The sequence below is a fragment of the Flavobacterium xylosi genome, from assembly GCF_042787345.1.
Classification (GTDB): Bacteria; Bacteroidota; Bacteroidia; order Flavobacteriales; family Flavobacteriaceae; genus Flavobacterium; species Flavobacterium xylosi.
On the sequence record NZ_JBHZPZ010000023.1, the window covers coordinates 1 to 41,161 of the forward strand.

The 41,161-nt window shown below is 36.0% G+C and carries 37 protein-coding genes; 16 read left to right on the forward strand and 21 right to left on the reverse strand.

The window, feature by feature from the left end:
- A partial coding sequence (locus tag ACFX5E_RS14895; protein ID WP_379855952.1) for an ISAon1 family transposase N-terminal region protein occupies positions 1–319 on the reverse strand: 319 nt, incomplete at its 3' end.
- Positions 320–856: 537 nt separating this feature from the next.
- Here ACFX5E_RS14895 and ACFX5E_RS14900 point away from each other — a divergent pair.
- From ACFX5E_RS14900 to ACFX5E_RS14925, 6 genes are all read left to right on the forward strand, one after another.
- Entirely contained in the window at positions 857–2,143 is a 1,287-nt protein-coding gene (locus ACFX5E_RS14900) for a PSP1 domain-containing protein (protein ID WP_379855953.1), read from the forward strand.
- Positions 2,127–2,606, forward strand: a complete 480-nt coding sequence (locus tag ACFX5E_RS14905; protein ID WP_379855954.1) for a gliding motility lipoprotein GldH — start codon at positions 2,127–2,129, stop codon at positions 2,604–2,606. Before ACFX5E_RS14900 ends, ACFX5E_RS14905 begins: the two co-directional genes overlap by 17 nt.
- 9 nt (positions 2,607–2,615) lie before the next feature.
- A complete protein-coding gene (locus ACFX5E_RS14910) occupies positions 2,616–4,925 on the forward strand; it encodes a penicillin-binding protein 1A (RefSeq protein ID WP_379855955.1) in 2,310 nt (769 codons plus the stop codon).
- Between the two features lie 147 nt (positions 4,926–5,072).
- A complete protein-coding gene (locus tag ACFX5E_RS14915; RefSeq protein WP_379855956.1) occupies positions 5,073–5,774 on the forward strand; it encodes a CoA transferase subunit A in 702 nt (233 codons plus the stop codon).
- 96 nt (positions 5,775–5,870) lie between these two features.
- Positions 5,871–6,527 (forward strand): CoA transferase subunit B, encoded by a 657-nt coding sequence (locus ACFX5E_RS14920; RefSeq protein WP_379855957.1) that lies wholly within the window; start codon positions 5,871–5,873, stop codon positions 6,525–6,527.
- A 253-nt stretch (positions 6,528–6,780) separates the two neighbouring features.
- Positions 6,781–9,540, forward strand: a complete 2,760-nt coding sequence (locus ACFX5E_RS14925; protein ID WP_379855958.1) for a M4 family metallopeptidase — start codon at positions 6,781–6,783, stop codon at positions 9,538–9,540.
- Positions 9,541–9,821: 281 nt separating this feature from the next.
- Here ACFX5E_RS14925 and ACFX5E_RS14930 read toward each other — a convergent pair whose 3' ends face one another.
- The 12 genes from ACFX5E_RS14930 to hemA form a co-directional block, all read right to left on the reverse strand.
- A complete protein-coding gene (locus ACFX5E_RS14930) occupies positions 9,822–11,261 on the reverse strand; it encodes a nucleoside recognition domain-containing protein (protein ID WP_379855959.1) in 1,440 nt (479 codons plus the stop codon).
- 131 nt (positions 11,262–11,392) lie between these two features.
- The gene (locus tag ACFX5E_RS14935; RefSeq protein ID WP_379855960.1) at positions 11,393–12,106 is read right to left on the reverse strand and encodes a 3'-5' exonuclease; all 714 of its coding nucleotides are present in this window, start codon (positions 12,104–12,106) and stop codon (positions 11,393–11,395) included.
- Positions 12,107–12,180: 74 nt separating this feature from the next.
- Positions 12,181–12,651, reverse strand: coding sequence for a methylated-DNA--[protein]-cysteine S-methyltransferase (locus tag ACFX5E_RS14940; RefSeq protein WP_379855961.1), 471 nt, complete (start codon positions 12,649–12,651; stop codon positions 12,181–12,183).
- Positions 12,652–12,859: 208 nt separating this feature from the next.
- Positions 12,860–13,294 (reverse strand): c-type cytochrome, encoded by a 435-nt coding sequence (locus ACFX5E_RS14945; protein ID WP_379855962.1) that lies wholly within the window; start codon positions 13,292–13,294, stop codon positions 12,860–12,862.
- 2 nt (positions 13,295–13,296) lie between these two features.
- Positions 13,297–14,289 (reverse strand): porphobilinogen synthase, encoded by a 993-nt coding sequence (gene hemB / locus ACFX5E_RS14950; RefSeq protein WP_379855963.1) that lies wholly within the window; start codon positions 14,287–14,289, stop codon positions 13,297–13,299.
- Between the two features lie 91 nt (positions 14,290–14,380).
- Positions 14,381–15,289 carry an oxygen-dependent coproporphyrinogen oxidase gene (gene hemF / locus ACFX5E_RS14955; protein ID WP_379855964.1) on the reverse strand — a complete coding sequence of 303 codons (909 nt, stop codon included), beginning with the start codon at positions 15,287–15,289 and terminating at the stop codon, positions 14,381–14,383.
- Positions 15,279–15,824, reverse strand: coding sequence for a GNAT family N-acetyltransferase (locus ACFX5E_RS14960; protein ID WP_379855965.1), 546 nt, complete (start codon positions 15,822–15,824; stop codon positions 15,279–15,281). The genes hemF and ACFX5E_RS14960 overlap by 11 nt, the downstream gene beginning before the upstream one ends.
- Positions 15,821–16,201, reverse strand: coding sequence for a hypothetical protein (locus ACFX5E_RS14965; protein ID WP_379855966.1), 381 nt, complete (start codon positions 16,199–16,201; stop codon positions 15,821–15,823). Before ACFX5E_RS14965 ends, ACFX5E_RS14960 begins: the two co-directional genes overlap by 4 nt.
- Positions 16,202–16,213: 12 nt before the next feature.
- Positions 16,214–17,281, reverse strand: a complete 1,068-nt coding sequence (hemE, locus tag ACFX5E_RS14970) for a uroporphyrinogen decarboxylase (protein ID WP_379855967.1) — start codon at positions 17,279–17,281, stop codon at positions 16,214–16,216.
- Between the two features lie 85 nt (positions 17,282–17,366).
- Positions 17,367–18,044, reverse strand: coding sequence for a uroporphyrinogen-III synthase (locus ACFX5E_RS14975; protein ID WP_379855968.1), 678 nt, complete (start codon positions 18,042–18,044; stop codon positions 17,367–17,369).
- A complete protein-coding gene (gene hemC / locus ACFX5E_RS14980; protein ID WP_379855989.1) occupies positions 18,044–18,964 on the reverse strand; it encodes a hydroxymethylbilane synthase in 921 nt (306 codons plus the stop codon). Before hemC ends, ACFX5E_RS14975 begins: the two co-directional genes overlap by 1 nt.
- A complete protein-coding gene (hemA, locus tag ACFX5E_RS14985) occupies positions 18,961–20,217 on the reverse strand; it encodes a glutamyl-tRNA reductase (protein WP_379855970.1) in 1,257 nt (418 codons plus the stop codon). Before hemA ends, hemC begins: the two co-directional genes overlap by 4 nt.
- Before the next feature lie 228 nt (positions 20,218–20,445).
- Here hemA and ACFX5E_RS14990 point away from each other — a divergent pair, with 228 nt between their 5' ends.
- The 7 genes from ACFX5E_RS14990 to ACFX5E_RS15020 all read left to right on the forward strand — a co-directional run bounded on the left by ACFX5E_RS14990 (position 20,446) and on the right by ACFX5E_RS15020 (position 27,114).
- Positions 20,446–21,321, forward strand: coding sequence for a helix-turn-helix domain-containing protein (locus ACFX5E_RS14990; protein WP_379855971.1), 876 nt, complete (start codon positions 20,446–20,448; stop codon positions 21,319–21,321).
- Between the two features lie 99 nt (positions 21,322–21,420).
- Positions 21,421–22,476, forward strand: a complete 1,056-nt coding sequence (gene hemH, locus ACFX5E_RS14995; RefSeq protein ID WP_379855972.1) for a ferrochelatase — start codon at positions 21,421–21,423, stop codon at positions 22,474–22,476.
- Positions 22,477–23,832: an MATE family efflux transporter gene (locus ACFX5E_RS15000; protein WP_379855973.1), complete on the forward strand. Its 1,356-nt coding sequence runs from the start codon at positions 22,477–22,479 to the stop codon at positions 23,830–23,832.
- The gene (locus ACFX5E_RS15005; RefSeq protein ID WP_379855974.1) at positions 23,819–24,373 is read left to right on the forward strand and encodes a CopD family protein; all 555 of its coding nucleotides are present in this window, start codon (positions 23,819–23,821) and stop codon (positions 24,371–24,373) included. The genes ACFX5E_RS15000 and ACFX5E_RS15005 overlap by 14 nt, the downstream gene beginning before the upstream one ends.
- A gap of 2 nt (positions 24,374–24,375) precedes the next feature.
- Positions 24,376–25,848, forward strand: a complete 1,473-nt coding sequence (locus ACFX5E_RS15010) for a sensor histidine kinase (protein WP_379855975.1) — start codon at positions 24,376–24,378, stop codon at positions 25,846–25,848.
- A gap of 11 nt (positions 25,849–25,859) precedes the next feature.
- On the forward strand, positions 25,860–26,642 hold the full coding sequence (locus ACFX5E_RS15015; protein WP_379855976.1) for an enoyl-CoA hydratase/isomerase family protein: 783 nt from the start codon (positions 25,860–25,862) through the stop codon (positions 26,640–26,642).
- Positions 26,643–26,712: 70 nt separating this feature from the next.
- Positions 26,713–27,114: a hypothetical protein gene (locus ACFX5E_RS15020; protein WP_379855977.1), complete on the forward strand. Its 402-nt coding sequence runs from the start codon at positions 26,713–26,715 to the stop codon at positions 27,112–27,114.
- A 190-nt stretch (positions 27,115–27,304) separates the two neighbouring features.
- Here the strand turns inward: ACFX5E_RS15020 and ACFX5E_RS15025 are convergent, their stop codons facing one another.
- From ACFX5E_RS15025 to ACFX5E_RS15035, 3 genes are all read right to left on the reverse strand, one after another.
- On the reverse strand, positions 27,305–27,967 hold the full coding sequence (locus tag ACFX5E_RS15025) for an HD domain-containing protein (RefSeq protein ID WP_379855978.1): 663 nt from the start codon (positions 27,965–27,967) through the stop codon (positions 27,305–27,307).
- An 84-nt stretch (positions 27,968–28,051) separates the two neighbouring features.
- Complete coding sequence (locus ACFX5E_RS15030) at positions 28,052–29,041, reverse strand: acyl-ACP desaturase (protein ID WP_379855979.1); 990 nt, start codon at positions 29,039–29,041, stop codon at positions 28,052–28,054.
- A gap of 10 nt (positions 29,042–29,051) precedes the next feature.
- On the reverse strand, positions 29,052–29,786 hold the full coding sequence (locus tag ACFX5E_RS15035) for a lysophospholipid acyltransferase family protein (protein WP_379855990.1): 735 nt from the start codon (positions 29,784–29,786) through the stop codon (positions 29,052–29,054).
- Between the two features lie 125 nt (positions 29,787–29,911).
- Here ACFX5E_RS15035 and ACFX5E_RS15040 point away from each other — a divergent pair, with 125 nt between their 5' ends.
- The 3 genes from ACFX5E_RS15040 (at position 29,912) to ACFX5E_RS15050 (ending at position 32,913) form a co-directional block, all read left to right on the forward strand.
- Positions 29,912–30,352, forward strand: coding sequence for a ribonuclease P protein component (locus ACFX5E_RS15040; RefSeq protein WP_379855980.1), 441 nt, complete (start codon positions 29,912–29,914; stop codon positions 30,350–30,352).
- Positions 30,353–30,469: 117 nt separating this feature from the next.
- Positions 30,470–32,107, forward strand: coding sequence for a S41 family peptidase (locus tag ACFX5E_RS15045; protein WP_379855981.1), 1,638 nt, complete (start codon positions 30,470–30,472; stop codon positions 32,105–32,107).
- On the forward strand, positions 32,107–32,913 hold the full coding sequence (locus ACFX5E_RS15050; RefSeq protein WP_379855982.1) for an OmpA family protein: 807 nt from the start codon (positions 32,107–32,109) through the stop codon (positions 32,911–32,913). The genes ACFX5E_RS15045 and ACFX5E_RS15050 overlap by 1 nt, the downstream gene beginning before the upstream one ends.
- On the opposite strand, the gene ACFX5E_RS15055 is transcribed toward ACFX5E_RS15050, so the two are convergent.
- The 5 genes from ACFX5E_RS15055 to ACFX5E_RS15075 all read right to left on the reverse strand — a co-directional run.
- Positions 32,914–33,360: a GNAT family N-acetyltransferase gene (locus ACFX5E_RS15055; RefSeq protein ID WP_379855983.1), complete on the reverse strand. Its 447-nt coding sequence runs from the start codon at positions 33,358–33,360 to the stop codon at positions 32,914–32,916.
- A gap of 46 nt (positions 33,361–33,406) precedes the next feature.
- On the reverse strand, positions 33,407–34,384 hold the full coding sequence (locus ACFX5E_RS15060) for a DUF4837 family protein (RefSeq protein WP_379855984.1): 978 nt from the start codon (positions 34,382–34,384) through the stop codon (positions 33,407–33,409).
- A 189-nt stretch (positions 34,385–34,573) separates the two neighbouring features.
- Positions 34,574–35,761, reverse strand: coding sequence for a phosphoglycerate kinase (locus ACFX5E_RS15065; protein ID WP_379855985.1), 1,188 nt, complete (start codon positions 35,759–35,761; stop codon positions 34,574–34,576).
- 170 nt (positions 35,762–35,931) lie between these two features.
- Positions 35,932–36,906, reverse strand: a complete 975-nt coding sequence (locus ACFX5E_RS15070; RefSeq protein ID WP_379855986.1) for a PorP/SprF family type IX secretion system membrane protein — start codon at positions 36,904–36,906, stop codon at positions 35,932–35,934.
- A 46-nt stretch (positions 36,907–36,952) separates the two neighbouring features.
- Positions 36,953–41,161, reverse strand: a 4,209-nt coding sequence (locus tag ACFX5E_RS15075; RefSeq protein WP_379855988.1) for a T9SS type B sorting domain-containing protein, incomplete at its 5' end; no start/stop codon positions are given.

Sequence of the window (41,161 nt, forward strand, 5' to 3'; positions counted from 1 at the left end):
TTGAACCTTCAGCTATAAATGAATAATCACTTTTTACTTCAATAGATTTGTCTGTTTTATTACGCCATCTACGTCTTCGTATACCTAAATAAACAGCTTTCCCTCTTATAGGAAAGTTTTGTATTAATGCTCGTCCATAGAATCCTTTTGACTCAAATTCATTGGAGTCAAAATCTTTAGCAAGAATGTTTTTCTCGTCTAAATAAATATAAAAACAGTCTTTCTTGCTTTGTAAATTGACCAATTCCTTGAAATCAAAAATATCAAAATGAGATAACAGTCCTTCTGGTAGAAACGAAGAAAATATCGAAAAATCCATTTGCTTTTTTATCCAAATTTATAACTTCTCCCCAACTTTTTTATGTGAGCCAAACATTTTTTTGAAAATCAAGGTGCTATTTTATTACGTCACCAACGGTTGAAACCGTTGACAATATTTAAAATAAATATAACCATTAAACCATAGCCAACCGTTTCAACGGCTGGAGACATTCGTGGAGACACAATTTTTTGAAAAACAATGTGCTATTTCATTACGGTACCAAAGGTTGAAACCGTTGGCAACGCTCAAAAAACACATAAACATTAAACCATAGCCAACCGTTTCAACGGTTGGAGACATTAGTGAGGAAACAATTTTTTGAAATCTAATTAGATGAAAAAAACATGATGCCTTTATGAAAAGAGATTCAAATTTAACCCATTACAAACCAAATCGTAATGGGTTATTTTTATTAAAAATTTATGACTTTTTGACATTTTCAGCCATTGTAACTTAAAATTAAAAAATGCTATCTTTACACATTAATCTTTTTAAGAACTTAAGTTGCATCATTGCAACACTACATATAAAATTATGGCATGTACAAGTTGTTCAACTTCTGATGGTGGTGCACCTAAGGGTTGTAAAAATAATGGGACTTGCGGCACCGATAGCTGCAACAAATTAACTGTTTTCGACTGGCTTTCTAATATGAGTTTGCCTAATGGTGAAGCTCCTTTTGACTGTGCTGAAGTACGTTTTAAAAACGGAAGAAAAGAGTTTTACCGCAATACTGAAAAGTTAACTTTAAGTATGGGAGACATTGTGGCCACGGTTGCTTCTCCAGGTCACGACATAGGAATTGTTACGCTGACAGGGGAATTGGTCCGAATCCAAATGAAGAAAAAAGGAGTAAATCCTAATAGCAACGAAGTTCCAAAAATCTACAGAAAAGCATCTCAAAAAGATATCGATATTTGGTCAACTGCACGCGATAAAGAAGAACCTATGAAAGTTAGAGCACGCGAATTAGCGATTGCTCAAAAACTAGAAATGAAAATTTCCGACATTGAATTTCAAGGTGACGGCTCCAAAGCCACTTTTTATTATACCGCAAACGACCGAATTGACTTTCGCGCTTTAATAAAAGATTTCGCAAAAGAATTCAGTACCAGAATCGAGATGAAACAAGTAGGTTTCCGTCAGGAAGCCGCACGTTTAGGAGGAATTGGTTCTTGCGGAAGAGAATTATGCTGTTCTACCTGGCTAACGGACTTTAGGAGTGTTAATACCTCAGCAGCCCGTTACCAACAATTATCACTGAATCCACAAAAACTTGCTGGACAATGCGGTAAACTAAAATGCTGTTTGAATTATGAGTTAGACACCTACATGGATGCATTGAAAGGTTTTCCTGATTTTGAAACAAAATTGATAACCGAAAAAGGAGATGCCATTTGTCAAAAACAAGATATTTTCAAAGGATTAATGTGGTTTGCTTATACTAACAATTTTGCTAATTGGCATGTATTGAAAATTGAACAAGTTAAAGAAATCATAGCTGAAAACAAGTTGAAAAACAAAGTTTCATCATTGGAAGATTTTGCAATAGAAATTGTTGTGGAACCAGAAAAAAACTTCAACAATGCTATGGGACAAGAAAGTTTAACTCGATTTGACCAACCAAAAGCAAAGAAAAAACACCCTAAAAAACGTAAACCTGCAGGGGAAAATGTAATTATAGCAAATAATAATAACAACGCCAATAATAAGCCTGCAAATAACAACAGACAAAATCCTGTCGACAAAAACACCGGTGACAAAAAACCAGTAATTGCAAGAAAACCTATAATTATTACTAAAAATGAGCCTAAAAAATAGCGCTTTATTACTTTTGGTTACATTACTCTTTTTTTCATGTGACAAAAAAAGAGTTTTTGATGAATACAAATCTGTCGGAAGCGCTTGGCATAAAGACAGTATTGCAACCTTCAATCTGCCGGAATTAGATTCAACAAAACGATATAATTTATTCGTTAATTTGAGAGATAACAACAATTATAAATACAATAATCTGTTTTTAATTGTTGCTCTTGAAAGCCCAAATGGCTTTACAAAAGTGGACACTCTTGAATACCAAATGGCAGATCCGGACGGATCGCTGCTTGGCAATGGATTTTCTGATATAAAAGAAAGTAAGCTTATTTATAAAGAAAACGAAAAGTTTAAAGGGAAGTATAAAGTTCACATTAAACAAGCTGTTCGGGAAACCGGAAAAGTTCCAGGTGTAAAGCTTTTAAATGGGATTACGGAAGTTGGTTTTAGAATAGAAAAAAAAGATTAAAATAGAATTATGGCTGTCAAAAAAAACAACAATCAGAATAAAAATATAGAGAAAGATGTAACCTATTATAAGAAGAAATTTTGGAAAATCTTCTTTTACGGATTAGGTGCTATCGGTTTATTTTTCTTATTTGCTTCCTGGGGACTCTTGGGTTCGATGCCTTCTTTTGAAGATTTAGAAAACCCAGATTCTAATTTAGCCACAGAAATCATCTCTTCCGACGGCGTGGTATTGGGAAAATATTTCGAAAAAAACAGATCTCAATTAAAATATTCAGATTTGCCCCAAAATCTGGTTCAGGCTTTAGTAGCAACGGAAGATGCTCGTTTTTATGAGCATTCAGGGGTAGACGGCAGAGGAACTTTGAGAGCCATTGCCAGTCTAGGAACAAGTGGTGGAGCAAGTACACTTACGCAGCAACTTGCCAAACAATTATTTCATGGTGAAGGTTCTAAATTTTTACCTTTTAGAATTGTACAAAAAGTAAAAGAATGGATTATTGCCATTCGCCTGGAGAGACAATATACTAAAAATGAAATCATCGCAATGTATTGCAATGTTTATGATTTTGGAAATAATTCTGTAGGGGTTAGTTCTGCTGCAAAAACCTATTTCTCCAAAGAACCTAAGGATTTATCCATTGATGAATCAGCTATATTAGTTGGAATGTTTAAAAACTCCGGATTATACAACCCGGTTAGAAATCCACAAGGGGTGAAAAATCGCAGAAATGTGGTGCTTTTGCAAATGGAGAAACAAAATATTATTACCGAAGATCAAAAAGTAAAATTACAAAGTTTACCCATTGCCTTAAATTTCAAATTAGAAACCCATAAAGAAGGAACGGCTACTTATTTTAGAGAATATTTACGTGATTACCTGAAAAAATGGGCTGAAGAAAATAAAAAACCAGATGGTTCTGATTATGATGTTTATAAAGATGGTTTAAAAATATATACAACCATAGATTCCAGAATGCAATCGCATGCTGAAGAAGCAGTTGCAGCTCACATGGCAAACCTTCAAGAAGAGTTTTTTATTCAATCAAAAGGCAATAAAAATGCTCCCTTTGTTAATATCTCTAAGAAAGAAACACAACGGATTCTCAATCAAGCTATGAAATCCTCACACCGTTGGGAGGTTATGAAATCACAAGATAAAAGTGATGAGGAAATTATAAAATCGTTCGACGAAAAAACAAAAATGACAGTCTTTTCTTGGAAAGGAGAAAGAGATACTATCATGACTCCAATGGATTCCATCCGTTATTACAAGCATTTTCTACAGTCTGGATTGATGGCCATGGAGCCACAAACGGGTAACATCAAGGCTTGGGTTGGGGGAATTAACTACAAATATTTTCAATACGACCACGTAGGACAAGGCGCAAGACAAGTAGGCTCCACATTCAAACCATTTGTTTATGCCACAGCTATCGAACAATTGAATATGTCTCCTTGTGATTCCATAATAGATTCCCCATTTACGATTCCCGTGGGACGTCACCATGTTACCGAATCTTGGACACCAAAAAACTCTGACAACAGATACCGAGGAATGGTTACTTTAAAAAGAGCTTTAGCAAATTCGATAAATACAATATCTGCAAAATTGATTGACAAAGTTGGTCCTGAAGCAGTAATAGAATTGACACATAAATTAGGTGTTAAATCCGAAATTGTAAACCAGCCCTCCATAGCATTAGGAGCAGTAGAAATCACCGTTGAAGATATGGTTGCCGCTTACAGCACTTTTGCCAACCAAGGTGTTTACACAAAACCACAATTCTTAAACAGAATAGAAGATAAAAGCGGTACCGTAATCTACGAACCTATCCCCGAATCGCATGATGTTTTAAATAAAGACATCGCATTTGCGGTGATAAAATTACTTGAAGGAGTAACCGAAGGTGGATCTGGAGATCGATTACGCAACACCTATGGAGGTAACGGCGACAATCGTTGGACCGGTTATCCATATCAATTCAAAAATCCGATCGCAGGTAAAACGGGTACCACTCAAAACCAGTCCGACGGTTGGTTTATGGGAATGGTTCCTAATCTTGTAACAGGTGTTTGGGTAGGTTGTGAAGATCGTTCCGCCCGATTCAAAAGCCTTACTTACGGTCAAGGTGCAACTGCAGCATTGCCGGTTTGGGCTTATTTCATGAAACTTTGTTATGCTGATCCAGGTCTTAAGGTCTCTAAAGAAAATTTTAACAGACCCCCGAATCTTTCTATAAAAGTAGATTGTTATTCTGCCCCAAAAGTAAAAGATACCACTGTAATACAACAAGACACTGAAGAATTCGAATTATAGTCAGGAGCTAATCCAGCTATCCGTTGCAATCTTTTTTTCCTCGCCGAAAAGGCGGTAAAAAAAAGGATTTCCACTACTATCTGGGCTAGGGCATTTGTTTTCAAAAAGGTTCGATTTTAAAAAATTCAAGAATTAGCAACTAATTATATGATCAATAAAAGAGTAAATAACGTTCAAGACGCGCTTCAAGGAATTGAAAACGGCATGACTATCATGTTAGGCGGTTTTGGATTATGCGGTATTCCGGAAAACTGCATTACCGAGTTAGTAAAAAAAGAAACCAACAATCTGACTTGTATTTCCAACAATGCGGGTGTGGATGATTTTGGTCTTGGTTTGCTTTTGCAAAAGCGTCAAATCAAAAAAATGATATCCTCTTATGTAGGCGAAAATGCTGAATTTGAACGCCAAATGCTTTCGGGAGAACTTGAAGTTGACCTAATACCGCAAGGAACACTTGCCGAACGTTGTCGTGCCGCACAAGCCGGGATTCCTGCTTTTTTTACTCCTGCAGGTTACGGAACTGAAGTAGCGAGCGGAAAGGAAGTTAGGGAATTCAACGGAAAAATGCACATCATGGAACATGCTTTCAATGCTGATTTTGCTATTGTAAAAGCTTGGAAAGGAGATACCGCAGGAAACTTAATCTTCAAAGGAACCGCTAGGAATTTCAATCCTTGTATGTCAGGTGCAGCCAAAATAACGGTTGCTGAAGTAGAAGAATTAGTTGAAGCGGGAACACTTGATCCCAACCAAATTCATATTCCTGGAATATTTGTACAGCGTATTTTTCAAGGAGATAAATACGAAAAGAGAATCGAGCAACGAACCGTTAGAGAAAAAAAATAGATAATAGACGAATAGATAATTGAGTTAACTCTTTATTTATTAAACTTAATGAACCTTAATTTCTTAATGGTTTAAAAAATCTAAACAGTTTTATTTATGTTAGACAAAATAGGAATCGCAAAAAGAATTGCACAAGAATTGAAAGATCGTTATTTCGTGAATCTCGGAATCGGAATCCCAACATTGGTGGCTAATTATATCCCAAAGGGAATCGACGTTGAATTTCAAAGCGAAAATGGCGTTCTTGGTATGGGTCCATTCCCATTTGAAGGAGAAGAAGACGCTGACATTATCAATGCTGGAAAACAAACCATAACAACCCTACCCGGTGCCAGTTTTTTTGATTCGGCAATGAGTTTCGGAATGATACGCGGACAACATGTTGATTTGACAATTCTAGGAGCAATGGAAGTTTCAGAAAATGGTGACATCGCTAATTGGAAAATTCCTGGCAAAATGGTAAAAGGTATGGGAGGAGCAATGGATTTAGTGGCTTCTGCAGAAAATATTATCGTTGCCATGATGCATGTCAACAAAGCTGGAGAGTCAAAAATCCTAAAAAAATGTACACTTCCGTTAACAGGCGTTGGCTGTGTTAAAAAGATAGTTACAGAATTAGCCGTGATGGAAATAACTCCGAAAGGATTCAAACTTTTAGAACGCGCTCCAGGCGTTACAGTAGAACATATAATAGCTTCAACCGAAGCCAATTTAATAATTGAAGGCGAAATTCCTGAAATGATTGTTGATTAAAACCAACTGTTTTCAACTTTCACTACTCTAAAAAAATGCATCCTATAAATGGATGCATTTTTTTTACTCCACTTTTTTAGTATTTACTCTCTTTATTGTCGCTTAAATAAATACAAACTTCTCACTGTTTTATGGTTATAAGCTATAAAATTCAAAATAATTTAACAAAAAACAAACGGTATGTTATTTTTTTGTTAAATTCGCCACCTTGTTTAAATTCATTTTTTAAATAATTAACCAAAACCCCAAATACATGAAAACAAAATTACTCGGAAAAATCGCCTTGTTTGCAACCGTTTCTTTTTTTGCATTGGAAGCAAACGCTCAAGATGCAGGAAAAAATGTGAATCAAAAAATTACTGATGAAAGAGGGAAACCTTCATTAATCGTTTTTAATGAGAAATCAACTTACAAATCTTCAGATTCTCAAAAAGCATTCACAGAACAATTAGGATTAAAGGTTAATTCTAATTTTTCTAAAACTAAATCTGAAACAGATAAGTTAGGATTTTCGCATGACAAATTTCAATTGTACCATGAAGGAATAAAAGTAGAATATTCAACCTTTACACTTCACTCCAAATCAGGAAAATTAGAATCAATGAGTGGTGCTTTTTATTCATTGGATAAAGTTAATACTCAGCCCGTTTTATCAAAAGAACAAGCTTTTGCACGTGCATTAAAACAAATTGGTGCAAAGCAATATCTTTGGGAGTCAGCTGAGCAATCTAAAGCAATGGACTACCAAAAACCTGCTGGAGAGTTAGTTTTACTTCCTGTTTTAGACGGTCCAATTTCAAAACAAAAAGACAACAACTTACGTTTGGCTTATAAATTTGATATCTATGCTACAAATCCAGTTAGTCGTGGTGATTTATATATAGATGCCGTATCTGGTGTTGCATTATATTATAACGCTACCATAAAACACCTTGGTGAATACAGCAATGGCCACCACGCCGATGCATCAAAAACATCAAAAGGGCTAACAAATACCGTTGCTTTTGTTGCCGCCAATGCCGCAACGCGTTACAGCGGAACACAATCCATACAAACTACTTTAAGCGGTTCATCGTATATTTTAGCAGATGCGACGCGTGGTTTGGGGATAAATACTTTCAACATGAAAAAAGGAACCAATTACACTACAGCGGTAAATTTTACCGATGTGGATAATAACTGGACCGCAACTGAATTTAACAACACGAATAAAGACAACGGTGCCCTTGATGCGCATTGGGGTGCAGAAAAAACATATGACTACTTTTCAACTAAACACACAAGAAACAGTTATGACAACGCTGGTGCTGTCATAAAGAGTTATGTGCATTTTGACGTTGCCTATGACAATGCTTATTGGAACGGAAGTGTAATGACTTACGGTGACGGAAGTGGAACTACTTTTGACATTCTTACCTCTCTTGACGTAGCGGCACACGAAATAGGACATGCCGTATGTGAAAAAACAGCAAACCTTGCTTATCAAAGAGAATCAGGAGCCATGAATGAGGGATTTTCTGATATTTGGGGCGCATGTGTGGAGTATTTTGCAGCTCCTACAAAATCAACTTGGTTAATAGGTGAAGACATCGAAAGAAGGGCAGGCAAAACGGCTTTACGATCCATGAGTAACCCAAAATTAGAAGGACAACCGGATACCTATGGAGGAACAAACTGGAAGGTCATTAATTGTGGTACGCCAACTCAAACTAATGATTATTGTGGTGTTCATACTAATAGCGGTGTATTAAACCACTGGTTCTATATTTTATCTGTAGGTAAATCAGGAACAAATGACATAGGTAGTTCTTATAATGTAACTGGAATTACAATTGACAAAGCGGCAAAAATAGCTTACCGATTGGAAAGTGTTTATTTATCAGCAAACTCCACTTTTGCAAATGCAAGAACTTACGGAATTCAATCAGCAGTCGATTTATATGGCGCTGGATCAGCTGAAGTTATTGCAACTACGAATGCTTTTTATGCTGTAGGAGTTGGTGCCGCATATGCTGGTTCAACTGATACTATCGCACCATCTACACCAGCTGGTTTAGCAGCTTCAGGAACTACTTCAACAACAACAAACTTATCTTGGACAGCTTCTACTGATAATGTAGCAGTTACAGGATATAATGTTTATCAAGGGGCTACTTTAAAAGCCACAGTTACGGGAACTACTTATGCTGTTTCAGGATTAACTGCTGCTACAGCTTACACTTTCTCTGTAAAAGGAAAAGATGCTGCGGGTAATTTATCTGCTGCAAGTAATGTAGTAAATATTACAACATCAGGAACTACAGTAACGTATTGCGTTTCAAAAGGAAGTAATGCAACGTCTGAATACATCGACTATGTTGGTTTAGGTGGAATTGCCAATACAACAGGGGCAAATGCAGGATACGGAAATTTTACAGCTTTGACAGGAAATGTACCTTATGGCTCAAACACCATTTTATTTAGCGCAGGTTTTAGTGGCTCAGCATATACTGAGTATTGGAAAATCTGGATTGACTATAACAAAAACGGTGTTTTTGAAACTGCCGAACAAATCGTTTCTGGGTCTTCTTCTAGCAGCGCTAACCTAACAGCGACATTTACTGTTCCAACAACTGCTTTGGCAGGAGCAACAAGAATGAGAGTTTCTATGAAATATAATGCAGCTCAAACGGCTTGTGAAACTTTTTCTTACGGAGAAGTAGAAGACTATACTGTAAATATTGGTGGGGCAGCTATTGCAGGATTTAATACAAGTTTTGCAGGTGATTTGGGTATTGAAAATAACATTTTTGATTACACGATGTCCCCAAACCCAGCTAACGAATTCTTAAATGTTAAAATGGCAGACAACAGAAGTGCTTCTTTTAGAGTTATCAATTACTTAGGCCAACAAGTTGAGTCAGGTAAAATTTCTGAAAATGCAATCAATGTAAGCAAACTAGGCGCTGGAATTTACCTTTTTGAAGTAAACGATGGTCAAAAAAGAATAACTAAGAAATTTATTAAAAAATAATCTTTCTTTTTCATAAATGAAAAGGGGGTGTCTTAAAAAAGACGCCCCCTTTTTAATTATCAAATCATTGCACAGATATTGGACTAGAAATCATTTTACAGAAACAAATCAAGAGTAGAACTATCTTAGTATATTACATTCTCAACTTTTTTATTAATAAAAAAACGAGGTAACAAAATCCAAACAATATTAAAAGAGTAAACATTTGCCAAGCACAGAGATCTATTGAAAAGTAATTAAAAATTTTCTTGATAAAGAAATTTCTTAATACGATTATTCATTTAAAAAAACCAACTTGCCACAAAAATTGCTGTTATCACACAAATCAAATCTACTATAAGCATCGTTCCTAGCGCGTAGCGGGTGTTTTTAATGTTTACAGAACCAAAATAAACGGCTATCACATAAAAAGTACTTTCGGCGCTGCATTGAAAAATACTAGCCAATCTAGCCGTTAAGGAATCGGCTCCAAAAGTGTTCATCGAATCAATCAAAAAGCCTCTTGATCCGGCAGAACTAAAGGGACGAAGTAAAGCGACCGGTAAAGCATCCGTAATTTCCTTACTTACTCCCATATTCGAAAAAATGAAAGCGATCCAATTGCTAATAATTTCAAATAAACCACTGTTTCTAAATAAAGAAATGGCAACTAACATACCCAATACATAAGGAAAAATAGTCACTCCGGTTTTCACACCATTATTGGCTCCCACTACAAAACTTTCAAAAACTGTAGTAGATGCTTCTGTAAATTTTTTCTCATGAATAAAAGAAAAAATCAAGGTAAAGGCAATTATTCCAATTAATATTAAAGCGGAAAGATTAGAGGTAAAATAGTTTTTTCCAATTAAATCCAAATGATTTACATACATCAACAAGCCAACAATTGCAGCTATTAATGTCATTAATACGATAACCAAAGAAGCACTTTTAAAATTGATTTTTTGCTTGATTCCAACGATCAGAAAAGCCGCAATCGTACCGATAAAAGAAGTGATAATACAAGGCAACATCACATCCGCAGGGTTGCTTGCATTAGCTGCAGCACGATATCCTATAATAGACGTAGCGATTAAAGTAAGACCTGAAGCATGCAAACACAAGAACATAATTTGTGCGTCACTTGCCTTGTCTTTATCTGGATTTATTTCTTGCAAACTCTCCATGGCTTTTAGACCAAACGGAGTTGCGGCAGAATCTAAGCCCAAAAAATTAGCAGCAAAGTTTAAGGTCATATACGATATCGACGGATGGTCTTTGGGAATACTCGGAAACACTTTTACAAAAACAGGACTCAATGCCTTAGCCAATTTTCCAGAAGCTCCCGAAATGATTAAAAGTTCCATTAATCCGCAGAAAAAAGCCAAATAAGCCATCAGCGGAAGGATTAAATCCAATAAAGTACTTTTACATGTTGGCAATAAACCATCTGATTTTTGAACACCACTATAAATCTTTACAGTTGTGTTTTTAAAAACATAAGTTGTGTCCGCATTCAGCGTGTCCCGATTGACAATCATGGTTTGTTCTGGTGCGGTCTTAATGCTGTCTTTTATAAAAGCAGGAAGTTCTTCGGCAAATTTCTCCGAAACCAAAATTGGATCATCTTTCTTTCCGTTCAAAACGTGGTCAATGGTATAACTGTCTCCAGAAAACAAACTAAACACTACAAATACAATTGCTGAAATGAAAATAACCAACCAGAATCTACTCAATACCATAATTTATAATTTTTGTAAATGTAATAAATCAATTGTAATGACAATAGCAAAAAGACATGCTCAATATCAAACACAAATCTAGATATTATACGCTAGTATTGACTCTTGAAATTGAAATTACCATTGAGTTTTTAGACATGAATAATTTCCTCGTCAATCAACAAATCTTCTCGTCTCAATCGAAGGAAAATTTGCGCTACGGCAATGGTGTCTTTTTCGCAGTAGGTTACAATTCTGTCGATATCTTTATCCACATAAAAAACATGTCCCACCTGACTGCCGTCGATATCACCTTTTGGGGAAGGAATTCCAAGGACTTTACACATCAATTTTAAAGAGGTATAGTGCTTATAATCGCCAAATTTCCACAATTCCAACGTATCTAAATGTGGGATTTCCCATGGTTTTTTTCCAAATAGGTTTAACTTGTTAGGAATAGGAATTTGGTTAATAATCATTCTCCTGGCGATGAATGGAATATCAAATTCTTTAGCATTATGACCGCACAAAACATGTTGCGGCTGGTTGAAATGAGTGTTTAATAAATTATTGAAATCCTGCAGAACTTTCTTTTCTTCTCCAAAAAAAGAAGTAACCCTAAAATTTCTAATATCTCCTCTGATGGTAAAATAGCCTACAGAGACACAGACTATTTTCCCAAACTCAGCCCAAATCCCGGCACGATCATAAAAATCCTCGGGAGTATATTCGTCTTTGCGCTGGTATTGGGTTTTGTGTTCCCAAAGATCCTTCATTTCAGCATCTAATGCATTGAACTCTTCCGCTTCCGGAACGGTTTCGATATCGAGGAACAGAATGTTATTGAGATTTATTTTTTCAATCATAAAAAGTCAATTAGAGAATTTGAAAATGAGTTAATTTGATAATGGTAAAAAACAACTAATTTAAAGATACTATTTTAAAACAAACTTTGTTGGTTCGTTGGGTTTTCGTGTTCTAATAACCATTTTTTTCGCCACAAGCCTCCTGCATAACCTGTTAGTGAACCATCGGTTCCTATTACTCGATGACAGGGAACCACAATCCACAAAGGATTTTTCCCATTGGCTGAAGCTACAGCTCGAATGGCTTTCACATCACCTAATTTTTTAGATAAATCCATGTAAGACATCGTTTTTCCGAACGGAATTTCTAATAAACCTTTCCAGACTTTTTGTTGAAAATCAGTCCCTTTTAGATTTAATTTAAAATCGAAATCGTTTCTTTTCCCTTCGAAATAATCGTTAAGTTGCGAGACAGCATCCTTCAAAATTATTGGAATTGTGTTTAAAATTTCTCCTTCATCAGAAACTGAAATCACCGAAATTCCATTTTCATCGCCAATAATTGTAGCAATTCCTAAAGGCGTTTTGATATAAGCTGTTTCCATATTTTAAAGATATATTTTTTTACGGTTTGAAAGTGTTTTTTTGTAAAAATAAAAAAACCATCCTAATAAAGATGGTTCTTGTATTTTAGCCCTGATGGTCCCGAAGTTTCGGGAGGCATCTTTTTCTTTTCTCGTTTCTCAACGAGGCAAGAAAAGATATAACGGACAGCAGGATTAGCTCCAGAAACTGAAAAAAGTTCCGTATAAACTATTTTAAATTACTGTAGATATAAGCTTCCAATCCTTTCAGCTCCTCGTCAGACATCTCTTCGGTAAGTGCAAAATTAGTTTTCATCACTTCGTACTGACTTGGATCAACTAATGGCTCAGCATCCTCTTTCAGGAAGGCAACGATGTTACCATTCTTTTCTTTATATATTTTTGCAATATCCTGAATACTTGGGCCAATTGATTTTTTGTCCACTTCATGACAGGAAACACAATTTCCTTTCCCTTCGAAAATTTCCTTTCCTAGTTCCTCAGGAGCTTGGGTTGTTTCTTTCGCCGAAGTTGGATATAAAGGTTCCTTCTTATCTATTTCTTTCTTGCAGGAAATCAGGAATAGTAAGGCGAATAAAAAAAGTATCTTTTTACTCATATTTTTATTGTTTATTTTCTGGTATTCGTGAATCTTCGATTTCATGTTTATTTATTTAAAAGTATCGCAGCTTCTTTGGCAAAATAAGTCGAAATCAAACTTGCTCCGGCGCGTTTTATACACATTAATTGTTCCATCATAATTTTATCGTGATCTAGCCAGCCTCTTTCGGAAGCGGCTTTAATCATCGCATATTCACCCGAAACATGATACACCGTTACTGGAACATTTACTGCATTTTTGACCTCACGAACGATGTCTAAATAGGCAATTCCGGGTTTCACCATGACCATATCAGCGCCTTCTTCCACGTCCCATAACGCTTCTTTGATAGCTTCTATGCGATTGGCATAATCCATTTGGTAGGTTTTCTTGTCTTTTGGGATTTCAGTGGCGTCAACAGGAGCGCTATCAAGTGCATCACGAAACGGTCCGTAAAAAGCAGAAGCGTATTTCGCAGAATAACTCATGATGCCTACATTATGAAAACCGGCAGCGTCCAGACCTTCACGCAAACGCAACACGCGTCCGTCCATCATATCCGATGGTGCTACAAAATCAGCGCCGGCTTGCGCATGAGAAACGGCCATTTTCACCAAAGCATCATTCGTCGAATCGTTTTCTACATCACCGTTTGCAATGATTCCGTCATGTCCATAAATAGAATAGGGATCCAAAGCTACATCAGGCATTACAATCATTTCCGGACAAGCGGCTTTTATCGCACGAATGGCATTTTGCATCAATCCGTTCGGATTCCACGCTTCCAATCCCATATTGTCTTTTAAATTTTCACTGACTTTTACATAAAGATTCACCGCACGAATTCCCAATGCGAATATTTCTTTGACTTCTTCCACAGTTAAATCTATCGAACGACGGTAAATCCCAACCATCGAAGGAATTTCTACTTGTACATTTTCGCCTTCAGCAATAAACATAGGAAACATAAAATCCGATGGACTTAAACTTGTTTCACGAACTAAACTTCTAATTGATTCGTTCGTTCTTAATCTTCTGCCTCTTTGTAATGGGAACATATGATTTATGATTTTAGATTAGCGATTGCTGATTTATGATTTAAAACATATTGGTGATAACAGAAAATCTGCAATCAAAAATCGTTAATCATCAATTTGCAATCCAATTTTTTGGATTTTCTAATACGTTTACTATTTTTTCTTCATCGCTTCCGGCTTCAGCGTGATGGTCGTATACCCATTGCACATGCGGCGGTAAACTCATTAGGATACTTTCTATTCTACCATTGGTTTTTAGTCCAAATAAAGTGCCTTTGTCGTGAACCAAATTGAATTCGACATAACGGCCACGGCGAATTTCTTGCCAAGTTCTATTTTCTGCCGTATAAGGCAAATCTTTTCTTTTTTCTACGATTGGAACGTATGCTTCGAGGAAACTATTCCCCACTTCTGAAACGAAATTAAACCAGTTCTCCATTGTCATTGCATCTGTTGCTTTGCAATAATCGAAAAACAATCCGCCAATTCCGCGTGCTTCATTTCGATGTGCATTCCAGAAATAGGCATCACATTGTTTCTTATATTTTGGATAAAATTCCGGATTATGTTTGTAACAAGCGGTTTTACACGTCTGATGAAAATGAATCGCATCTTCTTCAAACAGATAGTAGGGTGTTAAATCCTGTCCTCCGCCAAACCATTGCTGAATCACGTTTCCGTTGTCATCGTACATTTCAAAATAACGCCAATTGGCATGAACCGTTGGCACCATTGGGTTTTTTGGATGCAAAACCAAACTCAGTCCGCAGGCAAAAAAATCAGCTTCGCCTACATTGAACATCTTTTGCATGGCTTCCGGTAATTTCCCGTGAACGGCCGAAATATTAACTCCGCCCTTTTCGAAAACTGATCCGTTTTCAATCACGCGGGTTCTTCCGCCTCCGCCTTCCGGACGTTCCCAAAGATCTTCACGGAATTTGGCTTGACCTTCAACTACTTCCAAACCTTTACAAATTTGGTCTTGAAGGTTTTGTATGTATGCGTAAAATTTATTTTTCATTCGTATGTTCATATAATTCCATATCTAATGGAGCTTGATCTTTTGGAGTAAATTCATTTAGCAATGTTTTTTTCCAAATAAAACTAGAATTTTGGGCAACTTTCATGCTTTCTAAATTCGTTTTATGAGCAATGATTTGAAGTGTTTTCAAATCTAATTCATTGTAAGCAAAATCTGAAATGGCCTTAACTGCTTTAGTAACCAACCCTTTTCCTTCAAAATTTTTTCCGATGCAATACGCAAGTTCACCAATCCTTTTTGTCCAATCAATCTTTTTAATGATAATCAATCCAATGATCTTTTGGGAATGTATTTCTCTAATGGCAAAGGTGAAATTTACTTTTTGTTGAATTTCTTTCTCTTTAATTTCAATGTATTCTGCTGACTTTTCAACTGTTGCATTACTGGAAAGCGTAAGCGGAAAAAATCTGCGAAATCGTTCTGCATTGTCCATTATCAAAAGGTGCAATTCATTGGCTTCTGTCGTTTTCAATTTGTCAATAACGAAGTTTTCTGTGATCATAATATTCATCATAAATTTGCTTTTGCAGCAGCTATTTTACTATTAATTCCAAATGAAAACACTTTGCTTTCCTGTTGGATATAATTATAAATAGCAATCGCTTTTTCAGAAAAATTAAACGAATTATCTTTCGAAGCAATCATTAAAAAATCACCAAATTGCTCCAGCTGATTCCAATCTAAGTGCAAACGTAACAAATGCGTAATTAAATCCGTTTCATTTAAATCAATCAGACTTTTAATGTTTAATCCAAAGTCTTTCAATTGATTTTCTATGTTGATTTTATCTTCTAAATCCCAAAATTTAGGCACAAAGACTATAGAAAGCAATGTTTTCAATACATTGTCTATTCGTATACTTTCCTGGTCTCGTAATCCTTTATTTAGCATTTTTATGAACCCTTACTGATTGTATTCCTTCACTGCATCAATGAACGCTTTTGCGTGATCCACAGGAATATTTGGTAAAATTCCGTGACCTAAATTCACGATGTATTTGTCTTTTCCGAATTCGTCAATCATTTCATGAACCATTTTCTTAATCACCGGAATTGGAGACAACAATCTTGAAGGATCAAAATTTCCTTGCAACGTGATGTTTCCACCAGACAAGTATCTTGCGTTTCTTGGAGAACAAGTCCAATCAACACCAAGAGCTGAAGCTCTACTTTTACCCATTTCGCCAAGCGCGAACCAACATCCTTTTCCGAAAACAATTACCGGTGCATCATCAGCCAATGCTTCAATGATTTGGTTGATGTATTTCCAAGAGAATTCCTGATAATCCACTGGAGATAACATTCCTCCCCAAGAGTCAAAAATTTGAACGGCATTTACTCCCGCTTTTACTTTTTCTTTTAGGTATAAAATAGTGGTATCCGTAATTTTTTGCAATAAAACATGGGCTGCTTCTGGATATTGGAAACAAAATCCTTTGGCCATATCAAAGCTTTTAGAACCTTTACCCTCCACTGCATAACACATAATTGTCCAAGGTGAACCTGCGAAACCAATTAATGGCACCTCATCATTCAACATTTCTTTGGTCAATTTAATAGCTTCAAAAACGTACCCTAATGTTTCATGTACATCTGGAACGATTACTTTCTCCACATCCTGAATCGTACGAATTGGATTTGGTAAAAATGGACCAAAATTTTCTTTCATCAACACTTCAATTCCCATTGCTTGTGGAATTACCAAAATATCCGAAAATAAAATCGCAGCATCCGGAGCAATCCTTCTAATCGGTTGTAAGGTGATTTCGGCAGCTAATTCTGGTGTTTGACAACGCGTGAAAAAATCATATTTATCACGTAAAGCGATAAATTCCGGCAAATATCTTCCGGCTTGACGCATCATCCAAACTGGTGGACGTTGTACAGTTTCTCCTTTTAGTGCTCTTAAAAATAGGTCGTTCTTAAGCGCCCTAACCCCCGAAGGGGGAATTTGATTCTCGTTAATGTTCATTTTTATTTTACTTTATGACTATTTTTGGGTCGTCTAATTTTAAGTTAATTGTTAATTGCGCCATTCCATATTCCCCCTTCGGGGGTTAGGGGGCTTTATAATATTCAATAACTTCCTCAATCACCTCTTCGATAGTTGGTGTTTCGGCAATTACTATGTTTTTAATTTTCTTTGTTTCTAATGCTGATGCTGTGGTAGTGCCTACGCAAAAACAAACCTCATTCTTGATTTTATTATTTGTCAAATAACTTTCAACGGCAGATGGGCTAAAAAACAGAATCCCGTCAAAGTTTTCCTGGTCTGATATTTTGAAAGGTGCAAGTGTTGTTTGATAAACTTCAATTTCGTTAAAAGTTATTCCTGCGCTTTTTAATGCTTCAGGCAATGTTTCTTTGCGCAAATTTCCGCTCAAAAAAGTATAGCTTTCCTTATTGTAAATCAAAGTGATAATTTCGGCTAATTCAGATGCGTAATCCAAATAAACATCAACTGTAAAGCCATGCGATTCCAGTAATTCCTTGGTTTTAATACCTACACAAAAAACAGGTTTAGTCTTTAATACTTCCCAACCGTTTTGTTCTATCAAACTTAAAACAGCATTTTGGCTACTAAAAATTAAGTTGTTGTTGATGGTATTGAGTTCAAAAAGGTTGTTTTTAATTTCGATGAAATCCTGTTCTAAAAGATCAAAATTAGCATCAAGAAATACTTGCCTTTGTTCTGCCGACAATGTTTTGGTGGATAAAATGCTTGTTTGGCTCATTATTTCTTCAAATTATTTTTAATTTCCGTCATCAATTTTGTTCCGCCATTTTCTAAAATTTTCTGAGCAGATATAAATCCTAATTTTTTCCATTCTTGCAACGGAACGGTTTTTTCTATTTCGATTTTTTGCTTTCCGTCTATTGAGAAAAGTACCCCTTTAAACAAAATATCATCTTCCATAAATACTGCCAAAGCCCCAATTGGTGCTGTACAACCGCCTTCTAATGTTTTTAGAAACTGTCTTTCGATATGTGTACACACTTCGGTTTCAATATCGTTCAATTCAGAAACCGCATCTCTGCAAAAATCATCCTTTGCCATAGCAACAATCACCATAGCTCCTTGAGCCGGTGCAGGAACCATCCAATTCAAATCGATATAATTAGAAGGTTTTAAGTTTATTCTTTCTAATCCTGCTGCTGCAAAAACAGCTCCGTTCCAATCGCTTTTTTGCAATTTTTGCATTCTGGTATTGACGTTTCCACGCAAATCTACTACTTTATGATTGGGATATTTATTGAGCCATTGCGCTTGACGGCGCAAACTTCCTGTGGCAATTATTCCTTCTCCGTCAAGAAAATCAAGGTTTCCCTTGTGTACCAAAATATCCAATGTATTGGCTCTTTCCAGAACAGCTGCCTGCACAATTCCTATTGGTAAAGCGGTAGGAACATCTTTCATGGAATGCACTGCGATATCAATCTGACCATTAATCATAGCGATATCAAGCGTTTTTGTAAAAATTCCTGTGATTCCTAATTCGTACAGTGGTTTATCGAGAATGATATCTCCTTGTGATTTTACCGCTACAATTTCGGTTTTATAACCTAGATCGTTAAGTTTTTTTTCAACGGTGTGGGCTTGCCAGAGCGCGAGTTGACTATCGCGGGTTCCTATGCGTATTGTTTTATTCATTATCTTGTAATAGCTCCTATTTTGAAAACTTTTTCAATCCATTCTATACTTTCGTCTACCATAGTATTGTCATCTTTCAAATGATTGGCAAAGTGAGTAGTTATTTTTTGGATAATTCTGGCACTGATGATTTCGGCCTGCTCTTCATTAAAATTTGAAATCTTTCTGCTTTGGAAATCTAATTCTGAGTTTTTTATCGCATTCAGTTTTGCTTTCAAAGCATTAATGGTTGGAGCAAATTTTCGGCCTTTAGTCCAAATATTAAATTCTTCTTTAATTTCTTCAATGATTGCTTCCGCTGCAGGGATATGTTTTTTCCTGTTTTCTAAAGTTTCATCTGTCATTTGAGACAAATAATCCATGTGAATCAGCGTAACTCCTTCTAAATCCAGAACATCTTCATTTACATTTTTTGGAATGGATAAATCCAAAATCAACAATGGTTTTTTCAGATTCAGAATTGCTTTGTCAATAGTTGGATTTTGAGCACCGGTAGCAACAACAACAACATCTGCTTTTTGCAATTCCAGATGCAGTTCTGAATAATCTTTTACAATTAAATTCAGTTTTCCGGCTAGCTTTTCGGCTTTATCTTTGGTTCTGTTGATTAAAGTGATGTGCTCGTTTTTAGTATGTTTTACTAAATTTTCACAGGTATTTCTACCAATTTTTCCTGTACCAAATAATAAAATGTTTTTGTTCCCAATGTCTTCTACATTCTTGATAATATACTGCACCGAAGCAAAAGAAACCGAAGTGGCTCCAGAACTAATTTCAGTATCTGTTTTTATCTTTTTGCTGGCTTGAATGACTGCATTAACCAGTCTTTCCATAAAAGCATTCGCCAAACCAAAAGATTTTGACTGAATAAAACTGGTTTTAATTTGAGAAATAATTTCGAAATCACCTAAAATCTGACTGTCTAGACCTGTTCCTACACGAAACATATGACTGATTGCTTCTTGGTTTTTGTAGACAAAGCCTACTTTTTGAAATTCTTCAACAGAACCTTGACTATTCTCACAAATCAATTTTATTAATTGAAAAGGGTGTTCTGCAAAACCATAAATTTCCGTACGGTTGCAAGTAGAAGTTATGATTAAACTCTCTATTCCTTCTGTTTTAGCTTGTTCGAGTAAACGGGTTTTTGCAGTGGCATCTAAACTAAATTTACCCCTAATCTCAGCATCTGCTTTTTTATAGCTCAATCCAACGGAGTAAAAATAATGATGCTTTAATGTGTTATTGTTTTTCATATTTGCACTTTTCAAGAAAGTGAAACAAAATTAGAACTATAGTATTTATAAAAGTAACGCTAGAAGTACTTTTTGTATCGCTATGTGATTTTTTGGTTTTAAATCGTTGTTTTATTCTAAAAACCCTTATTTTTGTGGCAGAAACAGCTTCTTTTAATCGCCTTATTCAGAACGTTTCTAAATAAATAGACTTGGTAATTATCATTTTCATATTAAAAAAATATCGCTATGGGTTCTCAAGAAATTATAAAAATAGAAGATGATTTTACCCTAATTCGCTTTCAGAATGATGGCACCGATTCCTTTCAAGCCCAGCGTGAAGTAAGCAGCGGATTGATCCAGTTTCATTTTGGATTAAAAGGAAATGCTAAGTTTATCTTTAACCAAGGTAATTATGCTTTGGAACTGAAAGAGGAAAAATCGTTACTTTTATACAATCCACAGAAGGAACTTCCCTTAAATCTGGAATTAGCTCCAAATTCCTGGGTGATATCAGTGATTATTTCCATCAAAAAATTTCATGCTTTATTCTCTACCGAAGCGGATTATATTACTTTTTTGAGCGCTGACAATAAGGACAAAAAATATTATAACGAAGGAAATATCAGCCCATCAATGGCAATTGTCTTATCGCAATTGTTTCATTACAGCTTGCATCCATCTATAAAAAACCTGTATTATAAAGGAAAGGGATATGAATTATTGAGTTTGTATTTCAATAGAACCGAAGATCCAAACGCAGAACAATGTCCTTTCTTAATAGATGAGGACAATGTAATGAAGATTAGAAAGGCCAAAGAAATTATTATTGCCAATATGGCCGAACCGCCAGGATTACAAGAATTAGCCGATGAAATAGGTTTGAATTTAAAGAAACTAAAAATGGGTTTCAAACAAATTTATGGTGATACGGTTTATGGTTTTCTATTTGACTACAAAATGGATTTTGCACGAAAATTACTCGACAGCGGCTCTTATAATGTAAACGAAGTAGGATTGAAAATCGGGTACAGCACCGGAAGTCATTTTATAGCGGCATTCAAAAAGAAATTTGCCACCACGCCAAAGAAATATTTGATGTCAATCAACCCAAATATGCCGTAAAGAATTGATTTCCTATATTAAACAATAAATAAAAAATAGTTAATCGCAATTTATAAAAAAGTAAGTTTAATTACTTTTGTACCAACAAAAAAAAACAATATGAAAGGTGTATTATTAGTTAATTTAGGTTCTCCGGAAAGTCCAACTGCTAAAGACGTTAAACCGTATTTAGATGAGTTTTTAATGGATAAATACGTAATTGATGTTCCGTTTTTGTTACGAGCATTATTAGTTCGTGGGATAATTTTACAAACAAGACCTAAAAAATCTGCTGCCGCTTACGCAAAAATATGGTGGGACGAGGGTTCGCCGCTTGTGGTTATCTCCAAAAGAATGCACGCCAAAGTAAAACAATTAGTTGACATTCCTGTTTCCTTAGCTATGCGTTATGGTAATCCGTCTCTATTATCTGGTTTACAAGAACTGCATGACAAAGGTGTGACCGAAGTGCTGCTTTTCCCTTTGTATCCGCAACATGCAATGGCCTCTACCACTACAATATTAGAACTAGCAGAAGAACACCGTAAAAAATATTTCCCGGAAATGAAATTTACGATAGTTCCAGCGTTTTATAACAAACCTGATTATTTACAAAATCTGGCCGATTCTATTAAAAGTCACTTAGTAGGTTTTGATTACGATCATTTATTATTCTCCTATCATGGAATTCCTGAGCGTCACATTCGCAAAACGGATATCACCAAATCACATTGTAAAATTGATGGTTCTTGTTGTAATACGCCTTCGCCGGCGCATGAATTTTGCTACCGTCACCAATGTTACCAAACTACCAAACAAGTCATAAAATTACTGGGAATCCCAGAAGGAAAATACAGCCAGACTTTTCAATCTCGATTGGCAGGAGACAAATGGCTGACGCCTTACACAGACGTTGAAGTAAACAAAATGCCTGAAAAAGGAATTAAAAAACTTGCCGTTGTAACCCCTGCTTTTGTATCCGATTGTTTAGAGACTTTGGAAGAAATTGCGATGGAAGCCAATCATGAGTTCAAAGTTCACGGAGGTGAAGAATTTTTAGCAATTCCTTGTTTGAATGACAGCGACGATTGGTGCAAAACAGTGAGCAATTGGATTACAAATTGGTCGAACGCCTCGTCATCCGTTAAAGTAGACTCTGAAAAAGCAAACGCTTAAATGACTGTTGCTTCTGATGAATTAGGAACACAGGACATCAAAAAACTCTTGATTAAACAAGCGGTTCCTTCTTCTATTGGGATTTTATTCATGTCGGTCAATATTTTGATTGATACCATATTTGTCGGGCAATGGATTGGTTCCTTAGCCATTGCAGCGGTAACGGTTGTCCTGCCTATCACTTTTCTAATTTCCTCTTTGGGAATGGCGATCGGTGTGGGCGGAGGCTCTGTGTTTTCACGAGCTTTGGGCGCAAATAATCGTGAAAAAGCAAAAATTACCTTTGCCAATCAAATCATGATGACATTCTTATTGTCATCGATTTTTGTTGTTTTTGGTCTTTTCTTCAGCAACGAAATGCTGATGCTGTTTGGTGCAAAAGGATCTATCATGAAACCCGCAAGAGAATTTTTCTTTCCTATCATCATATCGGTTCCGTTTTTGGCTCTTTGTATGATGGGCAACAATATTATTAGGGCGGAGGGAAAAGCTAAATTCGCGATGGTCGCCATGATTATTCCTGCTTTTGCAAATATCGCCTTGGACATCGTTTTTATAAAATTTATGAATTTGGGTATGTTTGGATCCGCAATGGCTTCCGCAATTTCCTATTTCATGTGCTTTGCATTTGTACTATGGTTTTTTATTTTTAAAAGTGAATTAAAACTAAGGGCGAGACATTTTAAGTTTAAACTTCCAATTATAAAAGAAATAACAGAACTGAGCATTGTCACTTTTTCGAGACAAGGAGTAGTCAGCATTTTAGCCATAATTCTAAATCATACTTTATATACCTACGGAGGCGAACATTCTGTTGCAATTTATGGAATCATCAGCCGAATGCTAATGTTTGCTTTGTTTCCAATTCTGGGAATTACACAAGGTTTTCTTCCTATAGCCGGTTTTAATTACGGTGCTGAGAATTATGGCAGAGTTAAGGAAAGTGTACAACTTTCGATAAAATACGCCGCCATTTTAGCCACGCTGATTTTTGTGGTTATTCTAATTTTTGCCGAACCTATAGTTGCCATTTTTACAACAGACCCAAAAGTAATTGCAGAAACTCCGGGAGCTTTGCGCTGGGTTTTTGCGGCTTCGCCAATCATAGCCATTCAACTCATTGGTGCGGCTTATTTTCAGGCCGCCGGAAAAGCAAAAAAAGCCTTGCTTTTGACCTTAAGCAAGCAAGGATTTTTCCTAATTCCGCTGGTGCTGATACTACCAAATTTTTTAGGTATTTTTGGCGTGTGGATTGCATTCCCAATTGCCGATGTGCTTTCAACATTATTAACCGGCTACTTCCTAAAAAAAGAAATAAACACAAAACTGATTCAAACTAACGATGGAATATTATAATTACCTTAAATCCTTACACCTTATCTTTGTAATAACCTGGTTTGCGGGATTATTTTATATTGTTCGCTTGTTTGTTTACCAAATTGAAGCTGCTGAAAAATCATCTCCGGAGAAGGAAATTCTGCAAAAACAATATAAAATAATGACGTATCGTCTTTGGTATATTATTACTTGGCCATCGGCAGTTTTAGCAAGTATATTTGCTTTTTGGATGTTGTTATTTACTGATTTAGGCCAAGCATGGTTAAAAATGCCTTGGATGCATGTAAAACTTGGCTTTGTATTTGTGTTGTATTTGTATCATGCAAAATGCCAACAAATATTCAAGCAATTGCAAAATGACGAAGTAAAATACACAACAACTTTCATGCGATTGTGGAATGAAGTCGCAACGATTATCCTTTTTGCGGTGGTGTTTTTAGTAATTTTAAAAAATGCGGTGAACTGGATTTACGGTGTAGTTGGAATTTTTCTCTTTTCACTTTTAATTATGCTTGGATTTAAATTTTACAAACGCATTCGAGAAAGAAATCAATCTTAATTATGTTCAAGAACTTTAAAATGTCGATGCTTTCCTTACGAATCAGGATTTTCCTATCCATGATTGTATTGATAATCATGGCGTCCATTTTGTTAGCTACTATTTCAATCATTCAATTCAAAAACGAAGCTAAAGAATACCATCAAGAACGCTTAGAACGAAAAGAAGACGCGATAAAAGAACATATCAATTATGTCCTTTCAACCACTACATATCCTTTGACAACTGAGAATTTAGGCTTGATTTTTAAAGATAAAATTCACGAACTGGCGCAAATTCACAGTATTGAAATCAATATTTACAGCTTAGACGGAAAACTGCTGAAATCATCCAAGGAATCATTTTCTGTAGACAAGGTATCGCCTTCTATTCCAAAATACATCCTAAAATTAGTTCGTTCCTCCATAGAAAAAAGATATGTAGACATTAAAACAATTAATGGCGTAAAGAATCGATCGTCCTATAGCCAGATAAAAGATGATAAATTCAAAACGCTTGGTATTTTGAATCTCCCTTATGTAGAAGATGATGGTTTCTATGAAAATGAATTAAACAGCTTCTTGATTCGTTTGGGCCAGGTGTATTCTTTTATGCTGATTGTGGCTTTTGCAATCGCCTATTTCCTTTCGACATACATTACAAAATCGCTAAAAACGATTTCCGATAAGTTGAGCGAAACCAGTTTGAATCAAAAAAACGAAAAAATCGTATTAGAGGCCAGTAGCAAAGAAATTAATCTGTTGATCAAAGCTTACAACGGAATGGTGGACAAACTGGAAAAAAGCGCGATAAAACTAGCGCAAAGCGAACGCGAAGAAGCGTGGCGCGAAATGGCAAAACAGGTGGCTCATGAAATCAAGAATCCGCTTACTCCAATGCGATTGACTGTACAGAGTTTTCAAAGAAAATTTGATCCTAATGATACCGATGTAATTCAAAAGATGAAAGATTACTCAGAGACATTGATTCAACAAATTGATACGATGAGCGCCGTTGCGTCAGCCTTTTCAAATTTTGCTTCGATGCCGGCACAGCAAAATGAAACGCTAAATGTCGTTAATGTGGTTGATCTGGCTATGGATATTTTCAATGAGGAATACATTGTTTTTGCAAGTGATTCTCCTGAAATTATTTCGAAAATAGATCGGACACAACTCATTCGAATAATTACAAATTTAGTCAAAAATGCGATTCAAGCCATTCCTGAAAACCAAGATTCCAAATCCATAATCGTAACGGTAAAAAAAGAGCAAAACAACGTCTTGATAACTGTTGCCGATAACGGGATCGGAATTCAAGCCAAAGATATCAGTCGCATATTCGAACCAAAATTCACTACCAAAAGCAGCGGAATGGGTCTTGGTCTTGGTATTATTAAAAACATCATCGAAAATTATAAAGGAACGATTACCTTTGAATCTGAATTTGGAAAAGGAACTACTTTTACAGTTTCTCTCCCAATAATTAACAATTAAAAATCACAATTATGAATTACGAAAGTATTTTAATTACAACAGAAAATAATATTGCAACGATTACCATTAATCGTCCTACAAAACTAAATGCATTGAATGCGGCGACTATTTCTGATTTGCATAAAGCAATTAAAACATTAGGAAAAAACAATGAAATTCGTGTTATCATTTTAACTGGAAGTGGAGAAAAAGCTTTTGTTGCCGGAGCCGATATTGCAGAATTTGCAAACTTTTCTATCGAAGAAGGAATGCAATTAGCAGCTGAAGGACAAGCAAAATTATTTGATTATATAGAAAATCTAAAAACTCCTGTAATCGCCGCAATCAATGGTTTTGCTCTTGGAGGCGGATTAGAATTAGCCATGGCATGTCATTTCAGAGTTGCTTCTGACAATGCTAAAATGGGACTTCCTGAAGTTTCACTTGGATTGATTCCAGGCTATGGAGGAACACAGCGTTTGCCACAATTAGTAGGCAAAGGTCGCGCAATGGAAATGATTATGACCGCGGGAATGATTACCGCTGAAGACGCCTACAGAGCTGGATTAGTAAATCATGTGGTGCCACAGGCAGAACTTTTAGAATTTTGTAAAGGAATTGCCCAAAGAATAATGAAAAATTCTCCTTACGCTATTGGCAAAGCCATCAAATCAGTCAATGCCAACTTCAAAGAAGGTAAAAACGGGTATGAAACCGAAATAAAAGCGTTTGGAAAATGTTTTGGAACCGAAGATTTTAAAGAAGGAACAACAGCATTTTTAGAGAAAAGAAAAGCAGCATTCAAAGGAAAATAAAAACTATTCGGTCACAGTCGAAAGACTGTCGATTATGCTAAAAAACAATACATTATCTAAAATTCAACTTATGTCTTACCAACCTGTATTTGCCCAATTTTGGGAAAAGGTAAAAGAAAGCATCCAAAATGGAACTTACGCTAAATTAACTTTGGCTAAAACTATTGGTGATACCGAATTAAAAAACATTTACGTTCGCCCGGTATTGAACGATGATATTTTCAGCCTTTCGGTTACCGCGCGATATAAAACGGAAGAAATAGAAAGTTTCCATACACTTGATGAAGCCTTCATGATTTTATCACCCTTCATAAATAACCCTTTTTTGACGGCGCTGCTATTTACAACGGAAAACGATATCACCTTTAAACTCAATAAAAAAAGAGTGGGAAGTATTGTGGAACAAGCGCCTACTTTTAAAAACCCTTCGAATGTTATCCTAGAAATGAAAGAAAAAGGAATTTCAATTTAAGACTTTGGATTAACGATTGCTGATTTTTGATTTAAGAATCAGCAATCAATAAACATCTGAAATTTAAAATAGTGGTCAGTGATCAGTTCTTGGTTTGAGTATAAAACAAAACTGAAATCGATTTTTTTGAAGTAGAGCAGTACTATTTCAACGTCAACAAACTGAATACTAAAAACTAAACACTGCTTACTTATTTCTCTCCTTCCCATTCCGCATAAAACTGCGACAAAAATCCTTGCATATACTGATGTCTTTCTTGTGCAATTTGTTTCCCGGTTTCCGTATTCATCTTATCTTTTAACAGCAATAACTTTTCGTAAAAATGATTCAGGGTTGGAGAATCATTCTTCTTGTATTCTTCCTTTGACATCTTCGCTTTTGGGGCGATTTTAGGATCGTACAGCGTTCTATTTTTAAATCCGCCATAATTGAACGCTCTTGCAATTCCAATTGCACCAATGGCATCTAAACGGTCTGCATCCTGAACGATATCCAATTCAATAGAAGAGAATTTCTTTTCGAAATTACCGCCTTTGTACGAGATGTTTTCAATGATATTTATTACGTGCTCTATCGTTTTTTTGGACGTGTTTTGTGCTTCTAAAAATTCACGCGCTATTCTGGGACCCACTGTTTCGTCTCCGTTATGAAATTTACTATCCGCAATATCATGAAGCAAAGCACCCAAACGAACAATTGTAGGGTCACAAACTTCATTTCTGGAAATTAAAACAGCGTTTTTATACACTCTTTCAATATGGAACCAGTCGTGTCCACCTTCGGCATTTTCTAATTTTTCTTTAACAAAAAGAATGGTTTTATCTATTATGTTTTCTTTGATCATGGATGACATTGGTTTTTATCAAAAAATGTTGAATCCTGAAGCTAAACAACTTCAAAATTCAACATTCTCTATTCATTATTCGAACTCAGAATTCTATCGTGCTAAAGCTGGCTCTACCCATTTGAAAATATGGGATTCTTGAGGTATTACCATTCTTTCTGATATTCTAGCCATTCTTGCTGGCAATTTTATCAAATAATCACGTGCTTTCTCTGCTTCATCAGTCAAACCAGAAATCTTGTCAATTTCCCATTTTTCAATTAATTTTTGCATGATATCTACATAATCCGCTGCGGTATAAACGCCAATTCGTTGCGCAGAATCAGAAAACTGTTCAAAAGCAGTACTGATCTTTTGTCCTGATTCTCTCAAGAAATGTGCTGGCATAACAATTTTTGCTTTCATCATATATTGAAAAGCAAGCATCATTTCGCTAGGGTCTACTTGAAAAATACGGTTCACAAATTCACTATAGGCATGATGATGACGCATTTCGTCACCAGCAATCATTTTACACATTTTAGACAATTTGTTATCCCCATATTTCTTAGCCATTTGTGCCACTCGGTTATGAGAAACATACGTTGCCAATTCTTGAAAACTGGTGTAAACAAAGTTTTTATAAGGGTCTCTTCCAGTACCAATATCAAAACCATCGTTGATAAGGTGCTGCGTCGTCATTTCGATTTCACGCATGTTCACACGACCTGACAAATACAAGTATTTATTAAGCAAATCTCCGTGACGATTTTCCTCTCCGGTCCATTGTCTGATCCATTTAGACCATCCATTTCTCTCCACGTTATCAATACCATCTACATCCATTAACCAGGATTCATAGGTTGGCAAAGCTTCTTCGGTAATGGTATCACCCACCAAAGTAACCCAGAAATCATACGGTAATTCTTTTGCTATTTCACGTAATTCTTTTACCTCATCAAAAAAGGTATCACTTTCAGAATTAGGCAAAAAGTCAGCAGGTTGCCATATTTTCTCTACTGGGATTAAGTACTGATCAACAAAGCTATCCACGTTTTTTTCCAAAAACTGCATTACTTCTAATCGAATGTTTTTTATTGACATTGTATATAAATTAAATTTTTATTCCTTGTATAACTGTTTGTTCTGTTTTTTCCATTAGCTCCTCGAAACTATAGTCTTTAACTGCTAATGGCTTATGTATTACAAAGGTAAGGTGATTTCCTAAACCTAAGGGGAAAAATCCGTATTTAACTATTTTCCAAGAATTGTTTATGGTTACTGGAACCACATATGCTGATGGCGCACTTTTGCATAATATTTTGAACCCGGTTTGCGAAAATTCTCTAGGTTTCCCTGTTTTACTTCGAGTTCCTTCGGGGAAAATAACCGCCGATCGTTTGTACTTTTCAATATATTCAGCTAAACCTTTGATGGCCGGAATAGCCTGTTTAGGGTCTTTGCGGTCGATAAGGACAGAACCTCCATGTCGTAAATTATACGAAACACTTGGAATCCCCTTTCCTAATTCTTTTTTGCTTACAAATTTACAATGAAAACGGCGTAAATACCAAATCATTGCAATAATATCGTATAGACTTTGATGATTCGAAACAAAAATCAAAGGAACATCTTTTGGAATATTTTCTTTGTTTTCAAATTTATACGTCGTTCCTAAAAGATTAGTGCATCGTACCAAAAGAAAGTTCATGTAATCCACACTTTTTTTATGCGCCTGATAACCAAAAACAGTAAAACAAAACCATTGAATGGGATGAAAAATGACCAATATAAGACCAAAACACAAATAATAAATTATGGATATGGGATACGAAATTAGTTTTTGCATGCTTAAAAAATTAGCCACAAAAGTAAGAAATATATTTTTAGCCCGATTTAAATCCCAAACAATATATAGACTCATGGTTTAATTGTAACTTTGCGGACTAAAATCCATGTCTTTTTTCTCCCAAAATGAACTTCACTTACCCAAAAAACGAAAAGCTAAAAAGTAAAATTACCATTGGATTATTATTTTCCGAAGGAAAATCTGTATCTAAATATCCTTTACGATTAGTTTATTATTCCGGTTCTTTGGAAAAACCCGAATCCCGTCCCGAAGCGTCGGGATCGGGGACGGCACAAAATATAAAAATGGGAGTTTCAGTATCAAAAAAACATTTTAAAAAAGCGGTTGACCGTAATTATTTCAAACGCGTGCTTCGCGAAACCTACCGACTCAACAAACATTTATTGCTGGATAACTTGGATAAACCGTATGCATTTATGTTGTTTTACCAAAGCAAAGACCGCTTGTCTTATGAGGAAATCAACACTAAGACAATTCAATTGTTTGACAAGTTTCTGCAACAAAATATCAAAACTATTTTACCAGAAAACACCACGGATTTATAAAAATTATAATTTTTGTCTTAGTCAAATTAAGTAATATAGTCTTTACACACAATACTTTAATTATTATTGGCTATTTATTCTTATTTTAGCGGTCACAAATTTAGTTAAACGAAACCCATGAACTTCTTTTTCAAAAAAAAATTCATAATTCCGGTTGCTGCCTCGGCATTTCTGTTTATTGGAGCGAGTTTCAAAGACGATTTTTTTGAAATTGCAAAACAAATAGAGATATTCACTACCCTTTTTAAGGAAGTGAATAAGAATTATGTTGATGAGACAAATCCTGGTGAGTTAATGGATAAAGCCATCAATGGAATGTTGGGAAGTCTTGATCCCTATACTGTATATTTTAATGAACAGGATGTAGTAAAATTTAAAATAAACAATACGGGAGAATATACTGGAATTGGTGCTTTATTAACTCGAAAAGAGGACAAGCTTACGGTAAAAGAAATATATAAAAATTTCCCTGCCGATAAAGCCGGACTTAAACCCGGGGATGAAATTATTCAGATAGGCGATGTCCTTTTATCCGATTTCAAAGAAGATGCCTCTCAGCTTTTAAAAGGAGCAAAAAACACTAAAGTTGCTATTAAATATATCCGTCAAGGAAAAACAAATACTACCCAAATTGTACTTGATGAAGTCGAAATAAAGTCGGTGCCGTTTTTTGGAAAAGTTGACGCAAAGACGGGCTATATCGTTTTACTGCATTTCAATAAAAAAGCTTCCCTTGAAACCAAAGAAGCACTAGAACAACTAAAAAGGGAAGGTGCCGAAAGAATTATATTGGACTTAAGAGACAACCCCGGCGGACTCTTGAATGAAGCCGTGAATATATGTAATCTCTTTGTTCCAAAAAACGAAATAATTGTAACGACAAAATCAAAAATAGAAAAACACAACAATACCTATAAAACGAACAAAGAGCCTATTGATACTCAGATTCCGTTAATTATTATTGTAAACGGGAAAAGCGCATCCGCTTCTGAAATTGTTTCCGGTGCTTTACAGGATTTGGATCGCGCAGTGGTATTGGGAAGTAGAAGTTACGGAAAAGGACTAGTGCAACGACCTGTAGATTTAAGGTATGGGACGCAGCTAAAAGTAACAATTTCACGTTATTACACGCCTTCGGGAAGATGTATTCAAGCCTTAGATTATACTCATAAAGACAAAAATGGCGTTGCTGTAAGAACCCAAGAAAAAAACTATAACGCATTCAAGACTCGAAAAGGAAGAACGGTTTATGATGGAGGCGGTATTCAGCCAGATATAGAACTTAATGAAACAAAATTAAGTCCAATCACCAATGCCTTGATAAAAAATGATGGGATTTTTAATTACGTAACTCGTTATTATTACAAAAATCCAACGTTAGGGGATCGCATCCCGTCAATTTCTGATTCCGATTATTTAGACTTTAAACAGTTTTTAAAAGCCCAAAATTTCTCTTTTGACACCGAAACAGAATTGGCACTGAAAAATACTTTGGCTATAGCCAAAAAAGAAAAAATACATGAATCTATCACTTTAGAATACCAACAATTGCTAAGTGCACTTCAAAAAAGCGAAGAAACATTATTGGATAAAAATCAGAAGGAAATCAAGAATCTTATTTTAGATGAAATTATAAAAAGATACCAATACCAGGAGGGATTGTATCAATACTACATCAAAAATAATACAGAAATTAAAAAAGCGATTACCATTTTAGACAACAATTCAGAGTATAAATCTATTTTGAAAATCTAATGACAACTATTTTCCGAATACTGCTTTTACTGTTTTTCTGCCACCTAACAGCCCAAGAAAAACCGGTTGAGACCTTGTATTTTGAATTTGACAAATCAACTCTTTACAACCAACAAATTAAAACCATTATTGATTTTGCAAAAAATGCAGATACTTCTAAAATAGAATCTATTCAAATTTACGGCTATTGTGATGACCGCGGAGCGAACGATTATAATTATACATTATCAAAAAGCAGGGTGAAAACAGTCCAAGACATCCTAACTTACAATGGTTTTAGCAAAAATAAAATTGTTATTATTGAAGGAAAGGGACGTGTGATTATTCAAAAAGACTCCATTGAGGACCTAACGGAAATTAGAAATAAAAACCGACGAGTTGATCTGTTTGTTGTTAAGAAAAATAGTTACGGGAAAGGTATTTATAATTCCTTTCAAGAAAACCACAAAGTTGGCGATCGTATCTATTTAGAAAACATTCTTTTTGCATTAGGAAGAAGCGAGCTCACATTACAATCAAAAAAGGAATTAGATAAAATTGCATTGCTTTTGCAAAAACATCAAACACTTCAATTTGAAATTAGAGGCCATGTCTGTTGCACGCCCAATTATTTTGACGATGCAATAGATGAAGCCACGCATGAAAGGAAACTTTCGTTAAATCGTGCCCGCAATGTGTTCAAATATTTAATATCAAAAAACATCAATAGTCTTCGAATGAGCTACAAAGGTTGTGGTAATAAATTCCCTCTTGGAAAAGGCGACGCACTTGACAGAAGAGTAGAATTTATTATTTTGAAAATATAGTTATTCTCGTTTCATCTCAATGTGCGGAATATCGTCCTCTAAGTACATTTCGCTGGTTTGAACAAAACCATGGCTTTCATAGAATTTTTTAAGATATAATTGGGCTCCGATTTTAATTTGGCTTTCGCCAAAATGAAGCAGAACACCAGCAATAGCTTCACGCATTAAGTCATGACCCCATTTCCTGTCGCGGTAATTTGCATCAACGGTTACTCTCCCAATTGAAGCATTATCAAAACTGATTCCCGCTTTGAAAAGCCTGGCATGAGCCACAATTTTGCCCTCGTATTCACCAAAAAGATGCAACGCCACTTTATCCTTGCCATCAAGATCAAGGTAAACACAGTTTTGTTCCACTACAAATATTTCGCTTCGTAATCGTAGTAAATCATATAGTTCATGAACAGAAAGTTCCTCAAAAGGCTTTATACTCCATTTTAACATCATGTGGTTTTTATAAATAATATAGAATGCAAATTAAAGAAAATAAAAATTAGTTTTTCAAAACAACAACCGATTTTATGATGGATTCTAATTCATGCATCAAATCGCGTTTCTCTTTTGATGGAGCATAACAAAAACCCTCTAAGACAAGGATTCTGACATTTTCCTGGTCAACAATCGCATAATTGATAAAAGGTCCGGCCATAAAATCATTTTTCAGCTCCCAGGTTCCCTTAGTCTCATAGGTTTTTTTTCCATCAAGAGTGATCTTGAAAAGATAGGGCGCATAGGCTTCTTCCGTAATCATATTAGATTTTGGCTCGGTACCGCTAATATATAAATCACCTATTGAATCTCGCATTTTAATAATGCTGGTAATCAAGTTTGAATTCTTTTTTATGGAACCTATAGGAACTTCATAAATCAGTAAGCTAGTATTACCGCCGATAATTTCCTTTTTCAGCCATATAAATTTACTTTTATGAAGCACATAGGTGTAAGTAGAAGGGATTTTTAGTGAAATATTGAATTTGTTGGCAATAATTTTTGGACTGAGTAGCGATTGGCGGTTAATTCTCTGACTTTCGGCTATTTCCATTTTCTTGATTAACCGTATGATTTTGGGGGCATTCTTTTCGAGGATTTTTATAATATCAGCCCCTGTTTTTCCTGAAATATGAAACACATTTTGAGGTGATGCGTACTGATTTTTCATTATTTCAAACTTATTTTCATCTCCCTTTTTTAATACGATAATTGTTCTGTTATCGGTCATGAAACCTTCCAGAAGCTTAATCGGATATTGATTTATGGTAAAAAGAGGTTCTTCCTGGGGCAAACCAATAACTGGTGATGCAAACTTATTTCGAATGCTGTCCCCTACTTCGCCATTCCACAACTGATCATCAATAATAACGGATATCGTATTAATTTTGCCAGTTGTTTTTCGAGGTAAATGGTCACTTTTCTTTTCACACGAAAAGAAGATCAAGGAAATAAAAAGAAATAAAAAATGGGCTCTATTCATTATAATTAAATTATAAAATAAAACCCAAATTTATAGAAGTTAATTGTATTATCCGTTTATTTTTAGCTTCATTCCGGGTTTAATATCTTCCCCGCGAATATCATTCCATTTTTTTGGTCTGAAATTGCGACCAGATAAATTATTTCAATGTTTTAAATCGGCTGAAGTAATTTTAAATATGAATTGTAACTATTCCAAAATGGCTGCAATTCCAGGCAATACTTTACCTTCCAGCATTTCCAGCATGGCGCCTCCACCAGTAGAAACATAACTCATCTTGTCTTCCAAACCAAATTGTTTTACAGCAGCAACAGAATCTCCACCACCTACAAGAGAAAACGCCCCGTTTTCGGTAGAAGCTGCAATATATTTACCAAGAGCAATTGTTCCATTAGCGAAATTTTCCATTTCGAAAACGCCTAATGGTCCATTCCAAAGTATGGTTTTAGACTCCATGATTACTTTTTCAAAGTTTGCCAATGATTTTGGACCTGCATCCAAACCTTGCCATCCGTCTGGAATTTCATTCACATCAACAATTTGCGTTTCGGCATCATTTGAAAATGCATTTGCAGCAACAACATCAACAGGAATATGGATTTGAACTCCTTTTTCTTTAGCCAATCTTAAAATTTCTAATGCCAATTCTTGTTTGTCATCTTCACAGATAGAATTTCCTATTTTTCCGCCTAATGCTTTCACGAAAGTAAATGTCATTCCACCTCCAATAATCATATGATCCACCTTGTCCAGAATATTTTCTATAACGGTAATTTTAGAAGACACTTTCGATCCGCCTAGAACTGCCGTTACTGGTTTTTTACTGTTTTTCAAAACCTTGTTCAGGCTTTCAATTTCTTTAGCCAATAATAATCCGAAACATTTTTCCGTAGGGAAAAACTGAGCGATAATCGTTGTCGAAGCGTGTGCTCTGTGTGCCGTTCCAAAAGCATCATTCACATAAATATCACCAAGTGATGCCAGTTCTTTTGCGAAAGCAACATCTCCAGCTTCTTCTTCGCTGTGAAAACGCAAATTTTCCAATAATAAAACTTCTCCAGCCTGTAATTTAGCTGCTGCATCTTTAGCTGCGGAACCAATACAGTCTGAAGCAAACTGAACAGGAACTCCAAGCACTTCTGATGTAGTTTTTAGAATGTGTTTCAATGAGTATTTTTCTTCAACCCCTGCTGGTCTTCCTAAATGCGACATCAAAATTACGCTTCCGCCTTGAGCAAGAATGGCGTCAATTGTCGGTTTTGCCGCCTCAATACGCGTAGCATCCGTTACATTAAAATTTTCATCTAAAGGCACGTTGAAATCTACGCGGATTATGGCTTTTTTATTTTTGAAATCAAAATCGTTTAAAGTTTTCATTAGTTCTGTTTTTAGTTTGTTTAATTTTGTAATGACAACAAATATAGAACTTTTAGATTATTAATGAATTTGATGAAATCAAATAAACCCCGTCTTTAGTAACGAAATCGTTGTAAATTAATAGCTAACACGATTTTTAAATGAAAAAACGCCGAAATTTATACGAATAATCAATCATGAACCGGACTTTGCGTACACGGACAGTTACTGATTCCTGCCAGAAAATCAAGTCCTATTGTAACAACATGGTTTCCAGTGTTGTATGCAGCCAATTGATTAAGTGTAACTTGGTAGGCATATCCAAAATAAAAATTAGACTTCTTAAAACCGACCATTGGACCCAAATTTAACGGTTTGAAAAACTGATCATTCAAAAAACGATACGATATTCCCGCCCAATAGTAATCCTCATATTTATTAAAATGCCTGTATTTTATATTAACATCTGTACTGGAGCGTTTGTCGCTGGCAAAATATTGATAGAAAACTGATGGCTCATACTCTACTCTGTTATTGGTAGGACTTTTAAAAACATATCCGGAATAAACCTGATAATTCCTTAGTAATATTGGCTCTATACCTGAAAATTTATCAGCGTTTTTATTCAAAATATTACTGGCATTAAAGCTCAGATAAAACGATTTGTTTCTGTACAATGCCCCTACATCAAAATTATTGTTTGATACAAATCTATTGTCCGTAATACTTGGGTCTAAAACAGGCGCTTCATAGGTAGGATTAAAGTTATTAATATCTATCTTGAAATTATTAATGTTATAGGAAATACCAAAAGACAAGTATTGTTTGGTGTAATAATCCAATATTAGATGATGTGCAAAGGAGAATTTAGCACCCGTCTGTCTAGTATTCCCATTGCTGTCATTATAGAAAGACATTCCAACTCCGGATTGATCGGCAATTCTAAAATCGGCATACACGGATTGATTATTTGGAGCATCCTTAATGCCTACCCATTGTGTTAACCCATTGGCTCTAATTTTAAGATTATCTCCAATACCTGCGAATGTTGGAGATATTACAAAATGATTATCCGATAAATACTGGGTAAAAACGGGCAAATTTAACTCTTGACTGTAACCAGATGTTACAGTCAAAAGAAGTAGAGATATTATTATTTTTTTCATTTGGATCATTTTAATTTGGGAAACCATGGCCATTGGTTTTTGTTAATTATCTGTAAAGGGTAAAATGACCTACAAATTCTCGAGCATCTTTCAAATTATTCAATTTTAAAACATACCAGTAATCTCCAGAAGGAAGTTCAGCGCCTCTGTATTTACCATCCCAATATTCGCCTAAACGATAGGACGCAATTTTTCGTCCGTATCTGTCAAAAATGTCGTAAGTCAAATCTTTATAATTGATTGTACATCCAGGAGCCCATCCATCCATCACTCCATCACCATTTGGTGTAAAGTAATTTGGGATACATACATCGATATACTCAAAATATCGGGTGGCAGTAGCAACACAACCATTTGCATCCGTTACCTCAACTGTATAATCTCCCGATTTGTAGATGATGAAAGTATTCTTAGTTCCATAAGATTCCCCATTCAGCGAATACTGATATGATCCGCCGCCGCCAGTTGCTGTCGCCACAATCTCATTTAATCCGCCATCGCTTAAGACTAATGCCAATGGATCAACTTGTACAATATCGAAATTGGCTGTCCTTTTGATACATCCATTTGTATGTCTTACATCAATATAATGACCTGTTGCTGGAGCTACATTTGTAAATACATTACTTGTTTGATATGTTGCTCCATCTAGCGAATAATCTATATCTGATAGGTCCTTTATACTCGCATCTACAGTTACAGTAACCGTATTGGCGGCAACGTTATTTACACAACCGTAATTGATTACAGCTATTGGATTTATTCGTATCGATTCTGGTAACGGTACAGACCATTCTGTATTACAGTCTGAGTTGTCACGAATATAAACAACATGAGCACCTCCTGTTAATCCAATAAAATCAAAGTCGGTCTGCGTAGCAGTACCCGTTGTATACGTTCCGTTAGGATTATCTAAACTAACACTATATGGAGCCGTTCCTCCTGAAATCGTGATGCTGAATTCCCCGTCTTTATCTCCTTCGCAAACTTCAGGAATTATAGACGATGGATCTGTCACTACACTTATTAAGTCCGGTTCATTTATAGTGAAATTAATTTTTATATAACATCCCAATACATCTTGGACAATTACATCATAAGCGCCAGATGCCAGTTTATCAAAAATGTTATCATTAACAAACTGGTTTAAATTAGGAGATATAGCATATTTGATAATACCGGTTCCTCCAGAAGCATTAATTTCGATTGATCCGTTATTTGACCCATTACAAGTTACATCTTTGACTGTGTATGGTGCTGCTAATGGAGCTAACGGCTGGGTAATAGTAATAATTGATGAAGTTGTTGTACAATCACCACTATCTACTTTTAGCTGATAATTTCCAGCAAAAAGTTGAGTAAAAACACCTGGACTGGCTTGAACAGTAGTGAGGGTATTTCCAGCTGCATCCTGCAGCGTATAAATATAATTACCAAGTCCTCCTTGCGCTGTTGCAACAATAAAACCCGTATTGTCTCCTGCACAATTAATGACAGCATTTGTCTTATCTAAATTAATTACTAGTGCCAGCAATGGATCAATCTTGATTTGATTAGAAACATCAGCAACACATCCGTTGGCATCTCTAACATAATAAACATACGTTCCTACTGGTACCGGGAAGGTTACCGAAGAAGCAAACGAACCTAAAATAGTAGTAAAAGATGCAGTGTTACTATAGGTATAAAGCCCTGTTCCACCCGTTGCACTCAAAGTAAGTGATGTTTGTGTTAAACACGTTTGTGTTGTTGCAACTACCAAATTAGATTTAACCTCTGTTGGCTCAGCGATAACAATAGCAGCCGAAGTAGCTGAACAACTGTATCCATCTGTTACCGTAATGCTATACGTTCCTGCTCCCAATCCACTAAATACAGGAGAAACTTGTGGTCCTGACGCAGTTGGCGGAGTAACGGATGTCGTGTTTAAGGTATATAAATAATTTGATCCTTGACCACCTGTAGGTAAGTCAACTGTAATCGTAGCGTTTTTATCTCTCATACAGCCTAGAAGCGTAATGTCTGAGCTTGCGGTTACAGCAATTGGTGTCGGAATCACTAGGGTTACAGTTGTTGTAGCCACACATCCTTTACTATCTCTTACATTTATTGTATAAGGACCAGCTGTTAAATTGGTGAAAGTATTTTGCGCAGAATATGCCACAGTTGTTGGTCCTGTTAATTCAAACTTATAGATACCCCAACCGCCAGTGGCAACTGCGGTTATCGTTCCTTGATTATTGGTACAAGTAACATTTGCCGTTTCAGAAGCCAACAACGCTAAAGGTGAAGCTGGTGAACCAACGGTCACCACATTGGTAATTTTTATACAGAATGGACTTGCCGTTTCCGTAACCATTACCGTGTAATTTCCTGCTGACAATCCGTTGATTGACTGTGGATTCGTAGCTGTATTGGCTGCAACTATTCCACCTACCGGGCTGTTTGAGCTATCAAATACCTGATAGTTATACGTTCCTGTATAACCACTAACACTAATCTCGATTGCTCCGTCTGTATCTCCAAAACATGTCACCGGTGTGGTTGCCGTGGCAACAGCATCAATAGAGTTGAATGGCGCTACAACATAAGGCAGTGTGGCGATATAACATCCTGTCGTTAGATCATTCACTTGGAAATTATACGTTCCTGGTGTAGTGATATTAAATATGTTTGATGGCTGTGTTGCTGCACTTGGCAATAATTGGTAACTGAAGTTGCCTGAACCTCCTGTTACGGTTATCGCAACAGAGCCCGTATTGTTACAATCAATCGCTCCGTTTATACCTACTGTAGCATTAATCAATTTTGGCAATTTAGTTACCGCAACTGAACCAGTTGCAGGACATCCATGGGCATCTTTGATGTAAATCGGCAGACTATAAGAAGTACCATTATCAATTATACTGAAAGTGTTTGTCGGGAAATAATTTGTTCCATCTATACTGTACGTATAAGGAGCTGTTCCTGTTCCTGCAGTTTCCTTTATCGTAACTGTAGCTGTATTTACCGTATTGTCTGCAGCACATCCAAACGGTGTTGCTGATGATAACAAAGCATCTACTGTTAAAACACTAGGTTCTGTAACTGTTTGTGTTTGTGTTAAACTACAGCCTCTGCCTGAATTTACCGTAATATCATATGATCTGGCCGTTAATCCTGTAAATACATTGCTGCTTTGTGGACCTACAACTAATGCAGGACCTGAAGTAGCCGTTAAGGTATATGTGTAACTAGGATTGTCATTAGACCCCGGTAAAACAACTGTTATTGTTCCGTTGTTTCCTCCATTACAGCTTACATCTGTTTTGGTAGTGCTAAACGTTACCGGTGTCGGTGCTGATAACACAACTGGCACAGATTTCGTACACGTTGTTGTTCCGTCGGTAATGGTGATGGTATAAGCTCCTGCAGGTACTCCTGAGAATACATTTCCTGCTAAAGTGATTGATCCAGCACTAGGAACTATTGAATACGTATACACGCCTGTTCCGCCCGATCCTGTTACCGTAATAACACCATCATTGGTCGCACAGCTTGGCAATGCCGTAACTGTTGGCGCAAGTCCTAATGGCGCTTGAATAGTTACATTAACTTTATTTCCGCATCCGTTAAAATCTTTCACTTCAACCGTATGAACTCCTGATGATAAATTGGATATCGTAAACGGTGCCGTTTGGCTTTGGTATACACCGCCATCCACACTATAACTGTAAGGAGCCATTCCCGCTGTGGTAAGCGTTACGTCTATAGCAAAGTTCCCTTCCGTTGGAGCACATTGGTTGTTTAGAACCGCCGCTATTACAGGAGTTGGGTCTAATCCTATTGTAACCGGAAGCGATTGCGGACAATCATTGGCATCTTTTACGTACACTACGTAATTCCCTGATTCTGCATTTAAAGTGTTTGAAGCTACCCAACCCAGACCTGTTACAAGTGGCGCTGCACTGGCTGAAGGTAAAATCTGATACAGGTAAGGAGTCGTTCCGCCTTGCGCGTCTGCAACAATATGTCCTGCATTTACATTACAATTGTCGTTGACTGTAGTAGCTGTTAATGATACAGCTGCGCTTGGTGAACCAACGGTAACCACATTGGTAATTTTTATACAGAATGGACTTGCCGTTTCCGTAACCATTACCGTGTAATTTCCTGCTGACAATCCGTTGATTGACTGTGGATTCGTAGCTGTATTGGCTGCAACTATTCCACCTACCGGGCTGTTTGAGCTATCAAATACCTGATAGTTATACGT

Excerpts from the sequence above, each read along its gene's own strand:
- ACFX5E_RS14900 (WP_379855953.1), top strand. The coding sequence starts at position 857 with ATGGCATGTACAAGTTGTTCAACTTCTGATGGTGGTGCACCTAAGGGT.
- ACFX5E_RS14905 (WP_379855954.1), top strand. The coding sequence starts at position 2,127 with ATGAGCCTAAAAAATAGCGCTTTATTACTTTTGGTTACATTACTCTTT.
- ACFX5E_RS14910 (WP_379855955.1), top strand. The coding sequence starts at position 2,616 with ATGGCTGTCAAAAAAAACAACAATCAGAATAAAAATATAGAGAAAGAT.
- ACFX5E_RS14915 (WP_379855956.1), top strand. The coding sequence starts at position 5,073 with ATGATCAATAAAAGAGTAAATAACGTTCAAGACGCGCTTCAAGGAATT.
- ACFX5E_RS14920 (WP_379855957.1), top strand. The coding sequence starts at position 5,871 with ATGTTAGACAAAATAGGAATCGCAAAAAGAATTGCACAAGAATTGAAA.
- ACFX5E_RS14925 (WP_379855958.1), top strand. The coding sequence starts at position 6,781 with ATGAAAACAAAATTACTCGGAAAAATCGCCTTGTTTGCAACCGTTTCT.
- ACFX5E_RS14930 (WP_379855959.1), bottom strand. The coding sequence starts at position 11,261 with ATGGTATTGAGTAGATTCTGGTTGGTTATTTTCATTTCAGCAATTGTA.
- ACFX5E_RS14935 (WP_379855960.1), bottom strand. The coding sequence starts at position 12,106 with ATGATTGAAAAAATAAATCTCAATAACATTCTGTTCCTCGATATCGAA.
- ACFX5E_RS14940 (WP_379855961.1), bottom strand. The coding sequence starts at position 12,651 with ATGGAAACAGCTTATATCAAAACGCCTTTAGGAATTGCTACAATTATT.
- ACFX5E_RS14945 (WP_379855962.1), bottom strand. The coding sequence starts at position 13,294 with ATGAAATCGAAGATTCACGAATACCAGAAAATAAACAATAAAAATATG.
- hemB (WP_379855963.1), bottom strand. The coding sequence starts at position 14,289 with ATGTTCCCATTACAAAGAGGCAGAAGATTAAGAACGAACGAATCAATT.
- hemF (WP_379855964.1), bottom strand. The coding sequence starts at position 15,289 with ATGAAAAATAAATTTTACGCATACATACAAAACCTTCAAGACCAAATT.
- ACFX5E_RS14960 (WP_379855965.1), bottom strand. The coding sequence starts at position 15,824 with ATGATGAATATTATGATCACAGAAAACTTCGTTATTGACAAATTGAAA.
- ACFX5E_RS14965 (WP_379855966.1), bottom strand. The coding sequence starts at position 16,201 with ATGCTAAATAAAGGATTACGAGACCAGGAAAGTATACGAATAGACAAT.
- hemE (WP_379855967.1), bottom strand. The coding sequence starts at position 17,281 with ATGAACATTAACGAGAATCAAATTCCCCCTTCGGGGGTTAGGGCGCTT.
- ACFX5E_RS14975 (WP_379855968.1), bottom strand. The coding sequence starts at position 18,044 with ATGAGCCAAACAAGCATTTTATCCACCAAAACATTGTCGGCAGAACAA.
- hemA (WP_379855970.1), bottom strand. The coding sequence starts at position 20,217 with ATGAAAAACAATAACACATTAAAGCATCATTATTTTTACTCCGTTGGA.
- ACFX5E_RS14990 (WP_379855971.1), top strand. The coding sequence starts at position 20,446 with ATGGGTTCTCAAGAAATTATAAAAATAGAAGATGATTTTACCCTAATT.
- hemH (WP_379855972.1), top strand. The coding sequence starts at position 21,421 with ATGAAAGGTGTATTATTAGTTAATTTAGGTTCTCCGGAAAGTCCAACT.
- ACFX5E_RS15000 (WP_379855973.1), top strand. The coding sequence starts at position 22,477 with ATGACTGTTGCTTCTGATGAATTAGGAACACAGGACATCAAAAAACTC.
- ACFX5E_RS15005 (WP_379855974.1), top strand. The coding sequence starts at position 23,819 with ATGGAATATTATAATTACCTTAAATCCTTACACCTTATCTTTGTAATA.
- ACFX5E_RS15010 (WP_379855975.1), top strand. The coding sequence starts at position 24,376 with ATGTTCAAGAACTTTAAAATGTCGATGCTTTCCTTACGAATCAGGATT.
- ACFX5E_RS15015 (WP_379855976.1), top strand. The coding sequence starts at position 25,860 with ATGAATTACGAAAGTATTTTAATTACAACAGAAAATAATATTGCAACG.
- ACFX5E_RS15020 (WP_379855977.1), top strand. The coding sequence starts at position 26,713 with ATGTCTTACCAACCTGTATTTGCCCAATTTTGGGAAAAGGTAAAAGAA.
- ACFX5E_RS15025 (WP_379855978.1), bottom strand. The coding sequence starts at position 27,967 with ATGTCATCCATGATCAAAGAAAACATAATAGATAAAACCATTCTTTTT.
- ACFX5E_RS15030 (WP_379855979.1), bottom strand. The coding sequence starts at position 29,041 with ATGTCAATAAAAAACATTCGATTAGAAGTAATGCAGTTTTTGGAAAAA.
- ACFX5E_RS15035 (WP_379855990.1), bottom strand. The coding sequence starts at position 29,786 with ATGCAAAAACTAATTTCGTATCCCATATCCATAATTTATTATTTGTGT.
- ACFX5E_RS15040 (WP_379855980.1), top strand. The coding sequence starts at position 29,912 with ATGAACTTCACTTACCCAAAAAACGAAAAGCTAAAAAGTAAAATTACC.
- ACFX5E_RS15045 (WP_379855981.1), top strand. The coding sequence starts at position 30,470 with ATGAACTTCTTTTTCAAAAAAAAATTCATAATTCCGGTTGCTGCCTCG.
- ACFX5E_RS15050 (WP_379855982.1), top strand. The coding sequence starts at position 32,107 with ATGACAACTATTTTCCGAATACTGCTTTTACTGTTTTTCTGCCACCTA.
- ACFX5E_RS15055 (WP_379855983.1), bottom strand. The coding sequence starts at position 33,360 with ATGATGTTAAAATGGAGTATAAAGCCTTTTGAGGAACTTTCTGTTCAT.
- ACFX5E_RS15060 (WP_379855984.1), bottom strand. The coding sequence starts at position 34,384 with ATGAATAGAGCCCATTTTTTATTTCTTTTTATTTCCTTGATCTTCTTT.
- ACFX5E_RS15065 (WP_379855985.1), bottom strand. The coding sequence starts at position 35,761 with ATGAAAACTTTAAACGATTTTGATTTCAAAAATAAAAAAGCCATAATC.
- ACFX5E_RS15070 (WP_379855986.1), bottom strand. The coding sequence starts at position 36,906 with ATGAAAAAAATAATAATATCTCTACTTCTTTTGACTGTAACATCTGGT.